This is a genomic window from Streptomyces paradoxus, from assembly GCF_014202475.1.
In the GTDB taxonomy this organism is placed as follows: domain Bacteria; phylum Actinomycetota; class Actinomycetes; order Streptomycetales; family Streptomycetaceae; genus Streptomyces; species Streptomyces paradoxus.
Genome location: NZ_JACHGV010000018.1, coordinates 1 through 57671 on the forward strand (window position 1 = coordinate 1; position 57671 = coordinate 57671).

General features: G+C 70.4%; 45 protein-coding genes and 2 pseudogenes (1 of these 47 running past the window's edge). 21 read left to right on the forward strand and 26 right to left on the reverse strand.

The genetic code is table 11. The features are described 5' to 3' along the window. Nucleotides 1-518 precede the first annotated feature (518 nt). On the forward strand, nt 519-1718 hold the full coding sequence (locus HNR57_RS36235) for a cytochrome P450 (RefSeq protein ID WP_184567142.1): 1200 nt from the start codon (nt 519-521) through the stop codon (nt 1716-1718). A gap of 118 nt (nt 1719-1836) precedes the next feature. On the opposite strand, the gene HNR57_RS36240 is transcribed toward HNR57_RS36235, so the two are convergent. The 6 genes from HNR57_RS36240 to HNR57_RS36265 all read right to left on the reverse strand — a co-directional run bounded on the left by HNR57_RS36240 (nt 1837) and on the right by HNR57_RS36265 (nt 8894). Next, nucleotides 1837-2517 carry an aspartyl/asparaginyl beta-hydroxylase domain-containing protein gene (locus tag HNR57_RS36240; protein WP_184567144.1) on the reverse strand — a complete coding sequence of 227 codons (681 nt, stop codon included), beginning with the start codon at nt 2515-2517 and terminating at the stop codon, nt 1837-1839. A gap of 80 nt (nt 2518-2597) precedes the next feature. After that, the gene (dpgC, locus tag HNR57_RS36245; RefSeq protein ID WP_313675763.1) at nt 2598-3959 is read right to left on the reverse strand and encodes a (3,5-dihydroxyphenyl)acetyl-CoA 1,2-dioxygenase DpgC; all 1362 of its coding nucleotides are present in this window, start codon (nt 3957-3959) and stop codon (nt 2598-2600) included. Beyond that, nucleotides 3956-4654 (reverse strand): enoyl-CoA-hydratase DpgB, encoded by a 699-nt coding sequence (gene dpgB, locus HNR57_RS36250; protein ID WP_184567146.1) that lies wholly within the window; start codon nt 4652-4654, stop codon nt 3956-3958. The genes dpgC and dpgB overlap by 4 nt, the downstream gene beginning before the upstream one ends. A 23-nt stretch (nt 4655-4677) precedes the next feature. Beyond that, complete coding sequence (gene dpgA / locus HNR57_RS36255; protein WP_184567148.1) at nt 4678-5829, reverse strand: 3,5-dihydroxyphenylacetyl-CoA synthase DpgA; 1152 nt, start codon at nt 5827-5829, stop codon at nt 4678-4680. A gap of 96 nt (nt 5830-5925) precedes the next feature. Then, nucleotides 5926-7233: an aminotransferase-like domain-containing protein gene (locus tag HNR57_RS36260; protein WP_313675766.1), complete on the reverse strand. Its 1308-nt coding sequence runs from the start codon at nt 7231-7233 to the stop codon at nt 5926-5928. 77 nt (nt 7234-7310) lie between these two features. Further along, entirely contained in the window at nt 7311-8894 is a 1584-nt protein-coding gene (locus tag HNR57_RS36265; protein WP_184567150.1) for an MBL fold metallo-hydrolase, read from the reverse strand. 392 nt (nt 8895-9286) lie between these two features. Between HNR57_RS36265 and dpgD the strand changes: the two genes are divergently transcribed. Beyond that, a complete protein-coding gene (dpgD, locus tag HNR57_RS36270; RefSeq protein WP_246555341.1) occupies nt 9287-10219 on the forward strand; it encodes an enoyl-CoA-hydratase DpgD in 933 nt (310 codons plus the stop codon). A gap of 436 nt (nt 10220-10655) precedes the next feature. Here the strand turns inward: dpgD and HNR57_RS40105 are convergent. From HNR57_RS40105 to ngcE, 4 genes and pseudogenes are all read right to left on the reverse strand, one after another. Then, nucleotides 10656-10787 (reverse strand): annotated as a pseudogene (locus HNR57_RS40105) (DMT family transporter); the annotation flags it as partial. A 60-nt stretch (nt 10788-10847) separates the two neighbouring features. Further along, complete coding sequence (locus tag HNR57_RS36275; RefSeq protein WP_184567152.1) at nt 10848-11771, reverse strand: carbohydrate ABC transporter permease; 924 nt, start codon at nt 11769-11771, stop codon at nt 10848-10850. Nucleotides 11772-11774: 3 nt separating this feature from the next. Further along, complete coding sequence (locus HNR57_RS36280) at nt 11775-12701, reverse strand: carbohydrate ABC transporter permease (RefSeq protein ID WP_033306840.1); 927 nt, start codon at nt 12699-12701, stop codon at nt 11775-11777. A gap of 44 nt (nt 12702-12745) precedes the next feature. Next, nucleotides 12746-14197: an N-acetylglucosamine/diacetylchitobiose ABC transporter substrate-binding protein gene (gene ngcE / locus HNR57_RS36285; protein ID WP_184567154.1), complete on the reverse strand. Its 1452-nt coding sequence runs from the start codon at nt 14195-14197 to the stop codon at nt 12746-12748. A gap of 368 nt (nt 14198-14565) precedes the next feature. On the opposite strand from ngcE, the gene HNR57_RS36290 reads away from it, so the two are divergent. Both HNR57_RS36290 and HNR57_RS36295 read left to right on the forward strand, forming a co-directional pair. Then, the gene (locus tag HNR57_RS36290; protein WP_184567156.1) at nt 14566-18363 is read left to right on the forward strand and encodes a GH92 family glycosyl hydrolase; all 3798 of its coding nucleotides are present in this window, start codon (nt 14566-14568) and stop codon (nt 18361-18363) included. A 20-nt stretch (nt 18364-18383) separates the two neighbouring features. Further along, the gene (locus HNR57_RS36295; RefSeq protein WP_184567158.1) at nt 18384-20375 is read left to right on the forward strand and encodes an alpha-glucuronidase; all 1992 of its coding nucleotides are present in this window, start codon (nt 18384-18386) and stop codon (nt 20373-20375) included. On the opposite strand, the gene HNR57_RS36300 is transcribed toward HNR57_RS36295, so the two are convergent. Genes HNR57_RS36300 through HNR57_RS36320 form a run of 5 tightly spaced genes read right to left on the reverse strand, consistent with a single transcriptional unit; the run spans nt 20369 to nt 26645 of the window. Continuing rightward, a complete protein-coding gene (locus HNR57_RS36300) occupies nt 20369-22369 on the reverse strand; it encodes a beta-galactosidase (protein WP_184567160.1) in 2001 nt (666 codons plus the stop codon). The two genes, HNR57_RS36295 and HNR57_RS36300, sit on opposite strands and share 7 nt — an antisense overlap. Further along, nucleotides 22366-23049 (reverse strand): hypothetical protein, encoded by a 684-nt coding sequence (locus tag HNR57_RS36305; RefSeq protein ID WP_184567162.1) that lies wholly within the window; start codon nt 23047-23049, stop codon nt 22366-22368. The genes HNR57_RS36300 and HNR57_RS36305 overlap by 4 nt, the downstream gene beginning before the upstream one ends. Before the next feature lie 37 nt (nt 23050-23086). Further along, the gene (locus HNR57_RS36310) at nt 23087-24742 is read right to left on the reverse strand and encodes an ABC transporter substrate-binding protein (protein WP_184567164.1); all 1656 of its coding nucleotides are present in this window, start codon (nt 24740-24742) and stop codon (nt 23087-23089) included. Between the two features lie 44 nt (nt 24743-24786). Next, complete coding sequence (locus HNR57_RS36315) at nt 24787-25659, reverse strand: carbohydrate ABC transporter permease (protein ID WP_184567166.1); 873 nt, start codon at nt 25657-25659, stop codon at nt 24787-24789. Then, nucleotides 25653-26645 (reverse strand): ABC transporter permease, encoded by a 993-nt coding sequence (locus tag HNR57_RS36320; protein ID WP_184567168.1) that lies wholly within the window; start codon nt 26643-26645, stop codon nt 25653-25655. The genes HNR57_RS36315 and HNR57_RS36320 overlap by 7 nt, the downstream gene beginning before the upstream one ends. A gap of 231 nt (nt 26646-26876) precedes the next feature. Between HNR57_RS36320 and HNR57_RS36325 the strand changes: the two genes are divergently transcribed. Then, entirely contained in the window at nt 26877-27875 is a 999-nt protein-coding gene (locus HNR57_RS36325; protein WP_184567170.1) for an acetylxylan esterase, read from the forward strand. Nucleotides 27876-28033: 158 nt separating this feature from the next. On the opposite strand, the gene HNR57_RS36330 is transcribed toward HNR57_RS36325, so the two are convergent. Further along, the gene (locus HNR57_RS36330) at nt 28034-28462 is read right to left on the reverse strand and encodes an MmpS family transport accessory protein (protein WP_184567322.1); all 429 of its coding nucleotides are present in this window, start codon (nt 28460-28462) and stop codon (nt 28034-28036) included. 104 nt (nt 28463-28566) lie between these two features. Then, nucleotides 28567-28845, reverse strand: coding sequence for a hypothetical protein (locus HNR57_RS36335; RefSeq protein ID WP_184567172.1), 279 nt, complete (start codon nt 28843-28845; stop codon nt 28567-28569). A gap of 457 nt (nt 28846-29302) precedes the next feature. Here HNR57_RS36335 and HNR57_RS36340 point away from each other — a divergent pair, with 457 nt between their 5' ends. The 6 genes and pseudogenes from HNR57_RS36340 (at nt 29303) to HNR57_RS36365 (ending at nt 38282) form a co-directional block, all read left to right on the forward strand. Continuing rightward, nucleotides 29303-30361 (forward strand): lytic polysaccharide monooxygenase auxiliary activity family 9 protein, encoded by a 1059-nt coding sequence (locus tag HNR57_RS36340; RefSeq protein WP_184567174.1) that lies wholly within the window; start codon nt 29303-29305, stop codon nt 30359-30361. Nucleotides 30362-30662: 301 nt separating this feature from the next. After that, nucleotides 30663-33194, forward strand: a pseudogene (locus tag HNR57_RS36345) (SpoIIE family protein phosphatase); the annotation flags it as partial. A gap of 485 nt (nt 33195-33679) precedes the next feature. Further along, nucleotides 33680-34762, forward strand: a complete 1083-nt coding sequence (locus HNR57_RS36350) for a substrate-binding domain-containing protein (RefSeq protein WP_184567176.1) — start codon at nt 33680-33682, stop codon at nt 34760-34762. Nucleotides 34763-34777: 15 nt separating this feature from the next. Beyond that, nucleotides 34778-35557 carry an ATP-binding cassette domain-containing protein gene (locus HNR57_RS36355; RefSeq protein ID WP_161368807.1) on the forward strand — a complete coding sequence of 260 codons (780 nt, stop codon included), beginning with the start codon at nt 34778-34780 and terminating at the stop codon, nt 35555-35557. After that, nucleotides 35548-36840, forward strand: a complete 1293-nt coding sequence (locus tag HNR57_RS36360; RefSeq protein WP_184567178.1) for a sugar ABC transporter permease — start codon at nt 35548-35550, stop codon at nt 36838-36840. The genes HNR57_RS36355 and HNR57_RS36360 overlap by 10 nt, the downstream gene beginning before the upstream one ends. Before the next feature lie 86 nt (nt 36841-36926). Continuing rightward, nucleotides 36927-38282: an ABC transporter substrate-binding protein gene (locus HNR57_RS36365; RefSeq protein WP_184567180.1), complete on the forward strand. Its 1356-nt coding sequence runs from the start codon at nt 36927-36929 to the stop codon at nt 38280-38282. 98 nt (nt 38283-38380) lie between these two features. Here the strand turns inward: HNR57_RS36365 and acnA are convergent, their stop codons facing one another. Beyond that, nucleotides 38381-41098, reverse strand: a complete 2718-nt coding sequence (gene acnA / locus HNR57_RS36370) for an aconitate hydratase AcnA (RefSeq protein ID WP_313675779.1) — start codon at nt 41096-41098, stop codon at nt 38381-38383. 289 nt (nt 41099-41387) lie between these two features. Between acnA and HNR57_RS36375 the strand changes: the two genes are divergently transcribed. The 3 genes from HNR57_RS36375 (at nt 41388) to HNR57_RS36385 (ending at nt 43800) form a co-directional block, all read left to right on the forward strand. Beyond that, the gene (locus HNR57_RS36375) at nt 41388-41588 is read left to right on the forward strand and encodes a DUF4236 domain-containing protein (RefSeq protein ID WP_184567184.1); all 201 of its coding nucleotides are present in this window, start codon (nt 41388-41390) and stop codon (nt 41586-41588) included. Nucleotides 41589-41672: 84 nt separating this feature from the next. After that, entirely contained in the window at nt 41673-43202 is a 1530-nt protein-coding gene (gene relB, locus HNR57_RS36380; RefSeq protein WP_184567186.1) for a type II toxin-antitoxin system RelB family anti-toxin, read from the forward strand. Between the two features lie 52 nt (nt 43203-43254). Next, entirely contained in the window at nt 43255-43800 is a 546-nt protein-coding gene (locus HNR57_RS36385) for a DUF488 domain-containing protein (RefSeq protein ID WP_184567188.1), read from the forward strand. Between the two features lie 4 nt (nt 43801-43804). Here HNR57_RS36385 and HNR57_RS36390 read toward each other — a convergent pair whose 3' ends face one another. Then, nucleotides 43805-44455 (reverse strand): hypothetical protein, encoded by a 651-nt coding sequence (locus tag HNR57_RS36390; protein WP_184567190.1) that lies wholly within the window; start codon nt 44453-44455, stop codon nt 43805-43807. Between the two features lie 582 nt (nt 44456-45037). On the opposite strand from HNR57_RS36390, the gene HNR57_RS36395 reads away from it, so the two are divergent. The 6 genes from HNR57_RS36395 to HNR57_RS36420 all read left to right on the forward strand — a co-directional run bounded on the left by HNR57_RS36395 (nt 45038) and on the right by HNR57_RS36420 (nt 50705). Beyond that, on the forward strand, nt 45038-46504 hold the full coding sequence (locus tag HNR57_RS36395; protein WP_184567192.1) for an alanine racemase: 1467 nt from the start codon (nt 45038-45040) through the stop codon (nt 46502-46504). Continuing rightward, nucleotides 46501-47820, forward strand: a complete 1320-nt coding sequence (locus tag HNR57_RS36400; RefSeq protein WP_184567194.1) for a pyridoxal-phosphate dependent enzyme — start codon at nt 46501-46503, stop codon at nt 47818-47820. Before HNR57_RS36395 ends, HNR57_RS36400 begins: the two co-directional genes overlap by 4 nt. 5 nt (nt 47821-47825) lie before the next feature. Further along, the gene (locus tag HNR57_RS36405) at nt 47826-49022 is read left to right on the forward strand and encodes an aminotransferase class V-fold PLP-dependent enzyme (protein WP_184567196.1); all 1197 of its coding nucleotides are present in this window, start codon (nt 47826-47828) and stop codon (nt 49020-49022) included. A gap of 89 nt (nt 49023-49111) precedes the next feature. Next, the gene (locus HNR57_RS36410) at nt 49112-49876 is read left to right on the forward strand and encodes a class I SAM-dependent methyltransferase (protein WP_184567197.1); all 765 of its coding nucleotides are present in this window, start codon (nt 49112-49114) and stop codon (nt 49874-49876) included. A 152-nt stretch (nt 49877-50028) separates the two neighbouring features. After that, on the forward strand, nt 50029-50328 hold the full coding sequence (locus tag HNR57_RS36415; protein WP_184567198.1) for a hypothetical protein: 300 nt from the start codon (nt 50029-50031) through the stop codon (nt 50326-50328). A gap of 65 nt (nt 50329-50393) precedes the next feature. Further along, nucleotides 50394-50705 carry an ArsR/SmtB family transcription factor gene (locus tag HNR57_RS36420; RefSeq protein WP_107453418.1) on the forward strand — a complete coding sequence of 104 codons (312 nt, stop codon included), beginning with the start codon at nt 50394-50396 and terminating at the stop codon, nt 50703-50705. A gap of 4 nt (nt 50706-50709) precedes the next feature. Here the strand turns inward: HNR57_RS36420 and HNR57_RS36425 are convergent, their stop codons facing one another. The 5 genes from HNR57_RS36425 to HNR57_RS36445 form a co-directional block, all read right to left on the reverse strand. Further along, nucleotides 50710-51363 (reverse strand): ABC transporter ATP-binding protein, encoded by a 654-nt coding sequence (locus HNR57_RS36425; RefSeq protein ID WP_184567199.1) that lies wholly within the window; start codon nt 51361-51363, stop codon nt 50710-50712. After that, nucleotides 51356-52279 (reverse strand): ABC transporter ATP-binding protein, encoded by a 924-nt coding sequence (locus tag HNR57_RS36430; protein WP_184567324.1) that lies wholly within the window; start codon nt 52277-52279, stop codon nt 51356-51358. Before HNR57_RS36430 ends, HNR57_RS36425 begins: the two co-directional genes overlap by 8 nt. Nucleotides 52280-52341: 62 nt before the next feature. Then, on the reverse strand, nt 52342-53241 hold the full coding sequence (locus HNR57_RS36435) for an ABC transporter permease (protein ID WP_184567200.1): 900 nt from the start codon (nt 53239-53241) through the stop codon (nt 52342-52344). Next, the gene (locus HNR57_RS36440) at nt 53231-54199 is read right to left on the reverse strand and encodes an ABC transporter permease (RefSeq protein WP_184567201.1); all 969 of its coding nucleotides are present in this window, start codon (nt 54197-54199) and stop codon (nt 53231-53233) included. Before HNR57_RS36440 ends, HNR57_RS36435 begins: the two co-directional genes overlap by 11 nt. Nucleotides 54200-54219: 20 nt before the next feature. Then, complete coding sequence (locus HNR57_RS36445) at nt 54220-55809, reverse strand: ABC transporter substrate-binding protein (protein ID WP_184567203.1); 1590 nt, start codon at nt 55807-55809, stop codon at nt 54220-54222. A gap of 258 nt (nt 55810-56067) precedes the next feature. On the opposite strand from HNR57_RS36445, the gene HNR57_RS36450 reads away from it, so the two are divergent. Further along, complete coding sequence (locus HNR57_RS36450; protein ID WP_184567205.1) at nt 56068-56262, forward strand: DUF5999 family protein; 195 nt, start codon at nt 56068-56070, stop codon at nt 56260-56262. Nucleotides 56263-56275: 13 nt separating this feature from the next. Here HNR57_RS36450 and HNR57_RS36455 read toward each other — a convergent pair whose 3' ends face one another. Next, a complete protein-coding gene (locus tag HNR57_RS36455; protein WP_184567207.1) occupies nt 56276-56674 on the reverse strand; it encodes a RidA family protein in 399 nt (132 codons plus the stop codon). After that, nucleotides 56671-57671 carry the 3' portion of an acyl-CoA dehydrogenase family protein gene (locus tag HNR57_RS36460; protein WP_184567209.1) on the reverse strand. 154 nt of this gene lie beyond the right edge of the window, so 1001 of the gene's 1155 nt are visible here — the last part of the coding sequence; the start codon falls outside the window, past its right edge; it ends in the stop codon at nt 56671-56673. The genes HNR57_RS36455 and HNR57_RS36460 overlap by 4 nt, the downstream gene beginning before the upstream one ends.

Below are 57671 nucleotides of genomic sequence, written 5' to 3' on the forward strand. Positions count from 1 at the left end.
TTGAGACCTAGACACCTCTCTCAACGGCACGGGGACCCTGTCCGTTGCTTACGGTCCCGCCGTCACCCGTCCGGGGGCCACTCTGAAAACCCTCACTGAATGGCGTGCCGGAATCCACCTGCCGCCACGCCACCTCACGGGACATCACGACTCTGCGGTGGTGATCCACTATGGCCCAGGGTCGTGTGGTTGCTCAATGTCTGGAACGCGCACTGCCTGCACATCCCGCGACCTGCGGCTCTATCGCTGGTGCAAGCAGTTCAACTGTGTCCGTGCAGCAGTTGAACATCCACTGGATGGCGCAACCTTGACGCTTGCGAAAGCTCGTGACAGCGTGACATCCGCCTGAAAGTATGTCACTCGATCCCCTGTCGAAAATCCAGGGACCGAGCCAAGGCGGCCGTCTTTCGACGATGCTGATCCGTCGCATACCGGTCGCTCACCCGGCGCATTCCCTATTCCTGGATTGGAACACACTTCCATCCCGGCTACCAAGAGAACCTGTGAGGCACACCCGCATGCGCAGTGAGCCGGCCGAGCAGCCGGAGATCAACCTGGTGGATCCCACGCTCTATTCGGACGGCGACCCGTTCGTGCAGTGGCGATGGCTCCGCGACAACGATCCCATGTACTGGCATCCGCCCACGGAACTCCCGGGCTTCTGGGCACTGACCCGGTACGAGGACATACGCACGGCCTACCGGGACTCCGAGACCTTCAGCTCGGCCCAGGGAATTCTCCTGCGCCCCACCGACCACGGCGCCGACCCCGGGGGCGGGCGCACCCTTGCCCTCACGGACCCGCCCCGGCACGGCAAGCTGCGCGGTCTGGTCGACTCGTGGTTCGCCGTACGGTCGGTGCGCGAGCTCGAGGCGGAGATGCGGGACGTGGCCCGAACCGTGGTCGATGCCGCCGTGGAGCGGGAGAGCTGCGACTTCGTGACGGACATCGCCGCGCGTGTGCCGCTGTATGTGATCTGCAAGATGATGGGTGTCCCGGACTCCGACTGGGAGCGCCTCTACACCCTGACGAGTCAGGCCTTCGGCGCCGGGGACCCGGTCGCCCGCAGGTTCGCGCACCTGGAGATCCTTGGGTACTTCGAGGAGCTGCAGGACGCGAAGGCGGACGATCCCGCCGACGACCTGGTGAGCGTACTGGCCACGGCGAGCATCGACGGGGAACCGCTCGGCGCCGAGGACGTGATCCTCAACTGCAACAACCTGCTCGTCGGGGGCACCGAGAACACACGCATCGCTGCCGCCGGGGGCATGCTGGCGCTCCTAGAGCACCCTGAGCAGTGGCAGCGTCTCTCGGACGACCCGTCGCTTCTGCACCCGGCCGTCGAGGAGATCCTCCGCTGGACGTCCACCGCCACGCACATCATGCGTACGGCGGTGCGGCCGGTGGAGATCCACGGGCGACGTGTGGCGGCCGGCGACCGGGTCACGTTCTGGCTTCCCTCGGCCAACCGCGACGAGCGGATCTTCGACGATCCGGACCGGTTCGACATCACCCGGAAGCCCAACCGGCACCTGGCGCTGGGCTTCGGTGAGCACTTCTGCATCGGCAGCATGCTGGCCAGAGTCGAACTGCGGCTGGTGTATCAGGAGTTGCTGTCCCGCTCGATCCGCGTGGAGCTCGACGGTGAGCCGAAACTGCTCGATTCGATCGTGGTCAACGGGCCGGAGCAGCTGCCCGTCAAGCTGATCGCGGCGTGAGCGCCGTCGGCTGACGGTTCGGCCGTCTGCGGACGAGCGACCGCCCCGGCTCCCGAGGGAGCCGGGGCGGTCGCTCGTCAGTCTTCGGTGCGATGTTCGCAGGGACCGAGACCGGTGATCATGTGGTGCCGTTCCGGCCCATGTTCTCGAACTGCTTTTCCCAGGCGGCGTGCTTGTCCTTGGCGCCTTGGACGAACGGCGTACTCGCGATGTACTTCAGCGCCAGGCGGTTGAGCACCGAGTAGGGGAATTTCAGTGGACGGACGATGTCCATGAACAGGACCACGCGGTCCTCGTCGGTGTCGTTCCAGGCCTCGTGCGGGAAGGTGTCGTCGAACACCATGCTCTTGCCTTCTCGCCAGTGGGCCGTCTCGCCGCCCACGCGGATGCCGCAGGCGTCCTGGGGCGAGGGGATCTTCAGGCCCAGGTGGTAGCGGAGCACCCCCTTGTAGGGTCCACGGTGCTCGGGCAGGCGCTTGCCCGGGCCGAGAATCGAGAAGAAGGCGGTGGACAGGCCGTCGACCTGTTCAAGGAGCGCGATCGTCCGGGGGCACCGCTCCCGGTTGGTCTCGAAGTCCACGCCGTACCCGGCGAAGAAGTACGTCTTCCACTGGTCGTCCTGGGTCAGGAAGCGCTGATCCTCCGAGATGTCCTGAAAGTTGGGCAAGGCGTCGCGATGCGCGAGCAGCTGGTCCAGTTCCCGGCGGATGTCGCGCCAGTTCTCCTCGAGGATCGCGGACCATGTGAACGTGTCGTCGGGGAAGAACGGCTTGTCCCCGAGGGGGGACGTGGCTGCCATGCGCCGCTCCAGCCAGGCGATCGATCTCCAGATGTGTCGGCTCGCGAACTGGCCGACCCGGGCACGTAGTTTGGGCACGGTTACCTTTCCTGTTCCGTGGCAGGCGGGTGAACGGGCGTGCGCCGCTCGGTCGCGGCCTCGGAGAAGCGCCCGACCTTGTCGAGCACGTCGGAGCTGTACAGGCGCAGCGACTGCTGGAGCGCGAACTCGGCCATGTACTGGCGGAAGGCGTCGGGTGACTCTTCGGCCAGGTTGAGCATCCGCCGGTTGGCGAGCACGGCCGATCCCTGGAAACGTTCGACGGCTCCTTCCACGGCGGCGTCCAGGTCGCCGTGGTCGTGGACCTCGTCGATCAGCAGCCGGGCGTCGGGTTCACTCGCGAAGATGCGCCGGCCCTCCAGGATGATCTGCCGGGCCAGGCGGGGCCCGGCAGCGCGGGTCAGCCGGTAGTTGGAGGCTCCGGGGATGATTCCTTCCTGCGCGGCGGGCAGCGAGACGTAGGCGTCCGCGGCAGCGATCACATGGTCGAAGGCGAGCAGCAGCTGACAGCCGCCGCCGATCGCGAAAGTGTCGACCACGGCGATCCACGGCTTCTCGACAGTGCGGGAACGCCAGGCCGTGTCGTCGTCGGTCAGGACGCCGCGCACCAGTTTGTGGATGTAGCCGAGTTCGCGGCGCAGCAGGAAGTCGGTCAGGGAGATGCCGCCGCCGTGCAGTGTCTTCAGGTTGATGCCCGCGCTGAACACGCGTCGGCCGCGGTAGCGGGGGTGGGTCATCTCGCCGCCGCGGACCAGGCCGACTTCCACGGCCGGATCGAGGAGGGCCAGGTCGACCGCGGTCTCCATGTCGTCGACCTGCTGGTTGTCCTCCGCGTTCAGCGCGTCTTCGCGGCACAGGGTGAGGCGGGCCACGGCCCCCGTACGTTCCAGGCGTACGGAGGGGAGTTCGATCTTGCCGGTGCGGCTGAACTCGGGGAGCAGGCCGAGGGCGCCGGGGGTCGGACGGAGCATCGCGTCGAGCAGGTGCGGGCCCGCCTGCGGCGAAAGCAGGACGTGCTGCAGGAAGATGCCCTGGTCGACCTCGCGGCCTTCCTTGTGCGCCTGCGGCCGGGCACGCTCGTCGGCGAGCTGCTCGTCGGTGGGTACGAGGCCGGGGAAGGACGTGGCCGCTGCGCGGGCGAGTTCGGTCACCCGCAGGTGGCGGGTGCGGCCGACGGTGAGTTCGTCGTAGACGGCGTCCACGTGGGCCGCCAGGAACGCGGTGCGCAACGTGCGGGTGGCGTCGATCGCTGCGCAGGCGGTGTTGCGCTGCTCCAGTGACCGGTGTTCCGGAACGGGCAGGGCGTGCAGCACCTCGTCGGTGTGCTGCGCCGCCCGGGCGATCACCGTACGGGCCTGGTCAAGGCCGGCCCGTACGGCGCGCAGGTCATGGCCGGGCGTCACGCCGCCGCCTCGGTGGCCGCCCGGCGCAGGGTGAGGTCGCAGGCCGCCAGGTGGGTGCCGAGGGCCTCCTCGAATCCGGTGCTGGTGGCGTCGAACATCATCTGACGGCGGATCGCCAGATCGCTGCCCGAGAGGGCGCCGGTGCGCTCGGTGATCCGGGCCAGGCTGCCCGCGACGTCGTCGCTCACTTCGTCGATCAGGTGCAGGCCCAGCGCTTCGGCGGCGGCGATGGGGATGCCGAAGAGCACGGCCCGGCGGATCGCGGCGGTGCCGGCCGATTGGTTGGCAAGCCGGTACAGCGCCATGCCGGGCCACAGGGTGCCTTCGGCGGCGGACACCGTGAGGCGGACGGAACCGGTGGCGATGCGGTAGTCGGTCGCCAGGAGCGCGTCCAGAGCGAGGCCGCCGCAGCCGCCGTCGGCAACGGCGAGGGTGGGTACGGGCAGTCGCTCGAGACGCCGCAGCGCACGCTCCCACTTGCTGACGAGTGACACCGTCAGCTCCTCGGCCCACGGTGCGGCCGGGGTGCCGGAGACCTGGACAATCACGCGGTCCCGTCCGGCGCCGTCCTCGGCGCTGTTGCAGACGGCGGTGACGGCCGCGATGGCGTCGGCCGACAGGGGTTTGGTTCCATCGATCCGCAGGACCAGGTCGTCGGCCTCGAGCTGCGCGTCGATCTCGGAGATAGCGTTCATGACACCGTTCATCTGCTCGTTGTTCACCATTGCACCAGCGCTGTCTCGATGGTCGAGCCAGGGCCCATGGCCATCAGGACGCCGTAGTCGCCGGCCTGGACGACCCCTTCCCGGAGCAGCCGTTCGTAGGAGAACAGGAACGATCCGCTCGACAGGTTTCCGTAGTCACGTAGCACCCCGGTGGTATGGCGCACGTCGTGGCGGGTAAGGCCGAGGTTGACGCGGACCGCGTCGATGACCTTCTTTCCGCCGGAGTGCACGAGCCAGTGACTGATCTCGCTGCGGCGCAGTCCGGCGCCGTTGAGCAGGCGGTCGACGACCTGTTCGGCGTTGGCGCCGACCACGTAGGGGACCTGCGGGTCCAGATAGAAGCTGAACTTCCCCTGCTCGTCGTCCCAGTCGTAGCGCATCGCTCCGATGGCGTCGGTGATCAGGTGGCTGGAGAAGCCCAGGATCCGGGGTCCGCCGGGTGCGGCGGGCACATCGGCCGGGGCGTAGGCGGTTTCGGGGGCGTCGGCCATCAGGACGATCGCGGCGGCGCCATCACCGAAGAGGCTGTTCACGACGGCGGTGCGCAGGGTGTCGTCGATGACGTAGGCGGCCGAGCAGGCTTCCGTGCACAGCATGACGGCGACCTTGCCGGGGTTGGCAATGGCCCAACTTGCCGTGGCGTTGAGGGCGTTGACTCCGGCGTTGCAGCCCATGCCGACGACGTCGACGCGACTGGTCTTCGTCGGGATGCCCAGGTCGCGGATGAGGTGGGCGCTCAGGCCGGGAGTGAGGAAGCCGGTGGTGGTGGTGCAGCACACGTAGTCGACGTCGGTGACGTCGAGACCGACGTTGTCCAGGGCGGCACGCACGGCGCGGCCTCCCATGTCGAGGGCGAGGCGCTTGTGCTTGGCGAGGAGCTCGCCCTGGGCCTCGCTGCACAGGGCGCCGTCGGCAGCCCGTGGCGGGAGGGTGAGGAAGCGCCGTTCGATCGCGCTGTTGAGGAACACCGAGCGGACCTTGGGGTCCGTGATGGCGAAGAGGTCGAGCACCTCGCGCTGGGTGTAGGAGTGCTCGGTGGTGGCGGTGGCGACGCCAGCGATCCGGGCGGCGCCGGGAGACTTGCCGCGACCCGGGTCCACGGCGTCCAGGACGCCGGTGCCGGGAGCGGTCAGGGCTATGGTCATCGGTACTTCCACCCCCACATACGGGGCTTGCTGCGGTCGCGAAACTTTGCTGCCATCAAGCTGGTCACTTTCCGATAGGCGGTGGACACGTACGGGTCACCCGCGGCCCTGGGCCTCGGCTCTGATGAAGCGCGCGAGCCGGCCGACGCCCTCGACGATGTCCTCGTGGGTCAGATAGCTGACGGAGAGCCGGAGACTGCGGTCTCCGCCCCCCTGGGGATGGAAGTACGACATGGGCGTCCAGATGACGCCGTGTTCCTCCGCAGAGCGCACCAGTGCGGCGTCGTCGGCGGGGAAGGGAACGTCGATACCAAGGAAGAATCCGCCGCCGGGCTCGTTCCAGCGCACGCCAAGTGCCGCCCGGTCCCGCTCGGGGAAGTGCGCGTCGAGTCTCTTGAGTACGGCCTTCATGGCCGCGCCGTAGTGGGCGGAGGTCTCGGCATTGAGGTCCGAGGTCCGTCCGTCGGCCGCGAGCAGCATGCCCCCCACGGCGGCCTGGGCCAGCGGTGAGGTGTTCACCGTGACCATGCTCTTCAGCTTGGCGAGCTCGTCGGCCAGCAGGCCGGCGTTGCCCTCTCGGTCGACGACGGGCTGGTCGGCGACGGCGAACCCCACCCGGGCGCCTGGGAACAGAGTCTTGGAATAGGAGCCGAGATGGACGACGCGCCGTTCCCGGTCGAGAGACTTGAGGGTCGGCAGCTGCTGTCCGGGGCTGACGAGCCGGTAGGGACTGTCCTCCAAGAGGAGGATGTCCTCCCGGGCGGCCAGGTCGAGCAGCGAGTGCCGTTCCTGGAGCGACATGGTGTTACCCGAGGGGTTGGCGTGGTCGGGCACCACGTAGAAGGCGCGGGGGCGGCGGCCGCGGGCGCGCACCGCCTTCAGCGCCGTCTCCAGTGCCGCGCAGTGGAATCCGTCGGCGCCCTCCGGGACGGGGGTCGGCTCGAAGCCCAGCATGCGGGCGGCGCCGGTGATCCCGGGGTAGCAGGGGGTGGAGATCAGGAGCACGTCCTCGGGTGTCGGGACGAGGGCGCGCAGGGCGAGGAACATCGCCTCCTGGCAGCCCACCGTGACCACGATGGCCTCGGGCGGCACGTCGATGTTCTCGTCCTTGCGCAGCGAGTCGGCGATGAGTTCGCGGATGCGGCCACTGGTCGGGCCGTACTGGAACAGTGCCTCCCGGATCTCGGCGGGCGAGGCGCCCTGGTCCTCCAGGTGCCGCAGGTACCGGCGGATGTGCGTGAAGATCTGCTCGACGTCGAAGAAGCCGTCGTACGGGCGGCCCGGCGCGAACGAGATCGCCTCGGGGTAGCGGTGGGTGATCTCGTTGAGGAAGTTCATGGTGTCGAGCACCGGATCGGAGACGCTGGTGTGCAGCTCCTCCTTCTTCAGCCGGGTCGCGGCCACGTGAGTGCCTCCCAGAAGGCGGGCGACCGCACCGGGTCGCCCGCCTCAGTCGTAGGGACGGGTGGACTCGTGCCCGACTACCAGCGCCATTCCTGCTGGCCGTAGAGGTGTCCGGACTTGATGTCGCGCTCCTTGCACCAGGTCATGAACTCTTCGATCTGCTTGATCTGGTACGTGTCCTCGGTGTAGGTGGTCGCCATGACGTGACCGAGCCACGGCTCCTCGCCCATGGCGTACACGTACGCCTCACGGGCACCGAGCTCCGTCATGATGGCCGCGGCCTGCTCCGCGTTCGACCCCGACAGCTTCCGGGAGTGGCTCATCTTCTTGGAGACCGGGATGGTCAGGAGTGCCTGGTACAGCCACGTCAGCGGCGCGCCGTCGCACTCCATGCCGAGGAACGCGATGTCTGCCGTGCCCAGGTGCTCCTTGACGTAGCGGTACAGCGTCGGGTCGATTCCGGAGGAGTCGGCGCCGATGTAGACCTTCTTGCCCGCGAGCTCCGCCCAGTACGTGGACTTGGCGCGGATGTCGAGATCGCAGTGCTCGCCCAGGAACGGGGTGGCGGTGACCTTGCCGCCGGGGAACTCCACTTCGTCGAAGTCGTCGACCTCGATGACCGGGAAGCCCTGGTGCTTGAGCATGAGCGCCATGGACGGGTCGGACAGGTTGCCGCGGGAGGAGCGCGGCACGACGATCGCGCCCACGCGCCCGCGCAGCTGGAGCAGCGTCTCCAGGACGACGTGGTCCTGGTGCCCGTGCGTGATCAGCACGAGGTCGATGAAGTCCGGCAGGTCGTCCAGGGTGTACCGGTCGCCGGCCGTGCTGTCCGCGCTGATGAACGGGTCGGTCACGATGGCCGCCTCGGGCGTCTGCAGCACCAGGCACGCGTGCCCGAAGTACCGGATGCGGCCGCCCGACTCGATGTGCCGGTCCGGCGACAGGCTCGGCCGGTCGGACAACAGGCCCGACAGCTGCTTCGCCTGCGCGTCGTCGAGCTCCAGCGCCTCCCGCAGCTTCGCCAGGCTCGTCGGATGCACGCGGGCCTTGAACAGCTCCTCGAGGCCCTGGTGCCGGAACGGCAGCGGCAGTTCGAGCACGTCCGGCGACGGCAGCCGCGGCGTGCTCAGAATGAAGGGACGCTCGTATCCAGGCTCGAGGGACAGCTGCACCGACTGGCGCGCCTCGCTGTACAGGCCGGTCTTGTAGACGACCGGCTCCATGAAGCGCATCTGCGCCTGGTTGTCCATGTCGTACGCCAGCTCCACCAGGCCGTTGAGCTCCGAAGGCAACTTCTGGTACAGCGGCGTCAGATCGAAACCGGTCGCATTCGCCCGCAGAATCTCCTGCCCCTGGGAGATCGCCTCGGCGAACGCCAGCATGTCCGCCCGGTCCCGCTTGATCGTCGCCAGCAGGTCGCGTACCTCGTCGGCGCGTTCTTCGGGGATGTTGATGAAATAGCCGCCGCGCAGCTCCGGGTTGTTGCTCGCAGCCACATGGACCTTCGGTGACTGCAAGTACGACTCGAGCAACGGCACCTGCAGGAACGCGAGATTCATCGCCGCCTGTACTGGTGCCAATGTGTGCGGCCAGACGAAGAACCTGTCGACCAGCGGCTCAACTATCGCCTTCGAACGCAGAAATACCGGCTCGTCCGACATCTGCCTCACCTCTCTTCGGGATTGCACGGGATGGGTGCGTCCCGGGCAGTGCGAATGCCAACTCACCACTGGCGGAACGCTTGACCGCGGAGACCACAAAGGAAGCACGGAAGCCGGACGTGCCGACACGCCTCGTCCCGTAGCCCACCCGAGCGCTACGAACAGCACTATGACGCGGGCTTCCTGGATGATCAATAGTGTCGGGAAGCGCTTGAACAGTCGACACCTTTGCGCGAACGCGCCCGTGGAGGCGGCGTCTTCAGTAGGCCGACGGGGTTCAAGTGTGGCAACGCGGCAGTTGAACACGCTCGTTCTTGCCATGTGCGCGGCAGTGAGGGAACAATGGCCGGTGCTGAGAATTCCAGCGCCCTTCCCAACGCCGTCCTGCGTCTATGCGGACTGCTCTGTTCTCCTTTTCCGCCACCGGCGTTTTACCGGTCATGCGCAAAGTCACGCCCGCATCGACCGGCTCTCCGCCGCTTCATTCGAACTCCGCCCGCAAAGGGGATGTCAGCTCGGTGACTCGCACAGAAGAGCCGGAGGTTCTGTATGAGAAGAAGGGGCACGTCGCCCATGTGACGCTCAATCGGCCGGCCGTGCACAATGCGATGAATCTGCGGACCCACGAGGAGCTGGCCAAGGTCTGGGACGACGTGGAGACCGATGACGAGGTACGGGTCGCCGTGCTGACCGGTGCGGGCAGCGGGTCGTTCTCGGTCGGACAGGACCTGCGTGAGCGGGCCGAGCTCGACCGGCGGGGAGTGCCCGCGTCGACGTTCGGCAGCCGCGGCCAGCCGGGATGGCCCCGCCTGACCGAGCGGTTCACCCTGACCAAACCGGTCATCGCTCGCGTGAACGGCTATGCACTCGGCGGAGGCTTCGAACTCGCCCTGGCCTGCGACCTCATCATCGCCTCCGATCACTCGGTCTTCGCCTTGCCCGAGGCGACCCTCGGCCTGGTACCCGGCGCCGGAGGTGCCTTCCGGCTGGCACGGCAGATCCCCCTCAAGATCGCGATGGGCTATCTGCTGACCGGTCGCCGGATGAGTGCGGACGACGCGCTGCGCCACGGCCTGGTGAACGAGGTTGTGCCGGAGAAGGACCTCGACGCGACCGTGACCGCATGGACCGATGCCGTGCTGCGCAGCGCTCCTCTGGCCGTGCGCGCCATCAAGGAAGCCGTGATGCGCTCCCTGGACCTTCCACTCCCCGAAGCCTTCGTCACACCGTACGCCTGGGAGCAGCGACGCAGGCACAGTGTGGATGCCCGCGAGGGCCCGCGCGCGTTCGCCGAGGGGCGTGAACCTGTCTGGCGCGCGAGGTGACGGCCGGCGAATGGCCCACGGACACCGTCAGCTGACGCATGGCAGGCGTGCGCGCTCGTGGCGCACCCGCCTGCCATAGCCCACCCGCCGCGACGGCGAGCCACGCACAGCGCCCGCCAGACGGCTGCTCGTGCTCCTGCGCTGAGTCCGGGCCACGGCTCATGGCTATGGCTATGGCTACGTACGCAGCCACACGGCCCCCGTTTCCGAACCGGTGCGGACGGGGTCCGGAGAAGTCTCCGATTCGACGAGATGGACCCCTGACCAGCATATTCGCTGACCAGGGGCCCCTACGGCTGCACCACCGTTTCACCCTTGCCGAGGACCGAAGCCCCCGGCGGTCTGCTTCCTGTGGCACTGTCCCGCGGGTCACCCCGGGTGGCCGTTAGCCACCACCCTGCCCTGTGGGGCCCGGACGTTCCTCGGGAAGCTCCCGTCAGGGGGACTCCACGCGGCCGTCCGCCCGGCTCGTCGGCCGTACCGGCCGTGAGCGGAGCCGCGGGCCGGCGGCAGTCGCGAGGACCGAGCCCGCGAGGATCAAGGTGAAGGCCGCCGGGATGCCGGGGGTCGGCGGCTGCTGGTGAGCGCAGCGGCACCTCGTCGCGCCGGGTTGCGAACCCCCGGCCCCCTACTTCAGCGCACCAGCGGTGAGCCCCTGCACCACCTGCCGCTGGAAGATGATGTACGCGGCGAGCACCGGCAGCATCGCCATGACCAGACCCGCGAACAGGCCCGACCAGTCGCCCTTGTACCCCTGGCTGACCGCCAGCTGCACCAGGCCCTGCGTGAGGACGCGCTTGTCGGGGTCGGTGTTCAGGACCGTCGGGAGCATGTACTGGTTCCACTGGCCCAGGAAGTTGAAGATGCCGACGCTGATCAGGCCCGGCTTGGCCATGGGCAGCATGATCTGGAAGAACGTGCGGCTGTGGGAGGCCCCGTCGACGAAGGCCGCCTCGGCGATCGACGTCGGCAGCGTGCGGAAGAACGCCGTGAGGAAGAACACCGTGAACGGCAGCGAGTAGGCGATGTAGACCAGGATCAGGCCGTGGATGGTGTTCAGCAGGCCCATGTTGTTCACGACGTAGAACAGCGGGACCAGCGCGAGCATGATCGGGAAGCTCATGCCGCCGATGAACAGGAAGTAGATGAAACGGTTGCCCGGGAAGTCGAAGCGGGCCAGGACGTAGGCCGCCATGGAGCCGAGGACCAGGGTGCCGATGAGCGAGCCGCCCACCACGAGGACCGTGTTGAGGAAGTAGTCGCTCATGTTGGCCTGGGTCCACGCCCGCGACCAGTTGTCGAAGTGCAGGGAGTCCGGGAGCGACCAGGGGGAGCTGAAGATGGAGCGGTCGTCCTTGAAGGACGTCATCACCGCCCACAGCAGCGGCATGACCACCATGAACGCCCAGATGACCAGGACGCCGTGGGAGAAGACGTTGAGGACCGTGCCCTCCTTCTTCTCCTTCACGGGTGGCGGCGGCCGGACGTCCGTCTTGGTGATCGGGGCTCCGGACTCGGCCGGGAGCGGCGCGGGGGTTTCGGTCGTCTTCATCGGTCAGTACTCCAGCCGCTCGCGACGGCCCAGCCGCATCACCACGGCGGCGAAGGCCAGCGTGACGACGAGCAGGGCGACACCGATGGTGGTGGCGTAGGCGGCCTGCCCGTCACGGAACGCCTTCTGGTACACGTACAGGACCATGACGGTGGTCGAGTAGTCGGGACCGCCCGGCCCGGTCGTCATGATCTGCACGACCGCGAACGACTCGGCGCCCAGGGCGAGGATGCCCATGTAGACCCAGCCGGACTGCACCGTGTCCCAGAGGAGGGGCAGGGTGACCCGGAAGAAGGTGGTGACGCGGTTCGCGCCGTCCAGGAGCGCCGCCTCGTACATCTCCGCCGGGATGGAGGCCATACCGGCGGAGAAGAGGACGACGAAGAAGCCGACCGTGGACCAGACGAGGACCGCCATCACGGCCCAGAGGGCCAGATCTGGGTCGCCTAGCCAGAGGGGCTGGACGTCGTCCAGGCCGATGCCGCGCAGCAGCGAGTTGAGCGCGCCGCTGTCCGGGTTGTACGCGAACGCGAACAACAGCGCGACGATGGCGATCGAGAGGACCTGCGGGAAGAAGTAGACGATCTTGTAGAAGGAGGAGCCGCGGACACCGGTGATCACCGGGCCGTTCTTTCTCTTTCTGCCGCCCACGTTGATCATGAAGGCGAAGAACAGCGCGAGGCCGATCGTCACCACCGGCAGCAGGAGGGCGAACAGCAGGCTGTGCTGCAACGACTTCCAGAAGATGTCGTCGTCGAGCATCCGGCTGTAGTTGTCGAAACCGACCATCTTGAATTCGGGGCTCAGGCCGGTCCAGTCCGTGAACGAGTAATAGATGGACTGGATGAACGGCCAGACCACGAAGAGCGCGTACAGTCCCAGGGGCAACGCGAGGAAGCCCACGATGAACCGGTACTTGCCGTGCTGCATCGCCACTCCGGTGCCGTGTGCGGAATATGGGTTTTCTGGTGCCGTTACTGGTGCTTGTAGTGCTTGATGGAGTCGTCCTTGGCGGTCTCGTCGGCGAAGCCCTGGATCTTCTTGACGGCCTCGGCGGGGGTCAGGCGGCCGGCCATCATCTCGCCCAGGCCGGAGACGCCGATCTTCTCCTTCTGCAACTGCACGTACCAGTCCTGCATACGGGGATTCACCACGTTCTCGCCGGCCTTGTCCAGTGCCGCGACACCGGATTTCAGACCGGGGGTGAGAGCGATGCCGTCGGTGCCGCCGTTGTATGCGGTCAGCGACTTCACCTTGCCGGTGAAGTTCTTGGAGGAGGCCTCGCTGAGCATGATGCGCAGCTGCTCCATGCCGCCGGCGGCGTTCTTGGCCTTGGCCGGGACGATGAAGGGTTCGCCGCCGGAGGCCCAGATGGTCCCGAAGGGCATCTTGTCGGAGGAGTCGATGCCGGTGGGCGCGGCGACGGCCAGGTCGAAGTCCTCCGGGATGACGTTGGCCGACTCGTTCTCCACCCAGGAACCGTTGGGGATGAACAGCGCCTTGCCCTCGGCCCAGGCGGTCTGCGACTGGATGTGGTCCAGGCCCGGGGTGCCCTTGAGGACGTAGCCCTTCTTGTAGAGCTCGTAGTACGCCTCGAAGCAGGCCTTGACGGCCGGGTGCTTCCAGGCGTTCGGCTCCAGGTTGTCGATCGCGTCGAGGACCTCGCGGCCGCCGACCTTGCCGATCATCGGGTAGAGCGAGAAGGGGAGGTAGTACGGGTATTTGCCCGCGTACGTCCAGCCCGCCATGCCCTTCTTCTTGGCCTTGGCGCAGACCGCGAGCATCTGGTCCCAGGTCTCCGGGTACTGCTCGTCGAGCGAGTCCAGGGCCTTCTGCGAGTACCAGACGCCGTACACCGTGTAGGCGTAGTACAGGATCCAGACCTTCTCGCCGTCGAACTGGCCCATCTCCACGATGCCGGGGCGCAGCGTGTCGCGGACCTTCTTGTTCGGGTCGTCGTAGGAGGGCGCGTCCAGCAGCGGGGTGAGGTCGGTGAGCTGGTTCTTGCCGACCAGGACGCCCATGTCCATCTGCTCGGCGCCGGAGTTGTCGATGAGGTCCGGCGGGGTGCCCTGGTTGAAGCGGGGCTGGAGGGTGGACTGGATCTTCTGGGTTGCGGAGAACTTCACCGAGGCCTTGGGGAAGTTCTTCTCGTAGATCTTCACGGCGTCCTCGGCGTACTCCTTGCCGAAACCGCCATCGAACAGGACGAATTCCATGCCGGCCGTGTCGTTGACGGCGAGCGGGTTCTTCGCGGTCTTCTTGCCGGCCTTGGCCTTGTCCCCGCTGTCGCCGCCGCTGCTGGCGCATGCGGACAGGAAGCTCATGGTGGGGACGGAGATCAGCCCGAGCGCGGCTGACCTTTTGATCAGATCACGGCGGCCGACACCCTCGGTGCCGTGGTTCTCGGCGGAAGTGGATCCCATGCTCAAGTCCTCGCCTTCTCCAGGACTCAGGCGGTGAACCGGATCCTTCCCGGCACCGCGATCGGGTCAAGCTGGGTCGTGCAGGAAAGTGCGGGTGGTGATGTGCGGATCGGGTGAAGCGTGCGACAGGTATAGTCCACTTCCCGCCAGCGGATCAACATCGAACACAGGGTTGGCCGTGGGTCTTATCCGAGTTGAGACCTCGCGGAAGTATGAGTGACCTGTGGGTGCTCCGCCGGAAATATCCCGGTCACCGCGCCCGAATGCCACAGGCAACACCCTTGACACTCCCCGCCACTTGGGCAACTACTGGTCCTTGCGCATCGATAGTGACAACGTTGTCCACTGCGCAGGGAGGGTACCCGTTGATGCAGCGGAAAGCTCGGCACAGATGGGGTTCGGCGGTCGTGTCGGCGACCGCCTTCGCTTTGGCCCTGGGGTCGCAGGGCGTTGCGGTCGCACTGCCGCAGGCCCCCGGGAAACCCGATCGGGGGTTCGCGTCCTCTTTCGAGGCGGACGACCCTGTTCCGGACTGGTCGAACACCGTCGACACCGGCCCCGACGGCCGCAAGCGCGCCTCGGGCGTCGACGGCGGCTACAGCAGCGGCATACCGGGCAATGTGACCGACCAGGTCACCGATGTCCGGGCCAGTGCCGAGAACTCGGGCGGCGGCGAGGTGAAGGAGAACCTCGTCGACGGCGAACCGAGTACCAAGTGGCTCGTCTTCGAGCCCACCGGCTGGGTCGAGTTCGATATGAACAAACCAGTCAAACTGGTGCGTTACGCGCTGACGTCGGCCAACGACCACGACGAGCGCGACCCGGAGGACTGGACCCTGAAGGGCTCCGCCGACGGCAAGGACTGGAAGACCCTGGACACCCGCTCCGGCGAGTCCTTCTCCGAGCGGTTTCAGACGAAGACGTACGACCTCGCCGAACCCGGCGAGTACCGGCACTTCCGGCTGGACGTCACCGGCAACAACGGCGGCGGTATCCTCCAGCTCGCCGACCTCCAGCTGTCCACGGGCGGCAGCGACGGGCCGGTCCCGCAGGACATGCTCTCCCTGGTCGACCGCGGCCCGAGCGGCTCCCCCACCGCCAAGGCGGGCGCCGGGTTCACCGGAAAGCGTGCCCTGCGCTACGCCGGCCGGCACACCGCCGACGGTCGGGCGTACTCGTACAACAAGGTCTTCGACGTGGATGTGGCCGTCGGCCGGAACACGCGGCTGGCCTACCGTGTCTTCCCGTCGATGGCGGACGGCGACCTCGACTACGACGCGACGAACGTCTCCGTCGACCTCGCCTTCACCGACGGCACCCATCTGAGCGAGTTGCGCGCGACGGACCAGCACGGCTTCCCGCTGACCCCGCGGGGGCAGGGCGACTCGAAGATCCTCTACGTCAACCAGTGGAACAACGTGACTTCGCGGATCGGGTCGGTCGCGGCCGGGAAGACCGTGGACCGGATCCTGGTGGCGTACGACTCGCCGAAGGGCCCGGCGAAGTTCCGGGGCTGGCTGGACGACGTGACCATCGAGTCCGTCGCCCCCGAGCGGCCGAAGGCGCACCTGTCGGACTACGCGGTGACGACCCGCGGGACGAACTCCAGCGGCGGCTTCTCACGGGGGAACAACTTCCCGGCGACGGCGGTGCCGCACGGCTTCAACTTCTGGACGCCGGTGACCAACGCGGGTTCGCTGAGCTGGCTGTACGACTACGCGCGAGCCAACAACTCCGACAACCTGCCGACGATCCAGGCGTTCAGCGCGAGTCATGAGCCCAGTCCCTGGATGGGCGACCGGCAGACCTTCCAGGTGATGCCCTCCGTGGCCGGCGGGACACCGGAGTACGGGCGGGAAGCGCGGGAGCTGGCCTTCCGGCACGAGAACGAGACGGCTCGGCCGTACTACTACGGGGTGCGGTTCGAGAACGGGCTGAAGGCCGAGATGGCGCCGACCGATCACGCGGCGGCCCTGCGCTTCACCTACCCCGGCGACGACGCGAGCGTTCTCTTCGACAATGTCACCGATCAGGCGGGGCTGTCCCTCGACAAGGAGAACGGGATCGTCACCGGCTACTCGGACGTGAAGTCCGGGCTGTCGACGGGCGCCACCCGGCTGTTCGTCTACGGCGAGTTCGACCAGCCGGTGACCGAGGGCGACTCCAGCGGCGTCAAGGGCTATCTGCGCTTCAAGGCCGACGACCGGACCGTCACCCTGCGGCTGGCGACCTCGCTCATCAGCGTCGACCAGGCCAAGGACAACCTGCGCCAGGAGATCCCGGCGGGCCGGTCCTTCGAGGCGGTCGAGAAGAGCGCCCAGCGGCAGTGGGACCGGCTGCTCGGCAAGGTCGAGGTCGAGGGCGCGACCCCCGACCAGCTGACGACGCTGTACTCCAGCCTCTACCGGCTGTACCTGTACCCGAACTCCGGGTTCGAGAAGGTCGACGGGAAGCACCGGTACGCCTCGCCCTTCTCCCCCATGCCGAAGCCGGACACCCCGACGCACACCGGCGCGAAGATCGTCGAGGGCAAGGTGTACGTCAACAACGGCTTCTGGGACACCTACCGGACGACCTGGCCCGCGTACTCGTTCCTGACCCCGTCGCGGGCGGGTGAGCTGGTCGACGGGTTCGTGCAGCAGTACAAGGACGGCGGCTGGACCTCCCGCTGGTCCTCCCCCGGCTACGCGGACCTCATGACGGGCACGTCCTCGGACGTGGCGTTCGCGGACGCGTACGTCAAGGGCGTCGACTTCGACGCGAAGGCGGCGTACGAGGCGGCGGTGAAGAACGCGACGGTCGTACCGCCGAACCCGGGCGTCGGCCGCAAGGGGATGACCACCTCCCCCTTCCTCGGCTACACGAGCACCGAGACGCACGAGGGCCTGTCCTGGGCGCTGGAGGGCTACCTCAACGACTACGGCATCTCCCGCATGGGCCGCAAGCTCTACGAGGAGACCGGTGAGCGCCGCTACAAGGAGGAGTCGGAGTACTTCCTGGACCGGGCCCGCGACTACGTGAACCTCTTCGACAAGAAGGCCGGGTTCTTCCAGGGCCGTGACGCGAAGGGCGACTGGCGGGTCGAGTCCTCGAAGTACGACCCGCGGGTGTGGGGCCACGACTACACCGAGACCAACGGGTGGGGTTACGCCTTCACCGCCCCGCAGGACAGCCGGGGCCTGGCCAACCTGTACGGCGGCCGCAAGGCCCTCGGCGACAAGCTCGACGCGTACCTCTCCACCCCGGAGACGGCCTCCCCCGAGTTCGTCGGCTCCTACGGCGGTGTCATCCACGAGATGACCGAGGCGCGGGACGTGCGGATGGGCATGTACGGCCACTCGAACCAGGTGGCCCACCACGCCCTGTACATGTACGACGCGGCCGGGCAGCCCTGGAAGACGCAGAAGAACGTCCGCGAGGTGCTGTCCCGGCTGTACACCGGCAGCGAGATCGGGCAGGGCTACCACGGTGACGAGGACAACGGCGAGCAGTCGGCCTGGTACCTGTTCTCCGCGCTCGGCTTCTACCCGCTGGTGATGGGCAGCGGCGAGTACGCCATCGGCTCACCTCTGTTCACGAAGGCGACCGTGCATCTGGAGAACGGGCGCGAGCTGGTGGTGAAATCGCCGCGCAACAGCGCGAGGAACGTGTACGTGCAGGGGCTGAAGGTCAACGGCCGGACCTGGACGAAAACCTCGCTGCCGCACGCGCTGGTCGCCAAGGGCGGTGTCCTGGAGTTCGACATGGGCCCGCGGCCGTCGTCCTGGGGCACGGGCGGGCATGCCGCGCCCGTGTCGATCACCCGGGACGACGGAGTGCCGACGCCCCGCGCGGACGTGCTGGAGGGCGACGGTGCCCTGTTCGACGACACGTCGGCGACGGACGCGGCGGTGACGTCCGTGGACCTGCCGGTCCGCGAGGGCGGCGAGGCGGTCCAGTACACGCTGACGTCGTCGGCGGACCGGGCGAAGGCACCGGACGGCTGGACGCTCCAGGGATCCTCCGGCGGCACGGCCTGGAAGACGCTGGACCGGCGCTCCGGGGAGTCCTTCGCCTGGGACCGGCAGACCCGCGCGTTCACCGTGAAATCGCCGGGTACGTACGAGAGGTACCGCCTGGTCCTCGATGGTGAGGCCACCCTGGCGGAGGTCGAACTGCTTTCCTGAGCAGCCGAGTTGGGGGTCCGATGCCGCTTCCCGTGCCCGTCCTGCCCGAGGGTGTCGACCCGGCCTGGCTGCCGCCCGGCGCCTTCCGGGCGGTCGGTGGCCGCCGGACCCTGATCCGCGGATCGGGTCCGCTGGTGGAGACGGTGCACGGGGAGGTGGCTCAGGCCTGCCGGCGGTTCGGGGGCCGGGTCGTGCGGGACGCCGTACCGGACGGCGCGTACGACCTGGTCCTCGGCCTCGGCGCCGACGGTCCGGACCTCCTCGGCGAGGAGGGGTTCACCTGCGCGCGGGAGGGTGGCACGACCACCGTCACCGCCTCCGGCGGACGCGGGCTGCTGTACGGGCTGTTCCATGTCGTACGGCTCGGGGAGGCGGCCTTCACCGGCGAACGCCCGAGGGAGACGCACCGTCCCGCACTCGCCCTGCGCATGCTCGACCACTGGGACAACGTGGCCGTGCACCCGGTCATGGGCCAGGTGGAGCGCGGGTACGCGGGCGGCTCGCTGTTCTGGCGGGACGGGAGGGCACGGGGCGAACTCGACCGGGTGCGCGCGTACGGCAGGCTGCTGGCGGCGTGCGGGATCAACGCGGTCTCCGTGAACAACGTCAATGTGCACGCGGCCGAGGCGCGCCTGCTGACCGACCGCATCGGTGAAGTGGCCGACATCGCCGGGGCGTTGCGGCCCTACGGCATCCGCACCCACCTGTCGGTGTCCTTCGCCGCACCGGTCACGCTGGGCGGGCTGCCCACCGCCGATCCGCTGGACGGCGCGGTGCGCGCCTGGTGGGCCGGGGCGACGCGGCGGGTCTACGAGGCGATACCCGACTTCGGCGGGTACGTGGTGAAAGCGGACTCGGAGGGGCAGCCGGGGCCGTTCGCGTACGGCCGCAGTCACGCCGAGGGCGCGAACCTGCTGGCGGCGGCCCTGGAGCCGTTCGGCGGCACGGTGCACTGGCGGGCGTTCGTCTACGACCACCGCCAGGACTGGCGGGACCGCACCACCGACCGGGCGCGGGCCGCGTACGACCATTTCGTGCCGCTGGACGGGGAGTTCGCCGCCAACGCCGTGCTCCAGGTGAAGCACGGGCCGATGGACTTCCAGGTGCGTGAGCCGGTCTCGCCGCTGATCGGTGCGATGCCCCGGACCCGGCTGGCGGTGGAGCTTCAGGCCACCCAGGAGTACACCGGGCAGCAGCGGCATGTGTGCTGGCTGGGGCCGATGTGGAGTGAGGTCCTGCGGTTCCCGCCCGAACTCGGGCTGTCGGTCGGCGAGTTGGCTCGGGGCGGGCTCGTCGCCGTGCCGAATGCCGGTGACGACCCGTTCTGGACGGGGCATCCGCTGGCGCAGGCCAACCTGTACACCTTCGGGCGGCTGGCCTGGCGGCCGGACGCCGAGCCGCGCGCGGTGCTCGACGAGTGGATCGGGCTCAGCTTCCCGGACGCGCCCCCGCAGGTGGCCGAGGGGCTGCACGCCGTGCTCGACGGCTCCTGGCGGACGTACGAGAAGTACACCGCTCCCCTGGGCGTGGGCTTCATGGTGCAGCCGGGGCACCACTACGGGCCGAGTGTGGACGGGTACGAGTACAGCCCGTGGGGGACCTACCACTTCGCCGACCGGGACGGGCTCGGCGTCGACCGCAGCGTGAAGAGCGGTACGGGCTTCGCCGGGCAGTACGGCAAGCCGTGGGCCGAGCTGTACGAGTCGCCGGACACCTGCCCCGACGAGCTGCTGCTGTTCTTCCACCACGTGCCGTACGGGCATGTGCTGAAGAGCGGGAAGACCGTGATCCAGCACATCTACGACGCGCACTTCGAGGGTGTCGAGGAGGTCGAGGAGGCCCGGTCGGTGTGGGCGTCCCTGGCCGGGCTGGTGGACCCGGCGCGCCATGCGCGGGTGGCGGAGCGCTACGAGGAGCAGCTCCGCGGCGCCCGCGAGTGGCGCGACCAGGTCAACAGCTACTTCTTCCGCAAGTCCGGGGTGCCGGACGGGCGGGGGCGGCGGATCTACTGAAGGATCGCCACGCCCAGGGGGTCGAGGACCAAAGGTTCGCCCTGGTCCAGCCGCTTGCCGGTGAGCAGGTCGGTCGCGGTGGCGTGGGCGGTGAGGCGGGCCGGTTCGGAGGCGTGGTTGAGGAGGAAGAGCAGGCGGGTGCCGTCGGGGGCGACGCGGGTGGCGGTCTCCACCGCGGGGTGGCCGGCGTAGGGGCCGAGCAGGTCGTGGCGGGTCAGGATCCGGCGGACGACCTCGTCGACGCCCGGCTGGTCGAGGGCGGTGGCGACGTACCAGGCCTCGCCGTCGTGTGCGCCGAAGGGGTTGCGCGTCACGGCAGGGGTGCCCGCGTAGAAGTCGGTGCCGTACGTGGCGACGGGCTCGGCGCCGCGCGGCCGCACGACCTCGAAGACGAGCCGGGCCTTGGTACCGAGCTCGGGGACGGTCTGGGTGAACTCCGGCGGCCGGGCGTCCCATTCGTCCACGCGGATGCCCATGAGGGGTGCGAGCGGCCCGGGGACATCGGTGGGGAAAGCGCGGTCGTGCTCGTCGACGCGGCCGGAGAGGAAGGTGGCCAGGACCGTGCCGCCGCGTGCGGCGACGGCTTCGAGGCGGGCGGCGAGATCGCCCTTGACCATGTGGAGGGCGGGGGCGAGGACCACGTCGTAGGGCGTGAGGCCGGCGGTCTGCGGGATCACGTCCACGTCGGCGCCCGCCTCCCGGGCGGCCCGGTAGTAGGCGTGGACCACGTCCGGGTACTTCACCAGCCGGGACGGGCCGTCGGAGATCTCCAGGGCCCACCAGCTGTCCCAGTCGAAGAGGAGGGCGGTGCGGGCGGGGGTGCGGGCGCCGAGCGTGCGGTCGCCCAGGGCTTCCAGCTCCCGTCCCAGGGCGGCGACTTCGCGGAAGACGCGGGTGTCCTCGCGGCCCGCGTGACCGATGACGGCCCCGTGGTACTTCTCGCAGGCGCCCCTGGAGGCGCGCATCTGGAAGTAGAGGGCGGCGTCCGCGCCGTGGGCGATCGCCTGGAAGGTGGCGAGGCGGAGCTCGCCGGGCCGCCGGAGCGGGTTGACGTCACGGCAGGCCGTCACGGACGGGGTCTGCTCCATCAGCCAGAAGGGGGCGCCGTCCTTCAGGCCGCGCATCAGGTCGTGGGCGAGGGCGGGCCGGGTCGGCGGCGCGTCGAGGGGCGGGTAGTTGTCCCAGGCGGCGAAGTCGAGGTGGGGCGCCCAGCGGTGGTAGTCGAGGGGGCGAAAGGTGCCCATGAAGTTGGTGGTGACGGGCGTGTCCGGGTCGTGGGCGCGGATCACCTCCTTCTCGGCCAGGAAGCAGCCGAGGAGGGCGTCGGTGGTGAAGCGGAGGTAGTCGAGCGTGATGCCCTGGAAGGCGGTGTGGTCGGGGTCGCGCCAGTGCTCGGTGAGGGCGTTCGGCGGCTCGATCTGGTCCCAGTCGGTGTAGCGGTGCGACCAGAAGGTGGTCCACCAGGCGTCGTTGAGGGCGTCGAGGGTGCCGTGCCGGTCCCGGAGCCACACCCGGAACGCCTCGGCGCACAGGTCGCAGTAACAGGAGCCGCCGTACTCGTTGTTGATGTGCCAGGCGAGCAGGGCCGGGTGGTGCGCGTAGCGTTCGGCGAGACGGGAGGCCAGCGCGGTGGCGTGTGCGCGGTACGCCGGTGAGCTGGGGCAGAAGTTGTGGCGCTGGCCGTAGCGGTGGCGGCGGCCCTCGAAGTCGGTGCGGTTGACCTCGGGGTGCCGCTTCGCGAGCCAGGGCGGGAGGGCGGCGGTGCCGGTGGCCAGGCAGACCCGGCGTCCTTCTGCGGCGGCCCGGTCCAGGACGCTGTCCAGGACCGTGAAGTCGTATGTGTCCGGGGCCGGTTGGGTGAGGGACCAGGTGAAGACGCCGACGGTGAGGGTGTCGATGCCGGCCCGGGTGAACAGGCGGTGGTCCTCGTCCCGGACCTCCTCGGGCCACTGCTCGGGGTTGTAGTCGCCGCCGTAGCGGATCTTCTGCGTCATGCGGTGAAGTCCTTCCGCGTCTCGGCGATCACCGGGCGGCTGCCGTGCAGCAGGGACAGCAGCAGCGGGGCGGCCAGCAGGGCGGCCACGGCCTCGGTCAGCAGGCTTGCCGACGCGGCCGTCAGGACCAGCAGGGAGACGACGGCGAGGGTGACGCGGCCGTGCCGGAACAGGAAGTAGGCGGCGAGGCGGGCGGTGTCCCGGGCGCGGAAGGCGAAGAGCGAGGTGAGGACGAGGGCGTGCGCGCCCCAGAGGAGACAGCCGGTGCCGATCGCCGCGAGCAGCAGGGCCCACCAGCCGGGCAGGCCGGTGGCGGAGAAGTGCGTGAGGGTGAAGGCGATGATCGTCAGCCAGGCCAGCAGGGGGGTCCAGAGCTTCAGTGCCGGTACGGCGTTGAACCGCAGGCCGCGCAGGTAGGCGCGGGCCGGGTGCAGTCCGGTGAGGTCGTGGCTGCGGTGGTGGAGGGCGTAGAGCGCGGCGGACAGGGCGGGCCCGAGGGGAAGCAGGCACGGGGCCGCGAGGGGGAGGTTCGCGGGGTCGGGGCCGAGCAGCAGCAGTGCGGCCAGGCCCGGGGAGGCGGTGAGGAGGAGCAGCGCCTCGACGGTCAGCAGGGTGTGGATGAGGGCGCAGGCGCGGGAGAGGGTTCCGGTGCCGAAGTCGGAGGTGCGAACGGTGATCATGCGGCGGCCCCCCGGCAGGGCGTGTCGGGGACGCTGATCACCCGTTCTCCTTCCTGAACCGCTCGTACGCCTTGTTGTGCAGGTCGACGAGCTGTTGCATGTTCTTCGACTTCAGCTCGGCGAGGTAGGCGTCCCACTGGGACAGCGGGCGCTTGCCGAGGACGAACCGCAGGGTGTTCTGGATGACGGTGTCCTTGAGCGGGGTGTCCCAGAGGGTGGCCTGTTCCTGCTCGAAGGACTGGAGCGGGTGGGCGGGGTCGACGGGCAGTTGCTCGCGCCGGGCCATGGCGGCCTGGAACTTCTCCTCGTCCGGGCCGAACATGGAGGAGACGAGTTCCCAGCTGCCGCCGTAGGCGAAGACGCCGTTGTAGAAGCCGTAGTCCTTCTGCATGTCCTTCGGGGCGTCCGGGTCGGAGCCCATGAGGCTGATGCCGGGCTTCGGCCTGTACTGGCGTCCCGAGCGGGTGTAGGTAACGCCCTGGACGCCCCAGCGGGCCAGTCGCTGGCCCTCGTCCGAGTACCAGAGCCAGTCCACGAACTGCATCATGGCGACGAAGCTGTCGCTCTTCAGCGCCTTGCTGGAGATCATCACGCCGTTCTCCAGGCGGCTGCCGCCCAGCACCACGGGCCCGGCCGGTCCGAGCGGCACCGGGACCATCTCCATCTTCGCGCCCTCGACCTGCTTCTCCAGGTTGTAGCGGTAGTTCTGCACCAGCTCCTGGGGGTTGGCGCTCATCGCGAAGCACTTCTCGGCCAGGAGCTTCTGCACGGCCTGGTCGTCGGTCTGGCTGAAGCTCTCGGGGTCCATGAGCTTCTCGGCGACGAGCCTCCGCAGGTATTCGACCAACTGGCGGTAGGCGTCCTGCGCGCCGGTGAAGACGTACTTCTGGGCCTTGTGGTCGAAGCTGATGTTGTCGTACGTCCAGCCGGCTCTGACGCCGAAGGCCTGGCCGAGGTAGCTGAACAGGGCGCCGCAGGGGAACGGGGTGTTGGTGCTCCAGCGGTCGGAGAAGGGGTACTTGCCCGGGTACTCCTCCTTCAGCGCCTTGAGGACGTCGTACACCTCGTCCCAGGTGGTGGGCGGGGTGAGGCCGTGCCTGTCGAGGACGTCCGTGCGGAAGGACAGCGAGTAGCCGGACTTGACCTTCTCGTGCAGGCCGGGCAGCAGGTAGTACTTGCCGTCGGACTGGCGGATGGAGTCGAGCTCGGGCTCCAGCCTCCACTTGCGCACCTTGTCGCGGAAGTTGGGCATGAGCTTGACGTAGTCGCTCACCGGGAGGACGGCGCCCGAGGAGACGAAGGCGACCTCCGAGGGGTGGTACGTCTTCGGGATGAGGAACGGGGCGTCCCCGGCCCCGATGAGGACGCTGCGTTTCTTCTCGTAGTCGGCGAGCGGGACGTCGACCGGCTTGAGGGTCACCCCGGTGCGCTTGGTGAGTTCCTTCCAGAACAGCCAGCCGTCCTTCATGGGGTAGACCGGGTTGTTGTTGTGCAGGACCGAGAAGGACAGCGGCTCGGCGGCCTTGAACTGCTGTCCCGCCCGGTAGTTCTTCATGGCGCCGTGTCGCTTCTTGGAGAGGTCCTTGGAGTCGCCTCCGTCCTCGCCGCTGCCGCAGCCGGTGACGGTGGCGAGGCCGATGAACCCGGCGGCGGCGAGGATCTGGCGCCGCGAGAGCTGTCCTGCGTTCTGCACGGAGACTCCTTTGTTCCCGTGGGCGAGGTGAGGAGGCGGCGGCGTCAGCCCTTGACCGCGCCGAGCATCACGCCCGAGACGAAGTAGCGCTGGACGAACGGGTACACGCAGAGGATCGGCAGGGCGGTGAGCACGATGGTGACGGACTGGATGTTCGCGGCGACCTGGCTGAGCTGCTCGGTGCCCGCGCCCGCGTTGCCGCCGCCGGTGGCGCCCTGGATGAGGTTGCGGAGGTAGACGGTGACCGGCATCAGATCGGTGCGGTCCATGTAGAGGAACGCGCTGAACCAGGAGTTCCAGAAGGACACCGAGTAGAAGAGCACCATGGTGGCCACGACCGCCTTGGACAGCGGCAGGACGATCCTGAGCAGGACGCCGTACGTGCTCAGGCCGTCGATCTGCGCGGCCTCCTCCAGTTCGGTCGGCAGGCTCTCGAAGAAGGCCTTCATCACCAGCAGGTTGAAGACGCTGATCGCGTTCGGCAGGGCGATCGCCCAGACGCTGTTCTTCAGGCCGAGGTTGGTGACCAGGATGTAGTTGGGGATGAGGCCGCCGGTGAAGAACATGGTGAACACGGCGATGCCGACCAGCACGCCACGGCCCTTGAGGTGCTTCTTCGACAGCACGTAGGCGTAACACGTCGTCAGCACCATGGCCACGGCCGTCGCCACGACCGTGTACAGCACGGTGTTGCCATAGTTCCGCCAGAACATCGAGTCCCGGAACACGATCCTGTACGTGGTGAGGTTGAACCCCTTCGGCAGCAGGGTCACTTCACCGGCCCGGATCTGCCGCTCCCCGCTGAAGGAGCGCGCGAGGATGTTGGCGAAGGGATACAGGGTCACCAGCACCACGAGGGTGAGAATCACCCCGTTGACGCCCTGGAAGACCCGGTAGGAGCGGCTCGGCTTCACCACAGGCTCGTTCCCACCGTGCGACGCGAGAGCTGGTTGGCCGAGGTGATGAGGACCAGGCCGATGACCGCCTCGAACAGTCCGATGGCGGCGGCGTAGCTGAAACTGTTGGACTCCACACCGGCCCGGTAGACGTACGTCGAGATGACGTCGGCGGTCGGATACGTCAGCGGGTTGTACAGCAGCAGGACCTTTTCGAACCCGACCGCCATGAAGGTGCCGACGTTGAGGATCAGCAGCGTGATCATGGTGGGGCGGATGCCGGGCAGGGTGACGTGCCAGATCTGCTGCCAGCGGTTGGCGCCGTCGATCCGCGCCGCCTCGTACAGGTCCTCGTCGATCGTGGTGAGCGCGGCGAGGTAGAGGATCGTGCCCCAGCCGGCGGTCTGCCAGATCTCCGAGCCCACGTAGATCGTGCGGAACCACTCGGGTTCCTGGATGAAGCGGACGGGATCGTGGCCGAACCAGCCGAGGACGTGGTTGACGGGTCCGTCGCCGGCGAGCATCTGCAGGGTGATGCCCGCGACGATGACGATCGACAGGAAGTGCGGAAGGTACGAAACCGACTGCACGAACCGCTTCAGGGAGCGCCGGCGCACCTCGTTCAGCAGCAGCGCCAGCACGATCGGGACCGGGAAGCAGAACAGCAGCGTGAGCCCGCCGATCCACAAGGTGTTGCGGAACACCTGCCAGAACGTGGGGTCGTTGAGGAACATCTGCACATAGCGCAGCCCCACCCACTCCTCGCCGAAGATCGACCCTCCGGGCTCGAAACGCCGGAACGCGATCACATTGCCGATCATCGGCAGATAGCGGAAGACCAGGAAGAACAACAGCGGCAGGATCGCCAGCGAGTACAACTGCCAGTCACGGCGCAGCGCCCGCCGCCAGCCGGTCCGGGCGGGCGCCCGGCTGCCGCGGCGGGGTGCGGCCCGGGCCGGAGGCGGGTCCTGGGTGCCCGGCGGGGCCGGTGTGGTGGACGTGCTCATTGCTCGGGCCTCCCGTGGGCATGGGACGCGGAACCGAAACTTTCGAGCTTCTACCGGTAACTTCGCGGCAACCTATGGGCAGCAGAAAGCGCTGTCAATGGGTGCTGCGGGACTCGGACGGGGCACCTGAGGCGCGTTGGAACGCCGTCGAAGCTGGGTAGACCGCAGAGGCCGACCGCCCTTTCCCGTCGCAAGTTTCCGGATGACCACCGACTCCTGCGAGGTGCCGCCGTGCCCGCGTTCGACCTGCCCCTGCCAGAACTGGAGCGCCACCGCCCGGACATCGAGGAGCCCGCCGACTTCGACGCGTTCTGGACGAGCACGCTGAAGGAGGCCGGGCAGGCGGACCCCCTGCTGTCGGTGCGGCCGGTGGAGACGGGGCTGCGGCTGACGCGGACCTGGGACGTGACGTTCCGGGGTTTCGCGGGCGACCCGGTGCGGGCGTGGTTCAGCCGCCCTGCCGGGGTCGGCGAACTCCTCCCGGCCGTCGTCGAGTTCGCCGGGTACGGGCGCGGCCGGGGGCTCCCCCACGAACGCCTCACCTGGGTGAACGCCGGGCACGCGCACCTGCTCATGGACAACCGCGGCCAGGGCGATCAGTACGGGTGCGGCGGTGACACGCCCGATCCCCACGCCCTCGCGCCGGGCGGGCCCGGGCCGGCGGTGCGCGGGCTGCTCGGCGCCGCGGACTACCACTACCGGCGTCTGATCACGGACGCGGTGCGCGCGGTCGCGGCGGTGCGGGGGCTGCCCGGCGTCGATCCGGCGCGGACCGTGGCGGTCGGCAACAGCCAGGGCGGAGGGCTGGCCCTGGCTGTCGCGGGGCTCGTCCCGGACCTGGCGGCCGTACTGGTCACCGCCCCGCTCCTGTGCGGCATCCGCCGCGCCCTCGACCTCACCGACGCGGGCCCCTACGGCGAGATCGCCGCGTACCTGTCCGTCCACCGGGGCGCCGAGCACGCGGCCTATCGCACCCTGTCCTACGTCGAGGGCGTCTCCTTCGCCCGCCGCGCGCGGGCTCCGGCTCATTTCGGGGTGGGACTGCGGGACACGGTGTGCCCGCCGAGCGGGACGTACGCCGCCTTCAACCGGTACGCCGAGCTGACGGGGGCGGACCCGCGCAGGGAGATCCACGCGTATCCGTTCAACGGGCACGAGGGGGGTGACGCGGTGCAGGTGCGGCGTCAACTCGGTTGGCTGGAAGAGGTCTTGGACGGCCGGCACCGGTGATCATGACAAGCGGCCGCCGGCTGGGGCGGGTGCCTCAGGAGAGGCCGTGACGGCCGGACTCGCTCAAGCGGTGGAAGAGCACCGAGGTCGCCGGTGCAGCCGACGAACGTGGAAGGCGCGGCCCGCAGGCCGCGCCTTCCACCGGTCCGGCCCCCGGTTCATCCCGTGATCGGGGACTCCGCGGTGCAGCCGCCGGCGGTCACCAGGCCGTCGGTGCTCTGCTCCTCAAGCACCTTGCCCTTGTGGATGATCTTGCAGGTGACCTGGGAGCCCTCGGGGTCCGCGGCGACCGGCATGACCGCCGCGGGCATGATGCCGCGCAGCGTGACGGTCTTCTTCCAGGGCAGCTTGGGCTTCGACACCGACTCGATCTTCGGTTCCATGGCCTTGCCCCCGCCGCCGTGGAATTCGATCGAGTCGATGTTCTTCCCCGTGACCTCGTAAGTGACCTCGTACGTCTCGTCCACGGCCTTGTCGACCTGGTCGACCGCCTCGGAGCAGGAACTGAGGCCGAACGCGAGACCGGTCACTGCGACGGAGCAGACGGCTGCACGGATGGTGCGGTTCAAAGGATCCCCCCGGATCATGATGGTCGAATCCGCAGCCAACCCCAAAGGGAAAGCAAAGTCAACTTCCTTTGCACGGCGGCCTCGTGGGCCGGACAGAGGGACTGACGGCTCGTCGCACGTGCTTACTCCGGCGCCTCTTCCCAGTGCAGGCATTCGGTGTAGTCGAAGTTCCACTTCAGGCAGAGCTGCATCCTGACCACCGACTTCCGGTCGCGGAATTCGGTGATGATTCTGTCGCCTTCGACCCGGGAGACCCCGACCTTCTCACTGAAGTCGATTTTCATCTGGTTCTCCAGGGCAAGACTGGACAGCGCGTACTTGCCCTGCGCCTCCGGGTACCTGCGGAAGACCTCCTTGATCGCGTCGTGGAACTCGACGTCCTCATTCGGCATGCATGTCATGACCGCCTCCTGCTCTCCACCGGCCGGGCCGGGCGCTTATCCGCAGTCTGCGAGGACCGCGACGCAAGCGCGCACCGTTCGTCACCCGAACGGGTTCGCACGCCGTTCCGGCCGTCGCGCCGGCCGGCAGACCGGGGCCCCCGCACCGGGCGCGGGAGTCGTCCGCCGAGCCTGGCTCAGACCTGCCGACGACCGCGCCCGCACGGGCACGGAACGCGCATCGCCGCCAAGGGACGGGACCTCCGCCGACGCACTACCGCGAGAACCGTTTACATCTGAGCCGCCGGGCGCTAACTTCCGCAACAGGCGGGGTGGGAGCGCTCCCATGTCGGTGGACCGGAACCCGCCCCCGAGTCGCTCCCATCCCGCTCACCGGCGCACGTACATCCGCAGGTCCGTACCCCCACGAACGGACGGTGCTGTCATGATCCTGACAAGCAAGCCGGGAGGATCCACGATGCCCCGCTCATCACTCGCCGCCCGGACCAGAGCCCTCTTCCTCGTGCTGCTCTCCCTCCTCGTCACCGTCCCGGCCGTCGGCCTGGTCATGACGGCCGGGGGTGAGGCGGAGGCGCACGGCACACCCATGAAGCCCGGCAGCCGGACGTTCCTGTGCTGGCAGGACGGGCTGACCGACACCGGTGAGATCAAGCCGGTGAACCCCGCGTGCCGGGGTGCGCAGCAGGTCAGCGGCACCACGCCGTTCTACAACTGGTTCTCCGTACTGCGCTCGGACGGCGCCGGCCGCACCAAGGGCTTCGTGCCGGACGGCGAGCTGTGCAGCGGCGGCAACACCAACTTCACCGGGTTCAACACGCCCAGCAAGGACTGGCCGCTCACCCATCTCACCTCCGGCGCGACGGTCGACTTCTCGTACAACGCCTGGGCGGCGCACCCGGGTTGGTTCCACGTCTACATCACCAAGGACGGCTTCGACCCGACCAAGACGCTCACCTGGAACGACATCGAGGACCGGCCGTTCCTGAGCGTCGACCACCCGCCGCTGAACGGCTCCCCGGGCACGGTCGAGGCCAACTACTCCTGGACCGGCAAGCTCCCCGAGGGCAAGTCGGGCCGCCACATCATCTACATGGTCTGGCAGCGCTCCGACAGCCAGGAGACCTTCTACTCCTGCTCCGACGTCGTCTTCGACGGCGGCAACGGCGAGGTGACCGGCATCAAGGAGCCGGGCAACCCGACCGAGCCGGTGCCCGGCACCTGCACGGCCACCCGCAAGACCACGGGCACCTGGAACGGCGGCTACCAGTCCGAGGTGACGGTCACCAACACCGGCACGGTCCCGATGCTCGGCTGGATGGTCGACTGGCGGCTCCCGGCGGGCCAGAAGGTCGAGAGCCTCTGGAGCGGCAGCGCGACCTACAACGGCCAGGCGGTGATGGTCCACAACGCCGGCTGGAACGGCTCCCTGGCCCCGGGCAAGAGCACGACGTTCGGCTACGTCGTCTCCGGGCCGGGCGGCGACAGCACGAGCGCCTTGCCCTGCCGGGTGGGCTGACGCGTCGGACGGGGCGGGTCCGGTGACCGGAGAGTCCGGTCACCGGGCCCGCTGTGGTGAGGCGGGTGTGTGATCGGAACCCGGGAGAGGTGTTGACCGAGCCGGTCCGTTCGCCCCATATGTCGCGGTTATCCAGGTGTGCGATTCTGTGTGTGGGTGCCCTGCCGCTCATGTGCGGCGTGGATCCGCCATGGGAGGCGCGACGCCGCGCCGCCGGTCCCGTGCCCGCGTCGTCGTCGCCTGAGTTCCGGGGACTCCCACCTGCCGGTGGCTGCGGCATGGACGGGAGGTGGATGCGGACATGCCCCATTACGGCGATGCCCGGGCCGCGGTCCCCGGTCTTCGGGTGCCGGGGAACGGGGGCACCGGTCCGCCTCGCCCCGCTCCGGAGCCGGCCGCGCGGGCGCGGCTGCTGGCGTTCGCGGGCGTGGCGCTGGCGGCGGTGTACGTGCGCGGTGAGAACGGGGCGGAGCTGCGGCTGGTGGAGTCGGCGGGGGCCGAGTCCGAGCAGCGGTACCGGCTGCCGGGACGGGTGGCGGCGAGCACCTCCCCCGGGCCGGAGCCACGTGCCGTCTCCCTCGGCTCCCCCGCCTCGGGCACCGGAGGCGGCTGCCCGGCCGTCGCGGAGGCCTTTGTGCGGGGGCGGGCCGTGTGGCTCGCCGGTGTGGTGCTCGGGCGCGAGGAAGGCGCAGCCGCCTCCGCCCCGCTCGGGGCGTTGCCGCTCGGGGCCGCGGGCGGGTGGCTGGGATGTCTCGTCGTGGTGGGAGAGGCCGGGGAGGGGTTCGGGGCCGAGCAGCGGGAGTTCCTGGAGCGGTACGCCGCGGCCGTCGCCGAACGGCTGCGGGGCGAGGCGGACCGGTCGGCGCCCTCGCCGCTGCTGGATTCGGCCCTGCGCGCCATGGGGGTCGGGTCCTTCGCCCTGTCGCCCGGGACCGGGCTGGTCGAGACCGACCCGGCGCTGCTCGAACTCGTCGGCATCCCCGAGGGCGGTTTCGACGGCAAGACCGACACGCTGCTCTCGTACAGCGTCCCGGAGGACGTCCCCGCGCTGATGTCGGTCATCGAGCCGTCCGCGCAGACGCCCGGGCGGCGTGAGCTGGATTTCCGCATCCGGCGGCCCACCGGTGAACTGTGCTGGCTGCGGCTGAGCTGCCGGGTGATGAAGGGGCCCGAAGGCACCCCGGAGCGGGTGCTGGGCGTGGTGAGCGCGGCTCCCGTGCTGCGCCGCAGCGCCAGCGACGTCGCCCGGGTCCAGTGGCTGACGGCCGCGCTCGACGACGCCATGACCGTCCGGGACGTGAGCCGTGTGGTGGTCGCCGCGCTCCGCGAGCCGCTGGGTGCCGACCGGGTGGCGCTCGCCGAACTGCTGGAGGACCGGCTGGCGGTCACCGTGCTCGATCCGCCGGGTGCGGGTGCCTGGCCGGAGCTGTGGCGCCGCGAGTGGCGCTCGGAGTGGCCCGACGCGCCGGTCACCGCCCTGCCCACGCTCCAGGCGGCGCTGCGGGACGGGCGGGTGAGCCTGTGGCCGGCCGGTTCCGCGCTGGAACCGGGGCTCGCGGGGATCGGGCCCGGCGGACTCGCGGTACTGCCGCTGCCGGCCAAGAACGGGGTGGCCGGGGTGTGCCTGGTCGGCTGGGACCCCCCGCACGACTTCGCCCCCGAGGAACGGGCCCTGCTGACCGCCACGGCGGGTCTGGTCGGGCAGGCCCTGAAGCGCGCGCACGCCTACGATGCCGAGCAGGAGCTCGCGACGATGCTCCAGCGCAGCCTGCTGCCGCGCCGGCTCCCCAAGCTGCCCGGGGGCACCGCCGTGGCCCGTTATCTGCCCGCCCGGCGCGGTCTCCAGGTGGGAGGCGACTGGTACGACGTGATCGCGCTGTCGGAGAACAAGGTGGCGCTGGTCATCGGGGATGTGCAGGGGCACAGCGCCGGGGCCGCGACGATCATGGGCCAGATGCGTACGGCGGTCCGGGCCTACGCCGTCGAGGGGCATCCCCCGGACGTGGTCGTCGCGCACGCCAACCGGCTGCTCGTCGGCATGGAGACCGACCTGTTCGCCACCTGCTGCTACGTCGAACTGGACATGGAAGAGGGCAACGCGCTGTTCGTGCGGGCCGGGCATCTGGCGCCGCTGGTGCGGCACCCCGACGGCGGCACCGCGGAGATCGCGGTCGAGGGCGGGCTCCCGCTGGGCGTCCTCGCGGACGCGGATTTCCCCCTCACCGCGCTCGCGCTCGCTCCGGGCTCGGTGCTCGCGCTGGTCACGGACGGCCTGGTCGAGTCGGCCGATCTGCAGGTCGACGAGGGGATGCGGCTCGTACGCCAGGCGCTCGCGGCGGCCGATCCCGCCGAGCCGGGGCGGATGGCCGACGAGCTGCTCGGCGAGGCCGGGCGCCGTGAGGACGACGTGGCGGTGCTGCTGCTGCGCTACGACGGGATGCGGGTACGGCCCGTGCGGACGGGCTGGGTGGTGTGGCGGCTGCCGGATGCGGTGATGCACGCGCGCCGGTTCAGTGCGCGCACGTTGCGTTCGTGGGGGATCTCGGCCGAGGCCGACACCGTCCTGCTGGTGGTGTCGGAGCTGGTCACGAACGCGCTGGTGCACACTCAGGGCGCGGTCCGGGTGGAGCTGACCCTGGCGGCGGACCGGCTGCGGGTGACCGTGAGCGACTCCTCGCCCCGGGCACCGGCCAAGCCGGTGGTCGTGGACTGGGAGTCGACGGGCGGCCGTGGGCTCTTCCTGGTCGAGGCCCTGTCGGCGGCCTGGGGCTCGGTGCCGGTGGGCGGCGGCAAGCAGGTCTGGAGCGAGATCGTCGTCACCCGTCCGGAAGGGGGAACGGAACCCGGCGAGGAGCCGGACGAGGAACCGGAGGCCGAGCCGGAGGGAGACGAGGAGGAGCGGAAGCCGGGCCGCGGCTGGGGCCTGGGCCGGGACCGCGGCTGGGGCCTGGGCCGGAACCGGGACCGCCGCAGGTCGCGCGACCAGGGACGGCACCGTGGCGCGGACCGGGCAGCGCACCGCGACGACGACCGGGCAGCGGACCGTGCCGACGAACGGGCAGCGGACCGTACCGACGACCGCGCCCCGGAGCGGGACCACGACAGCGCCACCGACCGCCATGCCGACCACGCCCCCGGCCGTCACGACGAGCACGCCACCGACCGCGACGGCAACCGCGCCGAGGACCGCCACGGCGGGCAGGCGGCAGGCCGCAAGGGCGAGCAGGCCGTGGGCCTCGACCGGGCCATGGAGCACATCGGCGACGGTGCCGCGGACCCGCCCCCGCGCCGGAAGCGGCCGCACGAGGGAGGTCCCTGATGCGTGGTCTCGCCGTGCGCGGCGCCGCCGGACTGCTGGCCTTCCTCCTGGCCGTGTCCCTCGCCGCGTGTTCCGACAGCGGCGCGGAGGGCGGGGGTGAGCTGACCATCGGGCTGCTGTTGCCGAGCCGGGCCGTGCCCCGCTGGGAGAAGTCCGACAGGCCCCTGATCGAGAAGCGGGTCAAGGAGCTGTGCCCCGAATGCACGCTCGTGTACGCCAACGCCGAGAACGACGCGGCGAGCCAGCGGCAGCAGATGAAATCCATGATCACCCGGGGCGTCTCGGCCCTGCTCCTGGACGTCGTCGACCCCAAGGCCCTGCGTTCCTCGGTGCGCGCGGCGCAGCGCGAGGGCATCCCGGTCGTCGCCTACGACCGGCTCGCCGAGGGCCCGATCTCGGGCTTCGTCAGTTTCGACGGCGCCCAGGTCGGCAGGCTCCAGGGCCAGGCGCTCCTTCAGGGCATGGGAGCCAGGGCCGACGGCGGCGGCATCGTCATGATGAACGGCGACCCGTCCAGCCCCAACGCCGCCTGGTACGAGGGCGGGTCCCTGGCCGTCCTGCGGAACGAGGTGCGGATCCTGAAGTCGTACGACACCATCGGGTGGCGCACGGAGAACGCGCACGACCACATGTCCTCCGCGATCAGCGCCCTCGGCCCGAGCCGGATCGACGGGGTGCTCGCCGCCAACGACTCGATCGCGGCCGGCGTCATCTCGGCGCTCAAGGGCGCCCGGGTCTCACCACTGCCCCCGGTCACCGGGCAGGACGCCGACCTCGACGCGGTGCAGCGCATCGTCAAGGGCGAGCAGTACATGACCGTCTACAAGCCGTTCCGGCAGGAGACCGAGTCGGCCGCCGCGATGGCCGTCGCCCTGGCGCGCGGCAACGACGTCGACGCCCTGGTCACGGCGCGGGTGAACAGCCCCACGACCGAGAACGTCCCGGCGGTGCTGCTCGACCCGACCGCCGTGACGCGCGAGACGATCGGCCGGACGCTCGTCCGGGACGGTGTCTACACCATCGACCAGATCTGCACCCCGGAGCTCCGCCCGGCCTGCGCCCGGGCCGGGCTCACCCGGTGAGCGAGGTGGTTCCCCGTGGCCCATCCCCCCGTACTGGCGTTGCGCGGCATCACCAAGCGGTTCGGCGGCGTGCAGGCGCTCGTCGACGTCGACCTTCAGGTCCGGGCCGGTGAGGTCGTGGCCCTGGCCGGTGACAACGGAGCGGGCAAGTCCACGCTGGTCAAGGTGATCTCCGGGGTCAGCCCCGCCGACCGGGGCGTCATCGAGTGGGAGGGGCGCCTCGTGCAGATCAAACGCCCGCACGACGCCCACGCCCTGGGCATCGCGACCGTGTACCAGGACCTCGCCATGTGCGACAACCTGGACGTCGTCGGCAATCTCTTCCTCGGCCGCGAGATCGACCGGGTGGGTGTCCTCGACGAGGTCGAGATGGAGCGCCGTGCCCGTGACCTGATGCGCACGCTGTCGATCCGCATCCCGGACGTGCGGGTGCCGGTCGCCGCGCTGTCGGCCGGACAGCGGCAGGCCGTGGCGATCTCCCGCTCTCTCATGGGCGCGCCCAAGGTGCTGCTGCTCGACGAGCCCACCGCCGCCCTCGGCGTGGAGCAGACCAGCCATCTGCTCGACCTCATCGAGGAGGTGCGCGACCGCGGTATGGCGATCATCCTCATCAGCCACAACATGGGCGACATCAAGGCCGTCGCGGACCGGGTCGCGGTGCTCCGGCTGGGCCGCAACAACGGACTGTTCGACGTGAGCACGGTGACCCAGGAGCAGATCATCTCCTCCGTCACCGGGGCGGCGGACAACGCCGTGGCCCATCGTTCGAAGGGCGACGAGGAGGCGTGGCCGTGAGCCGCGGCGGGCCGCACCGGGACGCCGGGCCGGGCAGCGCCGGACCGGTCACCACGGGCGGCGGGCAGCGCACCCGCGGATGGCAGGACAGCCTGCGGGAGTACGCCCTGGACGTCCGCGGCAGTGTGCGCGACGGGGAGCGGGGGCCGCTCCTGGTCATCGCCGGTCTCATCGTGATCTGGATCGTCTTCCAGGGGCTGGACGACAAGTTCCTCTCGCCGCGCAACCTGTCCAACCTCAGCGTGGACATCGTCGGGACCGGGCTGGTCGCCGTCGGCATCGTCTTCGTCCTGCTGATCCGGGAGATCGATCTGTCGGTGGGCTCGGTCAGCGGGCTGGCGGGGGCGGCGTTCGCCGTGCTGAACGTGAACCACGGGGTGCCGGAGTGGCTGGCGGTGATCGTGGCGGTGGCCGTCGGGACGGCCGTGGGCGCCTTCCACGGCGTCTTCCACGCCTGGCTCGGCGTGCCCGCGTTCGTGGTGACGCTGGCCGGGCTGCTGATCTGGAACGGCCTGACGCTCTACCTGCTGGGAGCCAGTGGCACGATCAACATCGACGAGGAGGGCCTGGTCGCCTCGCTGACCAGCCACCACTTCGGCAACGAGCTGGCGGCGTACGCGGTCGCGGCGCTCGGCACGGGCGGGTACTTCCTGGCCGCCCGCCGCCGGCGGAGCCGGCACCGGGCGACCGGGATGCCCTACCGGCCGGGGGGCGAGATCTGGTTGCGCACCGGTCTCCTCGCGGTGGTCGCCTTCGCCGGGGCCCACACCCTCAACCGGTTCCAGGGGCTGCCGCTCGCACTGCTGATCTTCCTGGTCGTCCTGGTCGTCTCGGACTACGTGCTCCGCCGCACCCGCTACGGGCGGCGGGTGTACGCGCTCGGCGGCGGGGTCGAGGCGGCGCGTCGGGCCGGCATCGGGGTGGAGCGGGTGCGGATCGCGATGTTCATGGTGTCGGGGACGCTGGCCGCGGTCGGCGGGCTGTTCGTGGCGTCGGGGCTGACGTCGGCGAGCCCCACGACGGCGCGTGCCGCCGGTTCGGGGATGCTGCTGATCAACGCGATCGCGGCGGCCGTCATCGGCGGGACGAGCCTGTTCGGCGGGCGGGGCTCGCCCTGGTCGGTGCTGCTCGGGGTGGTGGTGATCCAGTCGATCGCCTCGGGCATGGGGCTGCTGGGGGTCCAGGACGCCGTGCAGTTCATGATCACCGGCGGAGTACTGCTGGCCGCCGTCGCGGCCGACGCGCTGTCCCGGCGCGCCCAGGCAAGACGCGGCCGACCATGACTCCGACAGGCGGGACATCCGCCCCATTAGTTTGTTTCTTACGGAATGTCTAACAAATGGCAAAGGTGGGTATAGGGCGAGATGTCATGAAACGCAGCCGCCTCACCCAGGCGGCCGTGGCCGCCGCGGTCGCCGCCGGTCTGGTTCTCGCCGGATGCGGTGACACCGATCTGCCCGGCGGGGAGGAGCAGACCGACCTCAGCGTGCTCGCGACGGACGTGCCGCAGATCCAGACCCTCAAGAAGCTCACCAAGAAGCACTTCACGGCGGAGACCGGCATCACCGTCGACTACACGCTGCTGCCGGAGAACGAGGCGCGGGTTGAAATGAACCGCGAGTTCGCGACTCAGGCCGGCCGCTACGACGTGGCCAGCGTCAGCGCCTACGAGGTGCCGATCTACGCCGCCAACGGCTGGCTGGCCCCGCTGGACTCCTACGTGAAGGCCGACGAGGACTTCCACCAGGACGACGTCTTCCCGAACCTGGCGTCCTCGCTGACCGGGGAGGACGGCAAGCTCTACGCCGAGCCCTTCTATGGCGAGGGCTCTTTCCTGATGTACCGCAAGGACCTGTTCCGCAAGGACGGGCTGACGATGCCGCCGAACCCGACCTGGCAGCAGGTCGCCGACCTCGCCGCACGGGTCGACGGAACCGACGGCGCGAGCGGCATCTGCCTGCGCGGCCTGCCCGGCTGGGGCCAGAACCTCGCCCCGATCAACACGGTCGTCAACACCTTCGGCGGCGCCTGGTACGACATGGACTGGAACGCCCGCCTGACCTCACCGGAGTTCAGGAAGGCGGTCGGCTTCTACGTCGGCCTGCTCCGCTCCCACGGCCAGCCCGGCGCCGAGCGGATGGGCGTGCTGGAGATCCTGGACCGTTTCGTCCAGGGCAAGTGCGCCATGATGTACGACGCCACGTCGCTGGCCTCGTCGATCGAGGCGGACGGTTCCGCGGTCAAGGGCAAGGTCGGCTACGTCCCGGCCCCGCACGACCGGACCGAGAAGGCCGGCTGGCTGTGGACCTGGGCCTGGGGCATCCAGCAGGCGGCCGAGAACAAGGACGCCGCCTGGGAGTTCATCTCCTGGGCCTCCTCCAAGGAGTTCCAGGAGCTGGTCGGCCGGGAGGTGGGCTGGACGTCGGCCCCCGCCGGGAACCGCAAGTCGCTCTACGAGAAGCCCGAGTACCAGCAGGCGGCCGGCGCCTGGTACCGGCAGGAGTACACGGCGGCGACGGACTCCGCCGACCCGAAGGACCCCGGCGTCGGCCCCCGCCCCTACGACGGCATCGGCTTCCTGAGCATCCCCGAGTTCGCCGTGCTGGGTACGGCGGTCTCGGAGCAGATCGCCGCGGCCATCGCCGGGCGGCAGTCGGTGGACGCGGCCCTGGACAAGTCGCAGGACCTCGCCCAGGCCGCGGCGGCGAAGTACCGCGGCGAGTGACCCGCCCGCGCCGCGAGAGGGCGCGGGCCGCGTGAACGGCGAGGGCCGCGCCCCCGGTCACCCGGGAACGCGGCCCGCGAACTGCCGTGACGGTCCGCTTACTTGCGGATCAGGCTGCGCAGCACGTACTGCATGATGCCGCCGTTGCGGTAGTAGTCCGCCTCGCCGGGGGTGTCGATGCGGACCACCGCGTCGAACTCGACGCCGGTGTCGGTGGTGACCTTCACCGTGCGCGGGGTGGTGCCGTTGTTGAGCTCCTCGACGCCGGTGAAGTCGAAGGTCTCCTCACCGGTGAGGCCGAGGGACGCGGCCGACTGGCCCTCCGGGAACTGCAGCGGGAGCACGCCCATGCCGATGAGGTTCGAGCGGTGGATGCGCTCGTAGGACTCGGCGATGACGGCCTTGACGCCGAGGAGCGCGGTGCCCTTGGCGGCCCAGTCGCGGGACGAGCCGGAGCCGTACTCCTTGCCGGCCAGGACGACCAGCGGGATGCCGGCGGCCTGGTAGTTCTGCGAGGCGTCGTAGATGAACGACACCGGCGCGTCGGCCTGCGTGAAGTCGCGGGTGTAGCCGCCCTCGGTGCCAGGCGCGATCTGGTTGCGCAGGCGGATGTTGGCGAACGTACCGCGGATCATGACCTCGTGGTTGCCTCGGCGGGAGCCGTAGGAGTTGAAGTCACGACGCTCGACACCGTGCTCGGTGAGGTACTTGCCGGCCGGGGTGTCGGCCTTGATGGCGCCGGCCGGGGAGATGTGGTCGGTGGTGACCGAGTCGCCCAGCTTGGCGAGCACCCGGGCGCCGGAGATGTTCTCGACCGGGGCCGGCTCGTGGGCCATGCCCTCGAAGTACGGGGGCTTGCGGACGTAGGTCGACTCGGCGTCCCACTCGAAGGTGTTGCCGGTCGGGATCGGCAGCGCCTGCCACTGGGCGTCGCCCGCGAAGACGTCGCTGTAGGACTTGGCGAACATGTCCTCGCCGATGGCGTTGGCGACGACCTCGTTCACCTCGGCCTCGGAGGGCCAGATGTCCTTCAGGAAGACCGGGTTGCCGTCCTGGTCGGTGCCCAGGGCGTCCCGGGTGATGTCGACCTTCATGGAACCGGCGAGCGCGTAGGCCACGACCAGCGGCGGGGACGCCAGGTAGTTCATCTTGACGTCGGGGTTGATGCGGCCCTCGAAGTTCCGGTTGCCGGAGAGGACCGAGGTGACCGCGAGGTCGTGGTCGTTGACGGCCTTGGAGACCTCCTCCGGCAGCGGGCCGGAGTTACCGATGCAGGTGGTGCAGCCGTAGCCGACGAGGTTGAAGCCGACCTTGTCGAGGTAGGGGGTCAGGCCCGCCTTCTCGAAGTAGTCGGTGACGACCTTGGAACCGGGGGCGAGGGTGGTCTTGACCCAGGGCTTGCGGGTCAGGCCCTTCTCCACGGCCTTCTTGGCCACCAGCGCGGCGGCGACCATGACGTACGGGTTGGAGGTGTTGGTGCAGGAGGTGATGGCCGCGACCGTCACCGCGCCGTGGTCGATCTCGTACGACGTGCCGTCGGGGGCGGTCACGGTGACCGGGTTGGACGGGGCGCCGTTCGGGATCGTCGAGGGCGCGTCGGAGCCGGGGAAGGACTCCTTGCTGGCCTCGTACTCGTCGTTGACGTAGTTCCGGACGTCCGCCTTGAACTGCTCGGCGGCGTTCGCCAGGACGATGCGGTCCTGCGGGCGCTTCGGGCCGGCGATGGACGGCACGACCGTGGCGAGGTCGAGCTCCAGCTTCTCGGAGAAGTCGGGCTCGGCGGCCGGGTCGAGCCAGAGGCCCTGCTCCTTGGCGTACGCCTCGACCAGGGCGAGCTGCTGCTCGCTGCGGCCGGTGAGCCGCATGTAGTTGATCGTTTCGTCGTCGATCGGGAAGATCGCGGCGGTGGAGCCGAACTCCGGCGACATGTTGCCGATGGTGGCGCGGTTCGCCAGGGAGGTGGCGGCGACACCCTCGCCGTAGAACTCGACGAACTTGCCGACGACGCCGTGCTTGCGCAGCATCTCGGTGATGGTCAGCACGAGGTCGGTGGCGGTGGTGCCCGCCTGGAGCTCGCCGGTCAGCTTGAAGCCGACGACGCGCGGGATCAGCATGGAGACCGGCTGGCCGAGCATGGCGGCCTCGGCCTCGATGCCGCCGACGCCCCAGCCGAGCACGCCGAGGCCGTTGACCATGGTGGTGTGCGAGTCGGTGCCGACCAGGGTGTCCGGGTAGGCCTTGCCGTCGCGGACCATCACGACACGGGCCAGGTGCTCGATGTTCACCTGGTGGACGATGCCGGTGCCGGGCGGGACGACCTTGAACTCGTCGAAGGCGGTCTGGCCCCAGCGCAGGAACTGGTAGCGCTCCTTGTTGCGGCCGTATTCCAGGTCGACGTTCTGCTTGAAGGCGTCGTTCGTGCCGAACTTGTCGGCGATGACGGAGTGGTCGATGACCAGCTCGGCCGGCGCCAGCGGGTTGATCTTCGCCGGGTCGCCGCCCAGCTCCTTGACGGCCTCACGCATGGTGGCGAGGTCCACGACACAGGGAACGCCGGTGAAGTCCTGCATGATCACGCGGGCCGGCGTGAACTGGATCTCCTGGCTGGGCTGGGCCTGCGAGTCCCATCCACCTAGGGCACGGATGTGGTCGGCGGTGATGTTCGCGCCGTCCTCGGTGCGGAGCAGGTTCTCCAGCAGGACCTTGAGGCTGTAGGGAAGGCGGGCCGAGCCCTCCACCTTGTCCAGCCGGAAGATCTCGTACGACTCGTCGCCCACCTGCAGCGTGCTGCGGGCGTCGAAGCTGTTCGCCGACACGACAGTCTCCTTCATTGATGTGCGCGTACCACCACGATCCTGCCGCCACGGCATCTTGGCCGATCCGCTAAGGTAAGGCTAAGTTAGGTAACCCTTACCGCCGGATTCGATGGCGGGTGCGGCTGCGGTGCTCTCTCGGCAGATATCTCGATGTCGAGATAACTCTAATACACGAGCGCCGGATGGTCATGCCCCGGCACCCGCCCTGCGGTCATGCGCGCCCTTTTCCCGGGTATCCGAACCAGGTATCCGAACCGCGTATCCACGCACAACGCAGGAGGAGACAGGCATGCCGCTCACGTTCCGCAAGAGTTTCCGGATCCTTCCGGGGGTGCGCCTGAACATCAACAAGCGCTCCTGGTCCATCACCACCGGCGGCGGAAAGAACGGCCCCCGATACACCCGCAGCAGCACGGGACGTCGTACGACATCGATGGACCTTCCCGGGCCTTTCGGGTGGCGGCGCACCACGCGGGCGAGCCGACGCTGAGGACCCCGGGCGGGATTGACGTCCCGTCACCCGTTCGGACCCCCCGTTCGGGAGTCATCTCATATCTGAGATAACCTCGGCCTCATGGCAGACGACTACCTCGTACGCATCGGCAAGCTCATCCGTGACGCCCGGCAGCACCGGGGCTGGACACAGTCGCAGCTGGCCGAGGCGCTCGGCACCAGCCAGAGCGCCGTCAACCGGATCGAGCGCGGCAACCAGAACATCAGTCTTGAGATGATCGCGCGCATAGGGGAGGCCCTCGACAGCGAGATCGTGTCGCTCGGCTACGCCGGTCCGATGCATCTGCGGGTGGTCGGCGGGCGCCGGCTGTCCGGTGCCATCGACGTGAAGACGAGCAAGAACGCGTGCGTGGCGCTGCTGTGCGCCTCACTGCTCAACGAGGGGCGCACGGTGCTGCGCCGCGTCGCCCGCATCGAGGAGGTGTACCGCCTCCTGGAGGTGCTGGGCTCCATCGGCGTGCGCACCCGGTGGATCAACGACGGCGTCGACCTGGAGATCGTGCCGTCGGCCGAGCTGGACCTGGCGGCGATCGACGCGGACGCGGCCCGCCGCACCCGCTCCATCATCATGTTCCTCGGCCCGCTGCTGCACCGCATGGACCACTTCAAACTGCCGTACGCCGGCGGCTGCGACCTCGGTACGCGCACGATCGAGCCGCACATGATCGCGCTGCGCCGCTTCGGCCTGGACATCGCCGCCACCGAGGGCCAGTACCACGCCCAGGTCGACCGTGCGGTCAGCCCCGACCGCCCGATCGTCCTGACCGAGCGCGGCGACACGGTGACCGAGAACGCGCTGCTCGCCGCCGCCCGGCACGACGGCATCACCGTCATCCGCAACGCCTCGTCCAACTACATGGTCCAGGACCTCTGCTTCTTCCTGGAGGCCCTCGGCGTCAAGGTCGACGGCATCGGCACGACCACGCTCACCGTGCACGGCGTACCGACCATCGACGTCGACGTGGACTACTCCCCCTCCGAGGACCCGGTCGAGGCGATGAGCCTGGTCGCGGCGGCCGTGGTCACCGAATCGGAGCTGACGGTGCGCCGGGTGCCGATCGAGTTCCTGGAGATCGAGCTGGCGGTCCTGGAGGAGATGGGCCTCGACCACGACCGCACGCCCGAGTACTTCGCCGACAACGGCCGCACCCGGCTGGTGGACCTCACCGTCCGGCCCTCCAAACTGGAGGCGCCGATCGACAAGATCCACCCCATGCCGTTCCCCGGCCTGAACATCGACAACGTCCCCTTCTTCGCGGCCATCGCGGCGGTCGCCCAGGGCCAGACCCTCATCCACGACTGGGTCTACGACAACCGCGCGATCTACCTGACCGACCTGAACCGCCTCGGCGGCCGCCTCCAGCTCCTCGACCCCCACCGCGTCCTGGTGGAGGGCCCGACCCGCTGGCGCGCCGCCGAGATGATGTGCCCGCCGGCCCTGCGCCCCGCGGTGGTCGTCCTGCTGGCGATGATGGCCGCCGAGGGCACGTCGGTGCTGCGCAACGTGTACGTCATCAACCGCGGGTACGAGGACCTGGCGGAGCGGCTGAACTTGATCGGGGCGCAGATCGAGACGTTCCGGGATATCTGACCGGAAACGCGTCCTCAGGTGTGGGCTCGCCGGAACGGGAAAGCCCGCCCCTGTGGACGCGCTCCTGCTGACCTTCGGGCACAGCACCGCTGGGCGGGACCGGATCGGCGGGCTGCTGCGCGGTGCCGGGGTTTCGGCCGTCGTGGACGTGCGGACCGCTCCCGGCAGCCGGCGGGACCCCGACCTGCTGCGGGAGCGGCTCGCCGAGTGGCTGCCGGATGCCGGGATCGGCTACCGGTGGGAACCCGCGCTGGGCGGGTTCCGCCCGCTGCCCGCGGACAGTCCGGACGTGGTGTGGCGCAACGCGTCCTTCCGCGGCTACGCCGCCCACACCCGCTCCCCCGAGTTCGTCGGCGCGATGGACCGCCTGCTGCACGAGGCCGCGGGCGCCCGTACGGCCGTGATGTGCAGCGAGGCGGTCTGGTGGCGCTGCCACCGCCGGCTGATCGCCGACTTCGCGGTGCTGGCCCGTGGCGTACCGGCCCACCACCTCATGCACGACGGCCGCCTGAGCGCCCACAGCCCGACTCCGGGAGCCCGTCTGCGCGACGACGGGCTCCTGGTGTACGACGCCCCCGCCGAGCCGCCCCGGGGCTGAGCCGTCAGTACAGCTTGTTCACCGCCGTGACGGTCGTGGCCTTGAAGTCCGCCACCTGGGCGTGCTGGAAGTTGCCCATCTGGCCCCAGCGGACGACCGTCACGGTCGTGCCGTCGCGCCCGACCGAGAAGAGGCCGATGTCGGAGGAGCCCCAGGCGGAGGCGGTGTGGATGCCGTAGACGTCGGCGCCCTCCTCGACGTTCAGCCGGCCGTAGTACTTCTGCGTCGCCGTGATGTCCGGGTCCTGCTGCATCAGCTTCTTCGCACAGCCGGCGAGGTCCTTGCGCAGCAGTTTCGCGAAGTCCTTCGCCCGCTGTTCGCTGCGCTCCACGACCGTGATCTGCTGGGCGCTCGTGTCGTACTCCGTCCCGTAGTCCCGGTGCGTGGTGATGGACGGCAGCGCGTCGCCCACGCACATCGGCAGCGGGTCGGGCTGCCCGGCGGTGACCGGACCGGCGTACCAGGGCGAGGTCGGGTGCGGCGGCAGTTCGGCCGGCTCCAGGAACCGGGGCGTGGCGGAGGCCGGTGCGGTGGAGGCAACGGCCGGGACGGCGGCCGCGGCGACACCGGCGACGGCCGCCAGCGCGGCCACGGCGGTGCGGATGCCTCGGTTCTGGCGCATTCCTCGGGTACGGATCTTCATGGTCTCCCCCATTGGTTTCCCCCGGTTCCCCCGGTCGAGTGCTCGGGCTTGCGCCCTTGCCCCCTGTACGACCCGCCACCGGCCGCATGCGTTGCCCTGGGAACCTGCTACGGATCCGTCCCGGATGTCACCGGTCCGCTACCGCAGCCCGAGACCCTCCGGGCGGCGACGGCGGGGAGGAGGAGGGTGCGGGCGCGGTCCAGCAGGCCGGTCCAGGGGCCGGCGGTGCGTACGGCGCCGTCGTCCTGACGGACGCTCAGGCCGGGGTGGAACCCGGGCCGGGAGCCGGGGCGCCCACGTCCCTCCTCGGACGGGTCGGTGCCGGTCTCCGGCCGCGGTACCCCCGGGGCGTCAGGCGCATGCGTGGCGCACGGGGCGTGCCCGTGACGAGCCGCGGACCGCGGACGCCGCCACCTCGCGCCCGGCGCGCGCCGCGGCCCGGGCCGTGATCCGCTTCACACCGGCCGAGGTCCGGGCCCGGGCCTTACAGGGCGTAAAGCGACCGAAGAATGGATATGGGCTATACGGCGATACGCGGGGAGTGTCCGACGTGCCCGGATGCCGGGTGCGGCGGCCTCAGGAGGGGGAGCGCGCATGGACGGCCGGCCCTTGTACCTCGAACCGCGGCTGGAACCACGGCTGAGGTCGCTCGTGGCGGCGCACGGCACGCTGCACTCGCTCGTCGACGCGCTCGGCTCGCCCCTGCACGTCGTGGTGCCGGACCAGATCGCCGAGAACCTGGAGCGGTTCCGGTCGGTGTACCGCTCGCACCGTCTGTCGGGGCAGGTCTTCTACGCCCACAAGGCCAACCGGTCCAGTGCGCTGCTGCGGCGGCTCGCCGCGACGGACGCGGGTGTGGACGTCGCGTCGCTGGGCGAGTTGCAGCGCGCGCTGGGTGCCGGGTTCGACGCCGGCCGGATCACGGCCACGGGGCCGAAGAACCCCGAGTTCCTGTGGCTGGCGGCCCGTGCGGGTGTCACGGTCAGCGTCGATGCCGTCGCCGAACTGGACCAGCTCGCCGCCCTGGTGCGCAAGCACGCGCTCGCCCCGGTGCGGGTGCTGCTGCGGCTGTCGGGCTTCGAGGCGCCGGGCGTGAAGGTGCTGAGCCGGCGCAGCCGTTTCGGCACGCCCGTACGGGAGTTGGAGCTGCTGCTGGAGGCGGTCGAGCGGCATGCCGACGCGGTCGATCCGGCCGGGGTGGCCTTCCATCTGGACACGACGAGCGTCGCGGAGAAGGCGACCGCCCTCGAAGGGAGCCTGGCCGCATTGGAGTTGTGCCGGAGCCGGGGGCTGCGGCCGCGGGCCGTGGACGTGGGTGGCGGGTTCGGCGTCAGCTATCTCGCCGAGCGCGAGCAGTGGGAGGCGTACACGACCGCGCTGACCGCGGCCGTCCTCGGCCGGCGCCCGCCCTTGACGTGGGGCGGGCACGGCTACGGGCTGCGCGACGAGTCCGGCACCCTGCGCGGCACGCTCGGTCTGTACCCCGCCCACCGGTCCGTCGCCGGCGCCGCCTACCTGGACGAGCTGCTGGCCCAGCCCGCCGCCTCGCTGGGTGGGCGCCCGCTGGCCTCGCTGCTGCTGGAGCACCTGTACGACCTGCACACCGAGCCCGGCCGGGCGCTGCTGGACCAGTGCGGACTCTCTCTGGCGCGGGTCCTGGAGGTCCGCGGCGAGGAGGCCGATGGGCCACTGCTCGTACGGCTGGCCGCCAAGGCGGACGACATCGCCCTGGAGGACCACGGCGTGCTGATGGACCCGGTGGTCGTCCCCCGGGACGGAGCCGGGCAGGACGGCGGGCCGGTCGCCGTGCACCTCTTCGGCAGCCTCTGTCTGGAGAGCGACCTGATCACCCGGCGCACGGTGTTCCTGCCGCGCCGCCCGGAACCCGGTGACCTGCTGGCCTTCGCCAACACCGCCGGTTACGCCATGGACTTCCACGCCACGCGCGCCCAGCACCAGCCCGCCGCCGGCAAGGTCGCGGCCTGGCAGGACGGCGACGCCTGGCGCTGGTGCCTGGACGACCAGTTCTGGCCGATCACGCCCGCGAGGGGAGCTCAGTGAGGTACGACAGCATCACCGAGGCGATAGGCAACACCCCTCTGGTACGGATAGACCCGGCCGTGCACGGCCTTCGGAACATCGACCTGTATGCCAAGCTGGAGATGCTCAACCCGTTCGGCTCGGTCAAGGACCGGGCCGCCTGGAGCATGGCGGGGCCCCTGCTGGCCGAGGCGGTCGAACACGGCAGCCAGGTGGTCGAGTTGTCCAGCGGCAACACGGCCAAGGCCCTCGCGGTCATCGCGGGCATGCACGGCCTGGGCTTCAAGAGCGTCACCAACCGGATGCGGGTGCCGGAGATCAAGGACCTCCTGCTGCTGCTCGGCGCGGAGATCGAGGAGCTGCCGGGGCAGAGCGAGTGCCTGGACCCGACCGCCACGGACGATCCGCTGACCCTGTTCCACCGCACGCTCTCCGCCTCGGGCAGCGCCTATCTCCACACCGACCAGTACTTCAACCCGCGCAACACCGAGGCCCACCTCACCGGCACCGGACCGGAGATCGTCAAGGACCTGGACGGCCGGGTTCCGGACTGGTTCGTCGCCTGTGTCGGCACGGCCGGGTCCTCGACGGGCGTCGCCCGCGCGCTGCGGGAGGAGGACCCGTCCGTGCGGGTGGTCGGTCTTGTGGCGGCCAAGTCCGACTTCATCCCCGGGATCCGCACCATCGACGAGGTGCAGGAGGTGGGCCTGTTCGACCCGGAGACGTACGACACGATGGAGTCGGTCAGCGCCGACGAGGCGATCGAGGGGATGCTGACCCTGAACCGCCGCTGCGGCATCCTGGGCGGGCCCACCGGCGGGGCGGCCTACTTCGGCGCCGTCCGCCATCTGCGGGCGCTGGACGAGGAGTCGGAGGAGCGGCGGACCGCCGTGTTCATCGTCTGCGACCGGGTGGAGAGCTATCTGGGCTACGTCCGGCAGCGGCGGCCCGATCTGCTGGGCCGGCCGCCCCGGAAGAACTCGCCGGCCGACCTGTCCGAGGCCGAGGTCGGCGGGGCGCCGTCGGTCACCGTGGCCGAGGCCCGGCGCTGGATGGAGACCGGCCGGCCGCTGGTGGTCGACCTGCGCAGCCCGTACGCGTACGCGGCGCTGCACATCGACGGTTCGGTCAACATCGTCGACGAACTGTTCGCGGAACTCCTGCGGGGCGGCCTGCCGTTCAGCCGGAGCCGGCCGGTGCTGCTGGCCTGCCCGGTCGGCGAGCAGTCCGCGCGGTACGCGGCGCTGCTGACCCGGATGGGCCATCCCGACGTGCGCAGCCTGGCCGGCGGCATCATCGCCTGGCGGGACGCGGGCGCTCCCCTGGTGCGGGACTGACCGGCATGAGCGCACCGATCACCCGCGAGGATCTGCGCCCGTGGCAGCAGGCGCTGCGCGCCCAGTTCCCCATCGTCACCGGGCATCCGGAGCTGGCGTACCTGGACAGCGCGGCCACGGCACAGAAGCCGCAGGCCGTCCTGGACGCCGTGCAGACGTATCTGACCACCTCCAACGCCAACTCCGCGCGGGGCACCTACACCTGGGCCAACCGGACCACGGAGCTGGTCGAGCGGACCCGCGGGCGCGTCGCCCGGTTCCTCGGGGACGACCGGCCGGAGCGCTCCGCCGTCCACTTCACCGGCGGCACCACCGAGGGGCTGCGCACCATCGCCCGCGACTGGCTGCCGGGCTTCCTGCGCGACGGCGACGAGATCGTCGTACCGGACGCCGACCACCAGGCGAACATCGTGCCCTGGCTGGAGGCGCAGCGGTCGCTCGCGCGGGAGGGGGTGCACGTGCGGGTGGTGCCGATGCCGTACCAGAGCGGCTCGGGGGACTACGACCACCGGGCGCTGGCGGATCGGGCCGGGCCGCGCACCCGGTTCGTGGCCACCACCCATGTGCACCACGTCTACGGCGGCGACATGAACGTGCACCGCATCCGCGAGGCCGTCGGCCCGGACGCGGTCATCTGTCTGGACGCCGCGCAGAGTGTCGGGCATCTGCCGGTGTCCGTGGCCGAGCTGGACGTCGACTTCGTGGTGTTCTCCGGGCACAAGGCGCTGGCCCTGCCCGGTTCCGGGGCGGTGTGGGCCCGGCAGGCGCGCGGGCCCGCCTTCGTGCCCGGCGGGTGGAGCGGCACCCCGAACACGGTGGGCATCGCCTCGCTCGAAGCGGCCCTGGACTGGCTGGAGACGGCCGGTGTCGACCGGATCGAGCGCTGGACGGCCGACCTGGCGGCCCGGCTCACCGAAGGGCTGCGGCGGCTGGACGCCTACGAGATCCTCGGCTGCCCGCTCAGTCTCGCCGCCGACTCGACCGTGCAGCGCCGCCAGGGCATCGTGACGCTGCGGCACCACGCCATCGACTCGGGCGATCTGGGATTCATCCTGTTCAGCCACGGCTTCATGGTCCGCTCCGATCACCACTGCCAGGGCGACGCGGGCGAGAAGACCGGTTCGGTGCGGGTGAGTCTGCACGTGTACAACACGGTTGAGGAGGTCGATCGGCTGCTGTCCGTTCTCGCCTCTCTCCCGTGACACCACCAGCAAGGCATAATGGGAACCGTTTCCACCTGTAGGCTCGGGCCGTACGAGTCAGGTGCGAGACGGCGAGGTGGCGCGACCGGATGGGGCTGAGTCTGGCGACGGCGGAGCGATGGGTGGAGCGCTGGGAGCTCCAGCAGCAGCGGTACGCCGTCGACCGCGAGGAGCGGTTCACGGTGATCGCCGATGTCGTCGAGCACGTCACGGCGGGGCGCGCGGCCCCGCCCCTCGTCGTGGACCTGGGCTGCGGGCCCGGCTCCCTCGCGGCCCGGCTGATCCGGCGGCTGCCGGACGCCGAGATCGTGGCCGTGGACCGGGACCCCGTCCTGCTGGAGCTGGGCCGCACCCACCACCCGGACGCGGCCCGCTACGTCGACGCGGAGATCGGCGGGCCCGGCTGGGTGCGGGCCCTGGACCTGGACCGGCCCCTGGACGCGGCCGTCTCCACGACGGCCCTGCACTACCTGGACCGCGACACCCTGCTCGGCACCTACCGGCAGCTCGCCGGGCTGCTGCGGCCCGGCGGCGTCCTCGTCAACGGCGACCACCTGCCCCAGGGCGAGACGGGCCCGGCGGGGATCGCCGCGCATGTCGGTCGGTGCCGGGCCGACCGGCAGCGCGTGTTCGCCCACGAGGACTGGGGCTCCTGGTGGGCCGCGGTCGGCGACGACCCGGAGCTGACCGATCTCCTCGCCGAGCGCCGCCGCCGCGAAGCCCCCCTCGGCACCGGCCGCCCCGCGGAACTCCCCCTCCCCGCCCATCTGGAGCTCCTCCGGCAGGCCGGCTTCGCCCAGGCCGGCCCGGTGTGGCAGTACGGCGACAGCTGCGTGGTCGTGGCGGTGCGCTAAGCCGGCGATTCACCCGTGCGCCCCGCCTCGGATGGCGGGCGGCGGCGGGCGCTCCGACAATACATGCAGGAATCGCTATATGTTAATGTCGCCATGCCGGACTCGGGACGATGCGCCACGACCGGCCGCCAGCACACGCAAGGAGCTCCACCATGACCACCGCCCAGCACATCACCCACGAGGATCACGCGCACGCCCACGGCGACGACTGCGGGCACCTCGCCTTCACCCACGGCGACCACACCGACTACGCCCACGACGGCCACATCCACCGCACGCACGACGGGCACACCGACGAGTGCACCGACGGCGGCCACGCGGTGCACCAGAACCACGACCACGAGCACGGCGAGGACTGCGGCCACCTGGCCGTGCGGCACGACGACCACACGGACTACGTGCACGACGGCCACCGCCACGCCGCCCACGAGGGACACTGGGACGACCACTGACGGCGGTCCGTCCCGGACGGACGAAGAGCGAACTGGGAATCGTTGTCATATGCTAATGTATGCATATGACAACGACGCCCTCTCCCCCGACGGACGAGCCGGATCCGACCCTGCAGGCGGCCGGCGAGCTGCTGCGCGCCCTGGCCTCGCCCGTACGGCTGGGCATCGTGCGGGAACTGTCCGGCGGCGGGAAGTACGTCCATGAACTGGTGACCGCCCTGGGCGTGAGCCAGCCGCTGGTCTCCCAGCACCTGAGGGTGCTGCGCACCTCCCGGATCGTCACCGCCCGGCGTCAGGCCCGCGAGACGCGGTACACCCTCACCGACGACCATGTGGCGCACATCGTGCTGGACGCCATCCGGCACGTACAGGAGTAGCGCCTCAGATCAGGCTGTCCCATGCGACGGTGCGGTCGCACCAGCGCCGGAGCAGGGTGCGGTCGTGACCGACGGCCAGCAGGGCGGCGCCCGTCGCGGCCCGGTAGTCCTCGACGGCGGCGACCAGGGCGGCTGCCGTCGAGGCGTCGAGCATCGCGGTCATCTCGTCGCACACCAGCAGCCGCGGGCGCAGCACCAACGCCCGGGCGAGGCAGGCGCGTTGCAGCTGCCCGTCGCTGACCTCGTGCGGCCGCCGGGTCAGCAGGTCGGAAGTGAGGCCGACGACGGGGGCCAACTCGGCGATCCGGCCGGGTACTTCATCGCCGCGGCCGGTGGCGCGCAGGGGCTCGGCGATCAGGTCGGTGAGCGGCAGCCGCGGGTCAGCGGAGAGCCTGGCCTGCTGGAAGACGACCCCGAAGGCGGTGCGCTTCTCGCGTGGGGCGCGATGGCGCCAGCGCCGTACGGGCTCGCCGTCGAGGAGCAGGGTGCCGGAGTCGGGGCGGTGCAGCAGGGCCGCGACCCGCGCGAGGGTGGACTTGCCGCAGCCGCTCGGGCCGAGCAGGCCGACGGACTCGCCCGGCGCGACGGTCAGGGAGACGTCCCGGACCACCGGGGCGTTCCTGGCGTATCCGGCGGTGATGGAGCGCAGTTCAAGCACGGACGTCCTCCGGCACGTGCGGGTGGTGGCAGGCGACCGTGCCGGGGGGCGGCGGGGCGGCGCAGGCGTCGGTGGCCCGGTCGCAGCGGGCGGCGAAGGCGCAGCCGTCCGGGAGGTCGCCGAGTTCGGGCGGCATGCCGGGGATGGGGGTGAAGGCACGGTCGGGCAGGGCCTGGAGCAGGCCGCGGCTGTAGGGGTGGCGGGGCCCGGGGGAGCCGAAGAAGGCGGCGGCGTCGGCGAGTTCGACGATCCGCCCGGCGTACATGACCGCGACCCGGTCGGCGATGCGCTCGGCGGCCGCCAGATCATGGGTGATCATCAGCAGGGCGCGCCCGCGGCCGCCCTCACCCGGTTCGTCGACGTGCCGCCGCAGTTCGTCGGCCGTACGGTCCACCAGGTCGCGGTCGAGTCCGGTGGTGGGTTCGTCGGCGAGCAGCAGGGGCGCGTCGCCGACCAGGGCGAGGGCGGTTGCGGCGCGCTGGGCGAGGCCGCCGGACAGCTGGTGGGGGTGGCGGTCGAGGTGGTCCGCGGGAAACGCGGCCCGTTCGGCGGCGGCCTCGGCGGCGGCCCGCAGGGCGGCGCGACCCCGGGTCGCGGTCAACGCGGCGACCGTCTCCTCCAGTTGGGAGCGGACGGTGCGGACCGGGGTGAGGTGGGCGGCCGGGCTCTGCGGTACCAGGCCGATGAGCCGCCCCCGTACCGTGCGGGCGAGGGTCCGCTCGTCGGCGGTGAGCAGGTCCAGGCCGCCGAGGAGGGCCGAGCCGGCGGTCCGGGCGTTGCCGGGGAGCAGTCCGAGCAGGGCGGAGGCCAGCACGGACTTGCCGCAGCCGCTCTCCCCGATCAGGGCCAGGCACTCGCCGGGCGCCACGTCGAACCGTGCGTCGGTGACGGCGGCTACGCGGCGCCCGCCGGGCATGAGGAACCGCACGGACAGTCCGCGGACGGACAGCACCGGGGGCGTGACGTCCAGGCCGGCGCTCACAGCATCAGCTCCGATCGGTGGCGGGGGTTGATCCGCTCCCGCCAGGCCCCGGCGAGTCCGGCGATGGCGAGGGTGGGGACGATGAGGAAGAGGCCCGGGAAGAGGGTCGGCCACCACTGGCCGGCGAGGAGGGAGCCGCGGGCGCTCTGGATCAGGGTGCCGAGGCTCGCCGTGTGCGTGGGCAGCCCCAGTCCGAGGAAGGACAGTGCCGACTCGTGCCACATGGCGTGCGGCACCATCAGCACGGCGGCCAGCGCGGCCTGGGGAAGAACGGCGGGCAGCAGGTGCCGCACGGTCACCCGCCACCGGGACGCCCCGCCGGAGACGGCGGCGTCGATGTACGGCCTGGACCGCAGGGACAGCACCTCGGCACGGACGATCCGGGCCGTGGACAGCCAGTGGGTCAGCGCCACCGAGATCACCACCGGCCACACTCCCGGCCGGAACATGGTGACGATGAAGATGCCGAGCAGCAGGTGCGGCACGGACGAGAACGTGTCGACCACCCGCATCAGGGCCCGGTCGGCCCACCCGCCCAGCGCCCCGGCGGCCGCGCCCACCGCCGTGCCGACGACGGTCGCGGTCAGCGCCGCCGCCACCCCGACGAGCAGGGAGACGCGCAGGCCGTAGACGCAGCGCAGCAGCAGGTCGCGGCCGACGTCGTCGGTGCCGAACGGGTGGGCCCAGGACGGCGGTCGCAGCTTGGCGGCGAGGTCGACGGCCTGCTGGTCGAGCTGGACCAGCGGCGGCACGAGCAGCACGGCGAGGACGGTCGCGGCCACGAGCGCGGCGGAGGTGCGCACACGCAGGGCGCGGGTGGAGCGGCGCCTGGGCCCGTGGGAGCGCCACTCGGTCCGCTCCGGGGCGGCGGCGGGCGCCGGGGCGTCACATGTCACTGAGCTTCACCCTCGGGTCGAACAGTCCGTAGAGCAGGTCGGCGAGCAGGTTCCCGGCGAGCACCGCGGCGGTGGCCAGGGTCGTCAGGGCGGCGAGCAGCGGGAAGTCGACGGCGGTGGCCGCCTCGACGGTGGCCGCGGCGATGCCCGGCCAGCTGAAGACGCTCTCCACCAGCAGCGCTCCGGTGATGAGTTCGGGGACGCGGGAGCCGATGAGCGTGAGCACCGGGAGGAGCCCGGAGCGCAGGGCGTGGCCGAGCAGGACGGTGCCTTCGCTCAGGCCGCGGGCGCGGGCTCCGCGTACGGGGTCCTCCGCCAGCGCGTCGCCGACGCCCTGGCGTACGTACAGGGTGAACCACGGCAGCTGGGACACGGCGAGGACCCCGGCGGGCAGGAGGACATGGCTCGTGACCTGACCGGGCGTGACCTGCTCGCTGCCGGTGTCGGTCAGGCCGCCCGCCGGGAGGAGGTCCCACTGGAGGGCGAACAGCCAGATGGCGAGCAGCGCGATCCAGAAGACCGGTGCCGCCTCCAGGGTGTAGGCGAGGGAGGTGACGGTCCGGTCGACGAGCGAGCCGGGGCGGCGGGCGGCGAGCACGCCGAGGACCGTGCCCACCAGCACGGCGGCGGCGAAGGCGATGGCGCAGAGCAGCGCGGACCACACGAGCCGTTCGCCGATGACCTGGGCGACCGGCTGCCGCATGACGCTGGAGTGGCCGAGGTCGCCGGTGAGGGCGGAGGCCAGCCAGTGCCACCAGCGGGCGGCGAAGGGCTGGTCCACGCCGAGGTTCTCGCGCAGCCGGTCCAGGGTCTGCTGGTCGGCGCCGAGCGCGGCGGTGCCGGCGTACGCCTTGACGGGGTCGAACGGGGAGGCGGCGGCGATGGCGAACACACCGAAGGTGACGACGAGCAGGACGGGGACGGCGAACAGGGCCCGCCGTCCCGCCAGTCGTGCCATCGCTCCCCAGGGAAGGCGGGTCACTTCTTCGGCTGCCAGTCCTCGATGTTCCACCAGGGGCCGCTGGCGAAGCCGTGCTCGTGCGGCTCCAGCTGGGTGTTCAGGCCGTCCCAGCGGTCGGCCAGCACGTAGAGGTGGTCGATGTGGGTGAGGAAGGTGTAGCCGGGGTCCTGCACCAGGGCGCGCTGGAGCTTGTCGTAGGCGGACGTGCGCTCAGCCGGGTCCTGGCTGCGGCGGCCGTTGTCGAGGGCGCGGTCCACGGCCGGGTTGTCGTAGCGGGCCATGTTGTTGAAGCCGTCGCCGGCGAGGGAGGAGTGCAGCAGCGTGTAGAGGCCGAAGTCGGGGTCGCCGGTGCTGCCGAAGCCCGCGAGGACGGCGTCGTCCTTCATGCGCGGCTCGATGACCTCCCAGGTGGCGCTCTCCACCTTCACCTCGATGCCGGCCTTCTTGGCGTCCGAGGCGTAGGCGAGGGCGTGGTCCTGGCGGACCTTGTCGCCGGAGGGGTAGAGCAGGGTGAAGGCCGCGCGCTGTCCGTCCTTGGTGCGGACGCCGCCCTCGCCGGGCTTCCAGCCGGCCTCGTTGAGGATCTTGTCGGCCTTGCCGAGGTCCTGGGTGCGCTCGATGTCCTCGGTGAACGCCGGGTCGTCGACGGGCAGCGGCCCGTACGCCGGGCGGCCCGCGCCGTCGAGGATCTTGTCGACCATCGCCTGGCGGTCCACGGCGGCGTCGAGGGCCCGGCGGATCGCACGGTCGCCGGTGACCTTGTTCGCGGTGGGGAGGGTGACGGCCCGGAAGTCGTAGGACCGGGCCTCGTAGGTGCGCTTGGCGTCGTCGTTCTCGAACGTGGCGGCGAGGTTGGGCGGGAGGACCGCTCCGTCGAGGTCGCCGGAGCGCAGGCGGGTGGCGCGCACGTTGTCGTCGCCGATGACCGCCATGGTGAAGGCCTTCACCTTCGGCTCGCCGCCCCAGTAGCGGGGGTTGGCCTTGAAAGTGAGCTTCTCGCCCTTGCTCCACGTGGCGAGGACGTACGGCCCGGTGCCGACCGGTTTGGTGTTGAAGGAGCCGGTGTTGGGGTCCTGCTTCCCCGCCACGTGCTCGGGGACGATGGGCAGGACGGTGCGGGCGGCGAAGGCGGCGTAGGGGTACTTCAGTGTGAAGACGACCTTGTCGTCGCCGCTCGCCTTGACCTCCTTGACGGCGTCCAGTTCGCTCTTGAAGGTGTTGTTGGTCTTCGCGTCGAGGATCGTCCGGTACGTGTAGACGACGTCGGCGGACGTCAGCGGTTCGCCGTCGCTGAACTCGACTCCTTTGCGCAGGGTGAAGGTGTACGTGCGGCCGCCGTCGGTGACCTCGGGGAGTTCGGCCGCCAGGGCGGGCTTCAGCTTCAGGTCGGCGTCGCGGGCGAGGAGCCCGTCGAAGATCTTGGAGTTCCCGTCCTTGCCGTAGCCGAGCAGCGGGCTGAGGGTGTCCGGCTCGGAGGCCACCCCGAGCACGACGGACCCCGCGGACTTGCCGTCTCCCGAACCGCCGCTGCCGGGGGCCGAGCAGGCGGTGACCGCCGCGGCCAGCGCCGCCGTGACGGCGGTCCCTCGTATCCGACGGGTCGACATGTGACCTCACACCCTTGTTGCTCTCGTAAGGCTGTTGCAAAGACATCGCAATTAAACATGATTGCTTCCGCTCGTACCGGCCCTCCGGCCCGGCGCCCGTGACCCCCACCCACCGGCCGTCGTGGAACCGTCCGGGAAATGTCCGGGGCGTGTCACGCTTCCCGCCGGGCCGTTCCGATGAGTCCGGCACGGGAGGATGGTCTGTCTGTACGAGTCGTCCGAACCCTTCGGACGGCCCTGCCGACGTGGAGGTGCGCCATGTGTGCCCACCAGCCCCTGTGCCCCGCGACCGACTCCCCCGCCGCGCACGTCGTCGCGGCCCGCCCCGAGCAGGGCTGGAGCCTGCTGTGCGACGGGACGGTCGTCTTCGACGACACCGGCGAACTGCTGCCGGACGGGCGCGTGGTGCAGCCCCGCCGGGTGACGGCGGAGGGGCTGGCCGTCGCGGCCTGACCGGAGCGGCGCCCTACGGCAGGACCGCGAAGCCGTCCAGTTCCACCATCGCCTCCGCGTCCCACAGCCGGACGACCTCGACGACCGCCATGGCGGGGTAGTCGCGTCCGGCCAACTCGCGCCAGGTGCGGCCCAGTTCGGGAGCGTGCGTACGGTACGCCTCGACATCCGTGGCGTAGACCGTGACGCGCGCCAGGTCGGAGGGCGTGCCACCGGCAGCCGTGAGGGCGGCCAGCAGGTTGGTGAGGGCCCTCTCGAACTGCTCGGGCAGGGTGTGGCCGGCCACCTTGCCGTCGGTGTCCAGGGCGGTCTGCCCCGCGAGGAACACCACCCGCGAGCCGGACGCCACGACGGCGTGGGAGAAGCCGGCCGGCGGGGACAGCTCGGGCGGGTTGACGCGCTCGGTGCTCACCGGGCCTCCTGACGGGCGTACAACTCCTTGGCGATGATGCCGCGTTGCACCTCGCTGGCCCCTTCGTAGACACGGGGGGCGCGCACCTCGCGGTAGAGGTGTTCGAGCAGGTGGCCGCGTTGCAGGGCCCGGGCTCCGTGCAGCTGGACGGCTGTGTCGACGACGTACTGCGCGGTCTCGGTGGCGAGCAGTTTCGCCATGGCGGAGCGCCGGGGCACGTCCGGGGCGCCCGCGTCGTACGCCGATGCCGCCGCGTGGACCATCAGCCGGGCCGCCTCCGTGCGCAGGGCCATCTCGGCGACCTGGTGCGCGACGGTCTGCAGGTCCTTCAGCTTGCCCCCGAAGGCGTCCCGCCCGGCGGTGTGGGCGAGGGTCGCGTCGAGGGCGGCCTGGGCCATGCCGACCGCGAACGCGCCGACGCTGGGCCGGAACAGATTGAGCGTCCCCATGGCGACCCGGAAGCCGCGGTCCACCTCGCCGAGCACGTCGTCGGCCGTCACGGGCACGGCGTCGAAGCCGAGGGCGCCGATGGGGTGCGGCGAGAGCATGTCGAGTCCGCGGCCGGTCAGACCCTTGCGGTCGGCGGGCACGAGGAAGGCGGTGACGCCGCGGGCCCCGGCGCCCGGAGTGGTCCGGGCGAAGACCGTGTAGAAGTCCGCCTCCGGGGCGTTGGAGATCCAGCACTTCTCGCCGGTGAGACGCCAGCGGGCGGGGCCGTCGGGGGCGGCGGCGAGGGCCGGGGCGGCCGGCTCCGCCCGCAACTCCAGCGCCGCCGCGTCCGATCCCGCCCCCGCCTCGCTCAGCGCGAAGGCCGCGATCGCCGTGCCGTCGGCCACCCGGGGCAGCCAGCGGGCGCGTTGCTCCCGGGTGCCGTGCGCGTGGACCGGGTGGGCGCCGAGGCCCTGGAGGGCCAGGGCCGTCTCGGCCTCCGTGCAGGCGTAGGCCAGGGACTCGCGCATCAGGCACAGGTCGAGCGCCCCCGAGGTGAACAGGCGTC

Coding starts and splice junctions, on each gene's coding strand:
- HNR57_RS36235 (WP_184567142.1), top strand. CDS start 519: ATGCGCAGTGAGCCGGCCGAGCAGCCGGAGATCAACCTGGTGGATCCC.
- HNR57_RS36240 (WP_184567144.1), bottom strand. CDS start 2,517: ATGGCAGCCACGTCCCCCCTCGGGGACAAGCCGTTCTTCCCCGACGAC.
- dpgB (WP_184567146.1), bottom strand. CDS start 4,654: ATGAACGCTATCTCCGAGATCGACGCGCAGCTCGAGGCCGACGACCTG.
- dpgA (WP_184567148.1), bottom strand. CDS start 5,829: ATGACCATAGCCCTGACCGCTCCCGGCACCGGCGTCCTGGACGCCGTG.
- HNR57_RS36265 (WP_184567150.1), bottom strand. CDS start 8,894: ATGTCGGACGAGCCGGTATTTCTGCGTTCGAAGGCGATAGTTGAGCCG.
- dpgD (WP_246555341.1), top strand. CDS start 9,287: ATGCGGACTGCTCTGTTCTCCTTTTCCGCCACCGGCGTTTTACCGGTC.
- HNR57_RS36275 (WP_184567152.1), bottom strand. CDS start 11,771: ATGAAGACGACCGAAACCCCCGCGCCGCTCCCGGCCGAGTCCGGAGCC.
- HNR57_RS36280 (WP_033306840.1), bottom strand. CDS start 12,701: ATGCAGCACGGCAAGTACCGGTTCATCGTGGGCTTCCTCGCGTTGCCC.
- ngcE (WP_184567154.1), bottom strand. CDS start 14,197: ATGGGATCCACTTCCGCCGAGAACCACGGCACCGAGGGTGTCGGCCGC.
- HNR57_RS36290 (WP_184567156.1), top strand. CDS start 14,566: ATGCAGCGGAAAGCTCGGCACAGATGGGGTTCGGCGGTCGTGTCGGCG.
- HNR57_RS36295 (WP_184567158.1), top strand. CDS start 18,384: ATGCCGCTTCCCGTGCCCGTCCTGCCCGAGGGTGTCGACCCGGCCTGG.
- HNR57_RS36300 (WP_184567160.1), bottom strand. CDS start 22,369: ATGACGCAGAAGATCCGCTACGGCGGCGACTACAACCCCGAGCAGTGG.
- HNR57_RS36305 (WP_184567162.1), bottom strand. CDS start 23,049: ATGATCACCGTTCGCACCTCCGACTTCGGCACCGGAACCCTCTCCCGC.
- HNR57_RS36320 (WP_184567168.1), bottom strand. CDS start 26,645: ATGAGCACGTCCACCACACCGGCCCCGCCGGGCACCCAGGACCCGCCT.
- HNR57_RS36330 (WP_184567322.1), bottom strand. CDS start 28,462: ATGATCCGGGGGGATCCTTTGAACCGCACCATCCGTGCAGCCGTCTGC.
- HNR57_RS36335 (WP_184567172.1), bottom strand. CDS start 28,845: ATGACATGCATGCCGAATGAGGACGTCGAGTTCCACGACGCGATCAAG.
- HNR57_RS36340 (WP_184567174.1), top strand. CDS start 29,303: ATGCCCCGCTCATCACTCGCCGCCCGGACCAGAGCCCTCTTCCTCGTG.
- HNR57_RS36350 (WP_184567176.1), top strand. CDS start 33,680: ATGCGTGGTCTCGCCGTGCGCGGCGCCGCCGGACTGCTGGCCTTCCTC.
- HNR57_RS36365 (WP_184567180.1), top strand. CDS start 36,927: ATGAAACGCAGCCGCCTCACCCAGGCGGCCGTGGCCGCCGCGGTCGCC.
- HNR57_RS36375 (WP_184567184.1), top strand. CDS start 41,388: ATGCCGCTCACGTTCCGCAAGAGTTTCCGGATCCTTCCGGGGGTGCGC.
- relB (WP_184567186.1), top strand. CDS start 41,673: ATGGCAGACGACTACCTCGTACGCATCGGCAAGCTCATCCGTGACGCC.
- HNR57_RS36390 (WP_184567190.1), bottom strand. CDS start 44,455: ATGGGGGAGACCATGAAGATCCGTACCCGAGGAATGCGCCAGAACCGA.
- HNR57_RS36395 (WP_184567192.1), top strand. CDS start 45,038: ATGGACGGCCGGCCCTTGTACCTCGAACCGCGGCTGGAACCACGGCTG.
- HNR57_RS36405 (WP_184567196.1), top strand. CDS start 47,826: ATGAGCGCACCGATCACCCGCGAGGATCTGCGCCCGTGGCAGCAGGCG.
- HNR57_RS36410 (WP_184567197.1), top strand. CDS start 49,112: ATGGGGCTGAGTCTGGCGACGGCGGAGCGATGGGTGGAGCGCTGGGAG.
- HNR57_RS36415 (WP_184567198.1), top strand. CDS start 50,029: ATGACCACCGCCCAGCACATCACCCACGAGGATCACGCGCACGCCCAC.
- HNR57_RS36420 (WP_107453418.1), top strand. CDS start 50,394: ATGACAACGACGCCCTCTCCCCCGACGGACGAGCCGGATCCGACCCTG.
- HNR57_RS36430 (WP_184567324.1), bottom strand. CDS start 52,279: ATGCCCGGCGGGCGCCGCGTAGCCGCCGTCACCGACGCACGGTTCGAC.
- HNR57_RS36440 (WP_184567201.1), bottom strand. CDS start 54,199: ATGGCACGACTGGCGGGACGGCGGGCCCTGTTCGCCGTCCCCGTCCTG.
- HNR57_RS36445 (WP_184567203.1), bottom strand. CDS start 55,809: ATGTCGACCCGTCGGATACGAGGGACCGCCGTCACGGCGGCGCTGGCC.
- HNR57_RS36450 (WP_184567205.1), top strand. CDS start 56,068: ATGTGTGCCCACCAGCCCCTGTGCCCCGCGACCGACTCCCCCGCCGCG.